Below are 47,880 nucleotides of genomic sequence, written 5' to 3'. Positions count from 1 at the left end.
GCCAGAAAGATAATCGTGGATAGCAGTTTCCTTAAACTCAACAGAATAGTGCTGATGATGTCGTTTGAAGAATACATCCGGGCCACAAGCATCATAGTTACGAACCCATTGCCTGAAGGATCTTCTGTCAACACCTGCATCCGCGGCTATGGAGGCATAACTGCCCTCTCCACGTTTATACTTTTCAATGAAGTGGATTTTCTCTTCGGGTGATAATCTCTTCTTGTACATAAAATGCTCCCTATCAAGCAGACAGTTTTATTATTTCTTCTGTCTACCTAATAGGGAGCATATCAGCTTGGATAGCCCGTGGCTTTTTTATGCTTGCCATATTCTGTTCGATGGATCCTGAAATCAAGCCTGCTCTGCAGAAGCCAACCGCTCCTGCAGCCACTCCTTGCCGTCCACATACTTCGAGACAATATACGTCGACACATAATCGCCAGCCGCATTGACCATGGTCGCTGGCGGATCGATCAGGTTGCCGATTGCCAGAGCAAGGGTATATGCCGTTGTCAGCTGCTCGGGACTGTTATTGAAGAAGAAGGAACACAGCACCAGCTCTCCCACACCGCCACCGCCGGGAATCCCCGACATCGCTACGGAAGAGAATACCGCAATGGCGATGGCCAGGATGGCTTCGCCGCTATTGAAGTCCATGCCCGAAATGCCAAACAAGAACGCCACTTTGATGATCGCGCCCATCGCCGAACCATCCATATGCATCGTCGCTCCGAGTGGCAGAACGATGTCTGCCACCTCCTTCGAGACGCCACTTGACTTTGCCGCCTCGATATTGGTGGGGATCGTCGCAACCGACGAACAAGTGCCGAAGGAAACGGCAGCGGGCCGGAAAATATGACGCCACATCAGCGGGACCGCATGACGGCCACCGCCAAACCAGGCATAGAGCGGAAAGAACACGGCCAGATAGACAAAACACATCCCCCAATAGACGAGCAGTGTCTTCGCATAACCGCCCATCAGGTCCCCGCCATACGTGGCTGCCAGATCTGCAAAGAAACCGAAGAAACCGATTGGCGCATAATACGATACAATCGTCACCGTCTTCATGATGCAGCGTGACAGATCATCAAGGAGCTTGGCCGTCATGGTCTGCCGGCCGCCAGCCAGCTGGACACCGAAACCAAAGATGACAGCAGCGACGATCAGCGGCAGCATAGCCCGCCGTGACAACAGCTCCACAAAATCCGGCTTCGTAAAGAAATTGACCACCAGCTCGCTGATGGATACGCTCTTGACTTCCGCAGCCGACGCTGCCATCTCACTGACCGAAAAGCCCACCGGCACGATGTCGATGCAGGAAACAACACCATACATCAGCAGCGAAGCAATCAGCGCCGTCACGGTGAACGTCGTGATGGTGATGCCCATGACCTTGCCCGCACGCCCAGCCGATCCCATATTGGCAATCGCCGAAGCGATGGACACAAAGACCATCGGCACCACGATGCAGAACATCATATTGATGAACAGATCGCCCAGCGGTTTGAGGCCCTTGGCCTCTGGCCAGCAAAGCCCTACGGCCGTGCCGGACACGATGCCGATCAGCATGAAGATGACAAACCCATAATTTTTCAGATACTGCATATAATCCCCTCACAATCCCAGCACAGGTTATCGATTTAGTCAAAATTATACAAAAAATCAACAGCCACGGCTAGCCACCTGCGCATATACAGCATTTTTTTCCCACAAAACAGCATCAACACACACAAATCCACTCAGGTCAAGGCATCCATCATACCGAGCAGAGGCAGGATGATGGACAGGACAAAGAAAAACACCAGGCCGCCCACCAGGAAGATAGCCGCAGGCTCAGCCAGCGCCTGCAGCCGGCGCGACTCATTCTGCACGACGACACGGCAAAACTCTGCCGCCTTGGCCAGCATGACCTCAAGCTCTCCCGATTTCTCCCCCGCCAGGACCATCTCGCCCAATACAGCCGGAAAACCAGGACAGGCGCACAAGGACGCATGCAGCGGCAGCCCGCGCTCGACTGCCTGGCGTGCCTCCTGCAATACCAGCCGCAGATAGCAGTTCGCCGTAACCTCAGGCAGCAAAGCCAGAGCCGCTGGCAGCCGGATGCCATTCTCCAGCAGGACTGCCAGTGTGCCCAGAAGCATCAGCCATTCCGCAAAGCAGACCAGCCGCCCGTAAAGCGGCAGCCGCAGGCACCAGCGGTCAAGCCGGCGCCGAACACCTTCCTGCTGCCAGGCATAGGCCGCCAGCACCAGCACGGCCACCGACACGAGGAAAAGCTCCGGGCCATGCGCAAGCACCAGGGCGGAAACAGCCAGCAGCAATCTTGTCGGCAGCGGCAGCTCTGTATGGAGGCTCGTCAGCATCGCCGAAAAGGTCGGCAGCACAAAGACCGTCATGAAGGCAAAGGCCACCAGGGTCGTCACCCCCAAGATCAGCGGATAGAGCAGGACAGATTTCAGCTTTGCCTGCGCCGCATAGGACTTCTCCAAAAAATCCGCCAGCCGCAAAAACATCACATCCAGCGTCCCCGCCACTTCGCCAGCCTTCACCAGGCTGACGATGCGGGCCGAAAAGACCTTCGGGACCCCCTGCATCGCTTCATGCAAGGACTTTCCCTGCATGACAGCCGCCAGCAGCTTATCGAGGAGCTGCTGATAGCTGCTGTCTTTGCCTGTCCGCAGCGCCTTCAGCGCCTCATGCACCGGCATCCCCGCCGACAACATCACCGCTAACTGCCGGCAGAACAGCACCACCAGCAGCCGCGATGGCTGCGGCGCGGCCATCGCCTTGATGCGGGCAAGGGCTGGAAAATGACGCCCGTGCCCCAGCTCCTCCAGACTGGCAACCCACAAGCCTTTTGCCCGTATCTGGCGCGCCGCTTCCCGCCGCGACTCCGCACTGACGCGGCCCGTGAACAGCTCCCCCTTGCGGTTCCGTGCCTCATACGCATATGCCGTCATCCCTGCCAGCCTCCCATCGTCAGGCTTTCCCCATATCGTTCATACATTTCCTGCGTGATACGCCTTTGCCGGTATAGATGCTCGGCCGCAGCCTGCCCCGTCTGCATCCCTTGCTGCTGATGGCTCATCATCACAGACTCCAGCTGGCTGTACTTGCCCTGCCGGAGCAAGCTGCGCACCGCCGGTACAGCCAGCAGCACCTCACTCATGCAGACACGGCCTCCTTGGCAGCACGGCAGCAACCGCTGCGCAAAGATCCCCGTCAGCACCTCAGCGACCTGCGCCCGGATTGAATCCTGCTGAGCGAGCGGAAACATCCCCTCGATGCGCATGACCGCCTCAGCGGCTGACCGTGTATGCAGTGTCCCGAGAACCAGCACCCCCGAAGCTGCTGCCATCAAGGCCGTCTGCATCGTCTCTCGGTCACGGATCTCCCCCACTAAGATGACATCCGGCATCTCCCGCAGCGCACTGCGCAAAGCCCGGGCAAAGGAAAAGAAATCCTTCCCATACTCACGCTGGCTGATGAAGCACTGCTTCGGCACATAGCAGAACTCCACCGGATCTTCTAACGTGATGATATGATACGCTTTCTCCTGGTTCAGCTCCTCGATAAAGGCTGCCAAGGTCGTAGTCTTGCCAGAACCTGTCCTGCCTGTCACCAGCACCAGCCCTTGGTCAAACGCTTTTATCCTCTGCCAGGCCTTAGGCGCCCCTATATCCGCAAGGCTCGGAATCCTCTCCGGCAGCAGACGGATGGCAAGGGCAGGAAATCCTTGCTGATAATAAGCATTGACACGGAACCGCCGTCCTGCGAACGTCCATGACAAGTCAATATCCTTTTCCCGGGCCAGCCGCTTTCGCTGCTCCTCATCCATGATCACAGCGCAAAAGCCAGCCATAAATGGCTCCGTAAGCGGGCGTCCATCCACAGGCGCCAATACGCCCTCACACCGCATATGCGGCCGTTGCCCCACGGTCCAATGCATATCCGACGCTTCTTTTTCCATAGCCCTGCGGATAAGCTCCTGCCAACTTATCTCCTCATCCATGTCATCACCCCATAATTTCAATGATCACGTATTTCTTCTACATCCCATACCTAATACCTGCAAGAAATACGCTTCATTTGCAAAACCACCTTTCATCCCTTCCTTGCAGGACATTTCATCAGCAACCTAGAATTATATCCCTCCACCACGATGGCTTAGCCTGGGGACAGAAAAAAGCACCTCCTATGGAAGTGCCTTTTTTGTATTCTGCCTTTCAGCCAGTCACTTTCTCAAAATCCGCCGCACCGTGTTTGCAGAGGGGGCAGATATAACCTTCGGGCAGTTCCTCGCCCTCGTATTCATAGCCGCATACTGTACAGCGCCATATGGTCTTCCCTTTGGCAGCGGCCTGGGGACGCGGCTTGATCTGTTCCTGATAATAGCCATAGGTAGCAGATTTCACAGCAGATAGTATCTTGCTGTCTACCACATCCGCCAAGAATATGGTATGGCTTCCCACATCCCAAGCCTGTGTAACCCGCCCAGAGATATAGGCGTTGGTGCCTTTTGTCACGGCCAAGGTACCGTTTGCCGTGCGCTCGACGGCCGTGAAGTCCTTGAACTTATCCACTTCGCGGCCCGAACAGAAACCAAAATGCTTGAACAGCTCAAAGTCCGCAGCTTCGCTCACCACAGACACCGTGAAAGCCTTCGTGTCCATGATCATATCATGGGTATGATTCCCCTTGTTTACCGCCAGGGTTATCTGATTGGGTTCTGAGGTAACCTGCGTCACCGTGTTGATGATGCACCCGTTGTCCTTCTGTCCGTTGTTAGCCGTCAACACATAGAGCCCGTAAGAAATGTTGAACATGGGATTCCCGCTCATTTTTCTATCCCCTTTCAAGACAATATCCGAAACTGCCTTACTACATCTTCGCCCATATCACGCTTTATTGAATTTCTCCTTGCTCTGCTTGCAGCGCGGACACTTCCAGTCCGCAGGCAGATCCTCAAAGGCCGTCCCTGCGGGGATGCCGTGTTCCGGATCGCCAACGGCCGGATCGTAGACCTGCCCGCAGATGGAGCAGATATATTTGCCCGTGGCCTCCTTCACAGCGATTTCTCCCGGTGGAATGGTCTGAGGCGGATTGTCCAGATCCACCACCTTCTTGCTCTCCAGATTCTCATAGCCCAGAGGCGTATGCGTGGAGCAATAGACCGTGGGGTTGTTGCGGATGAACTCCCGCACCTTATCCAAAGTGTCTCTGGCGGCAGCTTGATCTTCAAAGACCACGGAGAGCTTGTTCTCATAGAGAGCTTCATCGGTGTAGGTCACATCGCCATGCATCATGTAGAAGAGACCATCCGCTTCGGCGATGATGATGCTATTGCCTGTGGTGTGGGCCTTTGGCCGGGAGCAGATAGACTCCCTCGGCGATCTTCTCCGAGGCAGGGAAATTGTGGTAAGGGCCGTCCTTATAGGCCACGCCGATCACGTTATCCCCCTTGTATTCCGTAGTTTCCTTTTCTTCCGGGGACATGTAGATTTTGGCCTGAGGGAAGCTCCGCAGTTCCCCGGTATGATCGGCATGCTTGTGGGTGACGAGGATTTTCGTCACTTGCTCCGGCTGATAGCCAAGCTCTTTCAAGGCCGAGACATAATCCTTGATGCGGCTGCCCAGATAAATCTGAGTCTTTTTGTCCACCACCATATCCGGTGCCTCAAGGGGCATCCCCGTGTCCACTAAGATTACCTCGCTGCCCGTATCGATGAGGAAATTCTGCAGGGTGGACCGATACCGCACTCTGGCATCGAATTTATCCACGCCATCCTCGCCGCCCATTGCAAAGGGCTGGGTCATGAAGCCCTTCTCATAGAGTTTAACCGCTTTGATTTCCATGTTTGGCACTTCCTTCCGTTTTGAATGCAAAATCGCAACCAATAATCAGCGTTTGATATCCTTGGTGAAAGTTTCCAAGGTGTTATCGGCGGCGGCAGCCAAGAAGGCCGTATCGGCGCCGAAGGCCAGGAAGCTGACGCCCAAGTCAGCAGCATGACGGCCATAGCGGCCAGCCCGGACTGCAGTGACACCGAAGCCGCGATTGCCCCCCGGCGCATAGGAGGCCCAATACATGATGGATTCTGCCACATCCGGCGAAGTGGTTTCCTGCGCCACACCATATTACAAGACGCCAACCTCAATACCATGTTTGAATTTGTTGCTCAAATAATCTTTTACCATTGCCATTTTACAAAGTCCCTCCTTGTCTAAATCATGAAACAATGCTTTTGCACTCACGAATCAAGTTTATCTTATCACATGATTGTGACTTTAATATGACTTTTTAGAAAATTCCTTTTAATTTTTTTCGACAGCATCGAATCAGTAAATCCTGCGGGGCAGGGTAACGAGCATTTCTGTCCCCTGTCCCGCCTCACTATGACATTCGATGGTCCCCTGCAAAAAAAGCCTACGATCGAGGACAAAGGTGTCTTGAACTCATGGGAAACGTTGCCGATAAAATCCTTGCGCATTTCGTCCAGGCTGCAAAGCTCACGGGCCATCCGATTAAAGCTGTCCATGAGCGAGGCTCCCTCCGCCGTCATGATGCGCAGGCTATACGGCGGAATCTGCGCCTGAAGACACCTCTTTTCCCTTTTTCGTTGGCTATATCTTACTATGTCTTTATGACATCGATGTGACTTTTTCCTGCTTCTTCCAGAAAATTTTCTGGCACATCATCAGGCGCAGCAGTAGCAGCTCCCCAAATGTCATCGGCATATCATGAAATCAGCTGTCCAGCAATTTCATGATATGCTCCTTGGTGAACTCTTTGCCTAGTCTTGCATCCGTTATCCCTCTGCCATAGAAATCCACATAGGCCCAGCCGTTTTTCCTCTTCTGGAGCAGTATGCCGCCGAGGGCGAGAAGATTCTTGAATTCCTTGAAATCGTTAGCCGACACCGCACAGTCCTTGATGTTTTTCCGCATGCGCGCCAGGATTGTCTCCCGTTCCGTCTCCCACATCCTAAGCTGCGAGGTCTTGTGGTGCTTGCGGGCATTTTGTGCCACCCAATCCTGTTCCTGCTCGATTCCCTTCTGGAGCTTGCGTCTGTCCTTCGCCTTCCTGACCGCGGCCTCACATTCCTCCAGATGTTTGAGGATTGCCTCCCGGCTCTGATACGCAGCATTCTCCGTCATATCCACCAGCTTGATCTGGGCTCTGGTAACCGCCACATAATAAAGATTCAGTTCCTGGATGAAATCCTTGAACCGCTCATCCTGCTGCTCCAAGGGGCTCATCCCTGCCTTGAACCTTGCCGCATTGAACCGGCAGCTCATATAGCGGAACCCCAGATCCGGGAAATCATCCATCAATCTTACAGTATGCCATTCCAAGCCTTTGCTGGTATGCGCATTGGTCAGCACCAGCGGCGCTTCCGGCCTGTTCATGCGGCGGGCAACATCCTGCAGTTCATACAGATCATCCTCGTAATTCTCCGCAATCTTCATCGCTGACAGTATCTCCACATCCGCGGTGCTCTCAGCATACTCCTTCAATTCTTCCTTGCTGTGCAGCCGGTTCAGGAACTTGAATTCCCCCACGAAGTCATGGCGCCGGTCAAAGAGGAATTCCTTGACCGCAATGGCTGTCTTGAATACATCCTCAGGCTTCTTGACCAGATAAACACGCTCCGGCTTTTCCCGATACTCGTCAATCAGATCCACCAGCGCCGAATTTGTCCGGGTAATGCAGGCTGTCTGCTTATTCTTCAGCTTCGCCTCGTTGATCATGGAATGCATGGGGTAGTATGGAACCTGCCCATCATAGAGCATATCCATGAACACCTTCATGTAGAGATTGGCCTTGTCCAGGATCGGCTGGCGGGCACGGAATGAATTGGTCAGCTGGAGCGTTACATCAGCCTTCTGCCGTGCCAACGCATTGATAGCTCCGCGGAAGCCATAGATCGACTGATGCGAATCGCCGACAAAGATCCGGCTGCAGGCAGCCCGGTTGATGATGCTCAGCGTCACGGGATTGCAGTCCTGGCTCTCATCCACCAGGATGCAGTCATACCGCCTGCCCAGACCTTGTTCCTCCGGTGACAGCATCTGGAAGAGCTTCAGGTAATGGTCATGCGGCATAGGCAGTCTTCCCTCCGCCACCAGCTCAAAGATCTTCTTTACCTCGCTGCTAGGAAAATCATGCTCAGCGGATATAAGGAAATCCCTATATCTGCCGAGCATCAGGAAAAGCTCATGATTCGTCTTGGAGGGGAAACAGTCATGAAGCATATCGATCTTGATAGCCGATAGGACTGGCCGCGACCCGCTAGAAAAGAAATGCCTGTATGCCATGCTATGCATGGTCATCGCCCTGGTGTTGGCCGGAAATACCTGATTGGCCTTATCGGCGATGCTGCGATTGAAGGCCAGATACAGGAACCGCTTCTGCGGATTCGCATTGGTCACAGCCAGCAGCGTGGTGGTCTTGCCCGAGCCCGCACAAGCGTCGATCTTCATGACCTGCCCAAGCCGCAACTCTTGGGATGCTTTTATTATCTCTATCTGTTCAGCTGATGCACGCATTGTTCCCTCTCGTTTCCCTGTCCACTACCATATTGCCTCTATCTTTTCCGCCAGATCTATGATCCGTCTTCATAAAATCAGCAGCGTGAAATCTTCCCGCTGCTGATGCTTGCCATGTCATGTCCTGCCAACGGACCGCCAGCGCATAATGCGTATATTATACTCCCTTTGACCGTCCTCTGTCCACGGCTTTGCTAAGACCAGCCTGCGCTGGCAGCAAGCAGCGGTACTGTTTCCCGCTCGTACATCAGATCTTCCTGCGCAATACAATCATATCCACCAGCTGTCTTCCCCCTTCCAAGATGGCATGGTCATAATTATCTAGGAAAAAATCCTTTCGCACGCCATAGCGGACAAAGCCACAGTGCTCATAAAAGGGGATGGTAAGCGGACTGTCCCCTGTACCGGCCTGCAGCTCATCAAAATCCGCTGCATAACGATCCGCCAGGAATTCGATGAGTTTTTTCCCATAGCCCTTCCCCTGCGCCTCTGGTGACACTGCGATATTCTTCACTTCCAGCACGCGGTTGCCCGCATCCATGACTACGCATTCAGCCTTTACGCCATTGTCTTCCAGCACATACATCGTGCCCTCAGCCAAATACTTCGCGATCATGCTCTCCTGTTCATCCGCCAGCAACAACAAATCGATGTGTTTCTTTTTATCGGGCTCCTTATAGATCCTCACGTCGCTTCTCTCCCCTCGCATGCTACGATATGGTCTTTCCCAGCTGAAAGGCCTGCTGCATGTCGTCCTGCTGGAAGCAGGGATTTCCCTCTCTTTGGAAACAACTTTTGCAGCCAATACTTTCGGTTGCTGCCCACCAAAACCACTATCCTGCTCATTCTAAGCCCTCCCATCATCCGCAAGCTATGCCCAATAGCAAACCTGATATTTAAATAAGGATTTTACACCTTTACACCCCCTGCGTCAACAATTGAAGTTTTCCGGTAAAGTTTGACATAAAAGCAAAAGGGGCTGTTGCACGTAATGTGACGTGCAGCAGTCCTTTTTCATGGCCAAAAAGATAATCCCGGGGCTTGAAGAGAACTATCTTTATCTCGAAACAAATCAGCAGAGTTCTTTTATCAAGCCAAGCAACTACGAGAAGAGCAAGACTCGAAAATGGAAACAGGACATTGGCCGTAACCAAAGAATTTATCCGGAAAAGTAAAACAGGATTCCATAGCCAGATAACCCATTACAGCTGCGAGAATTGCAAAGACTGTCCGGTAAAAAGTCAATGTATACACGGAAATCACTGCAAGACTCCGCTGGAAGAGCGAACCAAGAAAATCCCTGTGGATAACGCTGCTTAAAAAATCAAAGAGCGCAAGAAACAAAGACGATTTTCAGACCGTCTAGTGTCTTGCGCCCAAAATTCCTGTATTTTGCTCTTACTTTTAAGATATCGTCAAGTTGAAAAGCTAATGGGGCTGTGCATAAGTAATTTCTCACTCATGCAACAGTCCCTAAAAGGGCCGTACTGCACTTATGGCAGGCGGACTCTCCCCTATACTACGTGCCACGCATAAAAAACGACAAGCGCCAATCACACGAATCTGCACACATGGTCAACCGCAATATCCGAAAAACCATAGGCTTCCGCTTTGGTGAGTTTGCCGTTTGCTATCTCATGGAGCTTTTCCAGCAGCATCCCACCGCTTTCCTCAATGGTCTGCTCGCCACGGATAATGACCGATAGATCCACGTCCATATTATCTTCCATCCAACTATAAGTATGCTCATTGGCAGTCACTTTCAGCACTGGCACAATGGCATTGCCCGTAGGCGTTCCCCTGCCCGTGGTAAAGATGATGACCTGACAGCCGGCGGCCGCCATGGATGTTACAGAAGAAATATCATATCCTGCCGTATCCATGACAATGGCCCCGCGCTTCGTGGGCGGCTGCGCCTGTTCCAGCACCTCCACGATGGGACGGGTGCCGCCTTTGCGGATGCAGCCAAGGCTCTTTTCGTCAATCGTGGACAAACCGCCCGCTTTGTTGCCCGGTGTCGGCTGGCCCGCCCGGCAATCCTGCCCTGCGGCCAGCAAATGTTTTTCATAGTCCTCGCACACCCGGATGATCTGGTCATGGATTTCCGGCGTGGCGCCCCGGCGAGCCAGCACATGTTCGCCGCCAATCCACTCAATGGACTCACTCATCATGGCGGACGCGCCCAAATCCACCAGCCTGTCGCTAAGATTGCCCACCGCAGGATTGGAGGCAATCCCAGAGGTAGCATCGCTGCCGCCACATTCTATCCCCAACAGCAGCTCGCTAATGGGGAATTTTTCTTTTTGCTGAAGTCCGGCTTCAGCCGCCATTTTCCTGGCTGCCCGCACAGCTTTTTCAATGGTCTTCAATGTGCCGCCTTCTTCCTGTATGCCAAAGGAAACTACCGGCTTGGAACACTTTGCCTGTATCTTTTCCCGCAACTGGGCATGGGGTACGGTTTCACAGCCCAGGCCGATGATGACCACGCCGTAGACGTTTGGATTCAGCGCAAAACCCGTGAGCACCTTCTGGCTCATTGCCGTATTGGCTGCCACATCACTGCAGCCGGTGTTAAAGACAATATTCACAGCGCCCCGCACCTGGCTCGCCACAATCCGGCAGGATTCACTGCCGCAGGCACAAGTGGGCAGGATCAGAATATGATTGCGGATGCCGGGCCGGCCTTCTTTGCGTCTGTAACCGTAAAATTCCATATCATTTGCCCTCCTTGCCCATTACATACTCACTGGCATAATCCCGGGGAATGCTGCGGATATTCTCATGCGATACCCAGCCGCCCTGCGGGATATCCCGCAAAGTTTCCCCGATGATTTCCCCGTACTTATAGACCATCTCGCCCTTGGCGATCGGCTTCAAGGCAATCTTGTGCCAAATGGGAATCAGTTCGACAGCCCTAACCTTGGCCTTGCCGCCGCCATGACAGATAACCATGTCCTCCGGCTGTGCTTCGCTGGTGCAGGTGGCCACATTGTCCTTTTCGTCCAGCAGAATCGCTTTCTTTTCCATAAAGTTCTCCTTCCGTCAAATCGCTTCGTCCATATCTAGCAGGTATTTCCCATAGAGCATATTCCACTGCGCCGGAGTCATGTCCTGCTTTTTTTGCGATTCCAGCTGATAAATTTTCACTGCCTTATGCGTTCTTGCCATCATTTTTTCGGCCCAGATCTTCATTGCCTTTTCCATCATCATTACCTCCCGCTTCACATTGACCTTTTCTGTCTTCATCATAGCGTATTCAGCCCCAAATAAAAAACACTTATAATCGATTTATCTATTGAAAAAACCGATTGATTTCGTTATGATGAAGCTAGTCAAAGGAGGTGGTGCCATGAATATCCAGCAAATGCAATACTTCGCCGAGGTTTGCCGTCAGGAAAATGTTACCAAAGCGGCCGCCTATCTGCATATGTCCCAATCCACGCTGAGCCAGTCTATGAAAAATCTCGAAGCGGAAACCGGCCTGAACCTGTTCCGCCATGTAGGGCGCAATATCCAGCTCACCGCTGACGGGCAGGCTTTGTTTCATGAAGTAGAAAAGATGCTGAAGCAGTTCAAACGCTTTGAAGCCAGTGTCAAAGAGATTGCCAAACGCCATAACCGCCTGCAGCTGGCCGTGCCTTCGCAGATTGCCACCATTATCCTGCCGCTGCTTTTGGGCGAATTTTTCCAGCAGCACCCGGAAATCCAGCTGGAAATCACAGAGCCAGCCGGCGGCGCCGCGCTGGATATGGTAGAGCGGGAAGAAGTCGACCTGGCCTTTGTCCACGATGCCGAAGGACGGCCCAATCTCACCCTGCGCAAATTATCGTCCTGGCCCATCTGCCTCTGTGTCCCACGCAAACATCCGCTGGCCAATAAACCAAGCATCACCTTGACCGAAGCAGCAGCATATCCCCTGGTTCTGCTCAGTCGTAGATTTATCCTAACCAAACGTGTGCTGGCTGAATTTGACCGGCAAAAGCTCCAGCCACAGATTCTCCATTATTCCCCCAACCTTTCGAGCGTCTGGAATATCGTCCAGCAAGGCATCGCCCTGTCGATTCTGACCGGCAATGGCATTTTACCGGATAGCGATCTTATCGCCATTCCCATTGAAGGTCTTGCCCAAAAAGGTTTTATCGTCACCAAAAAAGGCCGGCAAATCTACGCGGACGAACGCTGTCTTATCGACTTCGTCCGGCGTAAATTTACCGACACTCTTGAAAATACGAACAGTACCCCTTAATATCACAAAGGCCAGCTAACTTTGTCTTTACCATGCTGGGGCAGCCAAGCGAGCAGAAAGGAACGAAACTTTTGGCTGGCTTTCGTGAGGACTGTGGTCTTGTCCCAGACAAGATATACATTCTGCCCCAGGTCATCGCCCGTACCTAATGGTTTTACCACGATATCCGGATGGGGATTCAGCACGGCAGCGTAGTCATAGCCAAGATTTATCACCTGATGCCGGAGAATCAGATCGGTGATGAGCATCTCATCGGCCGTTTCAGCGACCAAATCTACATGCAATCCCGGCAGCAGGATATACTTATCGATATTATGCCGAAAACATTGATAACCCCGCCCCTTGCTGACAATGCGCGCACCTTCCAAATCTGCATAGGCAATGTTTTCTTTACCGGCCAGCGGATGCTGGCGATGCAGCCGCGCACAGTATCGGGAAAAGAACAGCGGTTCCGCTGCGAAACGATTTTGGTCAGCTTCTCCTGTTACGATGGCAAAGTTGCATTGCTTTTCCAAAACGCCCTTCAAAGCTGCATCATCTGTCGTATCCACGGTGCTAAGAATAATATCCGGACATGCCTGGTGAAAATCCCAAAGGAACTCTGCCCCCAAGTAAGCCATTATATGGTCAAGCGCGTAGATAGTCACCACGCTTTTGGATTGTGAGGCCAATGTGCTCATGCTCGCAATACTCCGGTATTCTGCCAGCAGCCGCTGCACATGTGGTAAAAGTGCATTGGCATAGTCTGTCGGAACAAGGCCATGCGGATTGCGGATAAAGAGCAGCTGGCCCAGTTCCTCCTCCAAAGACTTGAGCATCTTGCTGACGCCCTGCCGCGACACATAGAGCTTATCGGCGGCACTTTGTATATTGCCCTGCCGATAAACTTCGAGAAAATATTCCATTTGTTTCTGATTCATCCGATCCCCCCTCCTATTCATTTTATAGCAACCAATAAGTTGCGTCAAAAGAGAATATCTTTGCTTGTTGTGCCTCGGCATGGGCACTATACTAGAAGTATAACATAGCTAGTGTGCCGTCTGGTTGACAATCGACCAGATGGCACACTAGCGCAATTCAGGAGTTACGAAAAGGAGACATGACCATGAAATTGACGCAAATCCGCAATGCCACCAACCGCCTTGAATATGCCGGCAAAACGTTTCTGATTGACCCGTGGCTGATGCCCAAGCATCAGTTTTCCTTCATCGATGTTCCCGGCAGACCTTATCATGTACCGGATGAAATGAAGGAGCATTTGCCCATGCCCTTCTATGACCTGCCCATGCCGATAAAAGAAATCCTCGCCGGCGTCGATTATTATCTGGTAACGCATATCCATCCCGACCACATCGATATGTCCATGGATGGTACTGTGGGCGCTCCTTTAGACAAGAATGTGCCTGTAATCTGCCAAAACGAAGCAGATGCCGCTGTATTCCAAAAATCCGGCTTCCGCGATGTGACCGTACTATCCGAAACTGGCATGCTGTTTGGTCCGGCAAAGCTGACCAAGGTACCCGCCCTCCATGGCACGGTAAATCCCTGTGGTGATGCCATGGGCGTGATGTTTGAAAGCGCCGCCGAAAAAATCTTTTATCTGGCCGGGGATACGGTCTGGTATCCGGCAGTAGCCAACACGCTGAAACGCTGGCAGCCGGAAATCGTGGCACTCAACTGCTGCGCCGCCGAAACGGTAGAAAATGGTCGCCTCATCATGGATGCCGAAGATGTCCACTGCGTTGCCAAGACTGCGCCTAACGCCAGACTGTATCTGACACATCTTGACAATGTGGCCCATGCCGCACTTACCCGCCATACACTAAAGGGCAAACTTGCTGAACGTAATGTGACCAATTATGATATGCCAACGGATGGACAGTCTTTAATGTATTAATGACTCTAACTCCAACAAAGCAAAATGAATCCCCCATCCTGCAAGTTTTCATGCGGATGGGGGATTATTTATTTCATGCTAATTTTTCATTTCGCGTGCGATATATTCTCCCGTAATGCTCTCCTTGCTTACAGCTGCCATTTCCGGCGTGCCGCAGACTACGATTTGGACGAAACTTTGCTTTATTCTGCCAAACAGATTCCTGACGAGACGACAGCGGCTATTAAGCAGTTGATGGAACGCGGTGTCGAGGTTGTCGTAGGCACAGGACGCGGCCTGGCGGAACTTGCAGACTACCGTGACGCCTTTCAAGGCATGCACTACGGCCTGCTTGGTAAGCGGCGGTCTTCAGACCGCTGCCCATTGTTTTCGTAAACGCACAGGGAATTTTCCACGCCTATTTCACTGGCCGGCATATATACATATTCGCAGGTGTTATTATCTCCGAAGATAACACCTGTTTTTAATTCCGCTATGGCAATCATTTATTTTTCTCCTGTTCTGCTTCTTTCACTGCAATAGATTCCAACAAATCGGCAAGGGTGACCTTCTTGAAATCAGCCAGCATATGTTGTCTGACATCTTCAAGCCGTTCCCCCAAAACCCCATGAATATTCCGCCCCACAGGACAGGCAGGATTGGGATTCTCCTGAAAATGAAATAAGTCTTCGTCTTCTTCCACAGCCTGGAAGACATCCCACAAGGTGATGTCTTTCGGGCTTTTGGTAAGTTTTGCCCCACCGACACCAGCCGCCACTTCCACGAGACCTGCAGCTTTAAGCTGGCCTAATGTCTTGCGAATAATGACGGGATTGACATTGACACTGCCTGCCAAAAAAGTCGATGTGGTCTTGTACTCATCCTTGAACCGTTCTATACAAAGCAATATATGCGTTGCTACCGGCAGACGAAATGAAAACTGCATGAAGGAACCTCCTAAAACCATTATTTCTTACTATATAAGGTTGTAGCCTATCATATTACATCACTTATAAAATGTCAATCTTACCTGCTGATATGCCTTTATGGCATCCACTGCAAAAACTTCATAAAATTCTTCATTGTAACCATTGACATTACATCGCTAAAATGTTATCCTCTCATTGTAAGCGATGTTGTTACAATGTTTTAGGAGGAATTTAACATGGCAAATTTCAGCAAAATCAGTGTGGCAAACGATGCCAGAACCGAGCTGCATGACAAATTGAATCTGACGGGAGCAGAAATCAGCGTCAACAACCTGCCTGCCGGAGCCGGTGTTCCCTTTGTACACTACCACAAGAAAAATGAGGAGATTTACTTCATCACGGCCGGCAAAGGCACCGCTGTAATTGACGGGCAGACCGTAGAACTTTCTGCCGGTGACTGGCTGCGCATCGCCCCGGCGGCACGGCGTCAATTCTCGGCGTCTGCCGATGAAGGCATCAGCTATATCTGCATTCAGGTACGCGAAAAATCCCTGGAGGAATACACCGCAGCTGACGCTGAAGTAGAACAGTAAATCCGTTATTGCGATAAGCAAAAGCCATCCATAAGCACCGATTAATCAGCTGGCTTATGGATGGCTTTTTTTACGCCCATTATTTCACTTCGATATCCAACACTTTCTCAATGGCTCCCGGCTTTTCCTGAAACAGTTCCAACACCAGGCCATCGGGAAGCTTCACCCATTTTTCCGGCTTCCCTTCCAAGGAACGTACACCTTCATAGGCCAGCATTTCCTGCAAAGCCGCCTTGAAATCCTGCACCACAATGCCTAAGTGGTGCCCCCGTCCTGCTGCTGGATCTTCCGGAGCAGCCACCAGCTGCAGGCCGCCTTTCAGCCATACCTGCTGTAAAACGCCATCCTTTTCCTTACGCCTTGTCTCCGTCATGCCCAGTACCGTCTGAAAAAAATTCAGACTCCATTCGATATCTGCCACGGTCACTGCCGCATGTTCAAGATAAGATGCTTTTGGGGTCATCATCGTTACCTCCTGTTCTTAAGACCTATATTCTTATGGCAATTATCTTCTTCCTTGTCACTTTTTTATACACCATCTTTCCTATACACAACCACCAAAGAAAAGGCATGAACAATGTTCTTTGCAAGAAATCACATTTAGGAATTAGCGCTCAAGCAAACTTTTCCCTAATTCATAAGCCGCTGCACATTGCTGGGGAAACATCTCCTCACGATAGGCTGCTTTGGCCTTAGGATCGAAGATCGAAGACTCATATTTGTCATAGTCGGTAAACTGGGTCGTATTGTACGCATAAAGCGTCTTGGTTTCCGCCCGCAGGATTTTGCTCGCAAAGCCTTCGTGAACGGCAAATTTTTCCCGCATGCCAAACTGCTTGACATGCTCCTCAGTCATATTCATGGTGTAGATAAAGGCATTGGGCAGAGACTTCGGAAATACCGTCGGTATTTCGTTGCTGTAAATGTAATTGGAAAACAACAGCCGCTCGATAAAGGCGCTCATGCCGGAAGAAAGATTCATAAAGTAGACCGGCACACCCATTATGAGGGCATCGGCTTCCTTGATGCGTTCGATAACCGGCGTCAAATCGTCCTTCATTGCGCAGGTGCCATGCTCCTTGTCCTTGCGTTTGCAGTAAAAACAGCTGATACAGCCTTTGAAGTTCAGGCTGTAGAGATTTATGAGTTCCGTTTCCGCACCAGCCTCCTGCGCGCCCTGCAAGGCCTGCTGCAAGAGTTCTGCCGTATTGCCGTTGCGCCGCGGGCTGCCATTTATAGCAATCACTTTCTTCATCGTTAAATCCTCCCATCAACCAATACACAAATACTTAATGTATTCTTCGACACCAGCCAAAGATTACCTGCTCTGCAAAAAATAGCCTGACAAAGCTATGCGCCCTGTCAGGCTATTTTTTAGCGTTTGATTTCCTGATACTCAGCCACCCGGCCTACGCTGAAGTGGAGATTTCCCGGCTCCGCTGGGTGATGGTCACCGGCTCGGGGAAATTGTCCCACATAATATGAAACGCCTGAATTACTTCCTGATCTGTCACAGTCAAAAGTCACCTCAATCCTTCAGCTTAAATACCTTCTTCGGCTGACCGCAGAGAGGGCAGGCAAAATCATCCGGTTCCGCCTCCAAGTCACCGACATGCTCATAGCCGCAGACCGAGCAGACATAGATTTTCTTGCCGGCAGCTTCTAAGAGGCCCGGGCAATGCTTTTCCAAAATCTTCGCCAAAACAACGCCATGATGGCCTTCCTGCTTGGCAAAGATTTCCATTTCATCGGCAGCTTCTACAAGGCCTGCTTCGCGGAATTTATCGGCCATAGCCTTGACCTTCTTTTCACCGCTGGTTTCTGCACTCATCAAGCCGCGCACGAGCTGCCAGAAATCCTTGGGCAGCATGCCGTTTACTGTGGCATAGAAACCGGCATGAACAGCCTCCTGATTTGCCGCCTCGATAAACTGCTCAGCCACATCGTCAAGCCCCTGCTCTTTAGCCAGACGCGCCAGCGTATAATACATCATCGTTCCCTTGGCTTCGCCCAAAGCCATCATTTCTGCCATTTTCTCCAGCGGGGTTCCCTTCGTGATACCATGTAAGCTCATTTCACTCTCTCCTTTATCCTATCATACACATAATCGTGACTACCTATAACACGCTTTTGATTATACGGCCCCTTTGTGACCTCTATGTAACTTTCATTTGGTTTTTTACAATCTTTTTGTAAAAGTTTTATTTCCGTGGTATTGAAAGCAGACATGTCTTGCTGCTGTCCAGCGGCAAAGCCACAATCATCTCTGTGCCCTGCCCTGGCTGGCTTTACTTCACCGCAAAATCCACGGTGCGCAGCAATGCTCCCGTGGATTTTTAACGTATTTTCTTCTTACTTTTCTGGCACGACTGGCACTAACAGATAGCTGTCATATTTGCCACCCACATGGATAAGGTGTTTCCCTTTATTGCGTGTGGCTGGTGCCTTGACCGCAAGATTCGGGTGCGTGACTTCGGTATGATTGCCGCCCAAGATTTTCATGGCCGGCTTCTCGCCTGGCATAAAAGTATACCCCTTTTCAGGCACAGCAATCTTTGCCACACCAAACGGCGGTACACTGTCGGCCTTAGGCGGCTGGTAGGCCGCTATGGTCAGCTGCAGTTTTTCGCCGGCATGGTATTTCATGCCCATGGGCCAGATGCCAATATCCACCGGCACAATCTCGCCTTTTTGCAGTAAATCCTCATGGGTATGTTTTAAGACCGGTTCAGCCGGCGTGGATTTTTGCTTATCCAAGGCCCGCTGGGATACACGCAGATAACCCTCGGAAACGATGGGCATACGCGTCATGGGGTCAGCGATAACCTTGCCATCCTTATCGAGTTTTTGCACCGTAACCTGCAGTTCCATATCATCAGCACCGTCTGCCTCTACATACGTATGCAGGTTCATATAGCCCGTCAATTCCGTATCCTGGTCAAAGGTCAGTACAAAATCGACAGCAGGCCGCTCAGCCTGCGTATCATAGCTGACCACCTGTTCCTGGGCCGCTTTTCCCCAGCTAAGAGTCTGTTGACCAGTCAGATATAATTTCTTATACTGCGTTCTGGCCAAAGGAAATTCCTGCTCGACTCTGTCCTCCACATCTTTATGCCCAGGGTCAAGTACCGATAGCCGCACCCGCGGCGTCTTTTCCCAGTCATTGGCTACGCCTTTTAAATAATGATCGAAGAACTTGCGCAAATCTTCCACATGTTCCGGCTGATAATAGTCAGCCCACTCATTGGTATTGTGCACACGCAGCCATTTATCCTTACTGGGAATCTGACGGAAACCGGCAAAGGTACCGTGTGTATGCACCGGATTGGTGAAGCTGGCTACCACATAGGCCGGAATATGGATATTCTGCAGTTTGGCGATCTTATCCTGCCAATAGGCATCGAGCAAGGTATGCGTCACCACCATACGCGGCTGGTCCTCAATATAATTTTGGCTGGCAAAGGTTTCAAAAATCCCCTCTGGGAATACGGGATTCGGAATGCCGCCGCGATTAGCCGTTTCGCGGAAATGATCGACAAAGCCCTCCCATGGTGCAATGGCAGCTAAATGCGGCGGCTGCTCGCCTGCGATAAACCACTGCGAAACCGTCAGCCAGGAATTGCCCGACATGCCTATTTTGCCATTACTCCAAGGCTGCTTGGCTGCCCACTCGATCGTATCATAGCCATCCTGGGAATTCTGACTGCCCCAATAGTTTAAGTTGCCCTCCGAATGGTATGCCCCACGGCTGTCGGGATTGATGATGACATAGCCCTGCGCCACCCAATAGGCCGGGTCCGGCGCTTCGAATTTTTCCAGGCCGGAAGTTGCCGCCTGCGGTACACCAGCCCGTCCCGGCACATCGTCAAGCCATTGGCCGCCGATTTCCTTGCCGTAAGGGCTCCAGGCCATGATGGCCGGATGCTTTGCCTCATCTGCCGGCCGGAAAATATCCGTATAGATAACCGTGCCGTCACGCAAAGTAACCGGCACATCCTTTTCAAACAAAATATCGCAGGTAAGCGGCTTGGACCCCTCTCGGCGGATCGAACCTGCTTTAAGAACCATCTTTTCCTGTTTTAATTCGGCGGCACGGGCACGCGTTGCCGAAACAGGCAAGCCTTTACGATAATAAACCTCTACGGTTTCACCACCGGCCATCTTCTGTGGCAAGCTGATGGCTGCTTTTTCTGCCGCCATTGTTCCCGGCACTGCTATCCCCATGGATAAAGCCGCCAAACCCAGACAAAACATTTTACGCATAGATCCCCTCATTCTATGGCCCCCTATATTACAGATATTTATCTTTTTCCCATCATACATTATAATACTTTTGTATTGTTTTGTTAACTTTCTTATCCATCATAAAGCAGGGAGAACATTATGACCACTTACGCTTTTTATCAAACTCCATTCGGCCTGCTGAAAACAGGCATAGCTAATGAAACACTTATCCACATCAGCCTTGTATCCCAACAGGACGAAAAAAATCAGCCCACCTGCCTTAGTGACGAAGCCTATGCCCAGTTGCAGGCATACTTTGCCGGCAAGCGTACAGATTTTTCCCTGCCATATGAACTTACCGGTACACCTTTTCAAAAGCAGGTCTGGGCTCAAATTGCCCGAATCCCCTATGGACAGACAGTTACCTACAAAGATATTGCCCAGGCTATCGGTAAACCACGTGCCCTGCAAGCAACAGGCCAAGCTGTAGGTGCTAATCCCCTGGCCATCCTCATCCCCTGCCACCGCGTTATCGGCAGCAATGGCTCATTGACTGGTTACGCCTGGGGCCTGGAAATGAAACAAGCCCTGCTAAAACTCGAGCAGGGCTGCGCAGAATAACACTGCAAACTTTATACACTCACTTTGCTGCTGATATGCCACGCAGTAAATCTGCGGCTTTCACCTCTTTATGCCTGTACCGTTTACGCCCCTTGGTTATGTCGCCATAGTCAATAGCTTTGACCGGACAGATATGCAGGCAGCCCAGACATTCTACGCATTTATGCTGCCATACAGGCTGACCATTGGGGCGTTTTATATTATCCCTGGGACAGATTTTTTCGCATAATCCACAAGCCGTGCATTTCTCCTTGTCACATTGGAAGTTTTCATCTATCGACTGCTGCTGGGCCTGCCATTTATCGTGATAGCTCTGGCAGAATTTTTTGAGCAGCTGCCAGGTATCATGATGCTCTCTGCCAGCAATAGCTTTGGCTATTTTCCTTATTTTCTTCTCCGCCAGCCATGCCCGTATCGCTATTCGCCAGTCAGCCGCAATGTCCCGATAAGGAATGTAGTTCGATACCAGCCGTACATACCATTTCGCCTGAACCTGACAATTCTTAGCCGCCAGTATCTTTTCCATATCCATAAATGGTGTGCCCCAATAGGGCACACCGCAGGTCGCAACGGCAAAAACATACGGCGAATTTGCCAGCGTCAGCTTTTGTAAAAACTCCTCCACTTGCAAGGGCAGACCAAAATAGTGCATCGGAAAGACAAAGCCCACACAGTCAGTATCAACCACTGGTGCTTCTTCCTGCCCAGCAGTCACCAATGACCGCAACTCTACGTCTGGCAAAGATTTTTGCAATTCTCTGGCCACATAAAGTGAATTGCCTGTCGTTGAATAATAATATATTATCATACGGATTTCTGCCGCCTCCTAACATGCTTCAGAATAAATAAGCAATTATAACGCCGTTGTTCCAGTTTTACCACAGGCAAGACTTCTTCTTCCGAGCTATATTCTTTTCTCTACAGATTCACTGCATTTGCCGCAATGACTGCAGCCATTGCAAATCAGCCTGCTGCCGCAGGCATGGCAGTGCGGTCCATCATAAACCGGTTGATAGCGATCTTCTGGTGGAACCGGCAGGCCAATACTGTAGCATAAAGCAAAGTTCATGGGCCTGCCTACATAATTCAATCCTGCCCGAAAGGCTTGCTCAGCCTGTTTCTGCTTGCTGGTCAAGCGATAATGCCTGCCATCTTTTATGAAATGCGAACCGATTTCTATAAACGAAAAGGATACATTAGCCGACCGGCACTCTTGGTGCAAAGCCAGCACCCAATCATAGCTGCAGGGCCGTGCCCCCTCATAATTCTCGCCGCCACAGATAACCTGCTCGATAAAACCTTCCTCCAGATACGGTTTCAGGCTTACGGCCCCAACCAGCGGAGCGCACATCACGCCTTTATGCCGGAAGGGCAGCTCCTTAAGCAACGGCAGCCGGATATCAGCCATCTTTTGATTCTCACAGGTAACATTGAACCAAATATTCTCCCAGCCGCTGCCAAAATCCTGCGGCAAGCAGTCAGCCACCCGTTCCGGGCGCTTGGTCAGCAGATAAAAGATGACATCCGGCCGCTGGCGCATGATTTCCCAGGCTTCTGCCCGCCATTTATCTGCTTCTGCCAGAAAAAAATCCGAAGTCATACATACCCGGATGAGTTCGCCGCTTTTTATTTTATAGCTGCCATGGCGGTCTTTCTGCAAGGGGTAGTTAAAATTCTCCGTCCGGTAAATGTCCGCCCCATCTTTTCCCCGTTGCTTATCCAGCGTGTACATATAGCAGTTGGCGCAGCCGGGACTGATTTTTTTGCAGCCATGCCACGGATTCCATATATCATGCATCTTTGACGTTCCATTTACGATTCATTGACCAATTTGCCGGTCATATGCTCGGGAATCAGCGCCAGACATTGCACGCGGGGCAGAGCGTGCTTCAATTCCTGTTCCAAGTACGCTTCATCAGCGGTAAATTTTCGCACCAGCGAGCTGCAGATTTTGCGAATCTTTTCCTCATCCGTCACCAGCTGCATCCGCCCAAAGACGACCACGCTCCGGATATTGAGCGCCCATTCCCCAGGCTTTTGCCAGCCCTCATCGTAAGCACAATAGCTCACCTTGTCATAGGCCCTTATGGCATCCATCCGGTGTCCTTCCTTGGCACTATGGAAATAAAGGATACCGTCCTCCTCGCAGTACCAATGATCCATGGGAATACCATAGGGATAGCCGTCGTCACCCAGCATGGACAGCACGCCCCGTTTCGCTTCTCTCAGCACTTCTTTGCATTCTTCCTCTGTCAGCTGCTGCTTGAATCTTCGCATCTTCCGAAACATAATTTCCCTCCTACAAAAACAGCGCCACTTTCTTATCTGCCAAGACCTAACGATAAGAAAATGACGCTTTTCCCATTACCCGGTGGCAACAGGTGTCCATTCATATTCTTTTTTTAGAATAGAGCAAAAAAACATCTTTGTCAATCCTAATTCTGCTTCACTCCGTCACAAGCTGCACCGTTACGCCATCGCGGTTCAATAAAGCAGTCAATTCCTGTTTTGACATGTCAATATGTCCCAGCCGCGTATAAGCCCAGGAATTGGAACCATAAAAGATAACCAGCTTATTTTCTGCATAGAGGACAATATCCCCGTATTGGGTAGTTATCTGCTTATCTGCGCTGGTAATATTTTGACCGATATCGCCCACCTGTTCAAAACCACCGTAAGGTGACATTTTTATAGTCAACGGCAAAAGTTTCTGCAATGCCGCCGCAGAAGCATTCTGTTCCCAGGTAACGGGGACAACTTTATCATCAATGATGAGTTTCATCGCCTGCTCCTTCTTTGGTTCTGCCACGGATTTATTTTCCTGTGGGACAGCCTCGCCCGCCTTACTGCCAGTATCCGCAGTAGTCTCCTGCGCACCTGTACAGCCGGATAGCAGCAGCATCACCGACAGCATGACCACACTTATGATTTTCCGGTTTGGCATTGACCTCTCTCCTTATGCAAATACAGCTGCAAGGCATTATTTTGCAGACTTCAAATATTCCTGCCAGCCTGCCGGGCTTTTTCCAGTGCGGCATTGCCGGCAATATCACCTGCGTCCGTCACACCGCCACAGAAAATCGTCTCCTTCAATTCGGCCTTGTCAAAGCAGTCTACCCAACCCTGCACGCCGACGCGGGTTCCGGCTACGGTATCTGCTTCATCCTCTGCCGCCGTAGCCAGCAGATAAACTTCACGGAAACGATAATCCGAGGGGAACAGCGGGTTGGCCCGGTCCAGCAAGGTCTTTAACTGGCCGCACATACCATAGTAATAGACCGGCGTTACCAGAACGACCACATCTGCCTGACCGATTTTAGCCGTGATCGCATTGGCATCGTCTTTTATCACACACTGCATGGTCTTTTGGCAGGCCAGACAGCCTTTGCAGAAATTTATAGTCTTATCCCGCAGGGTAATCTGCTCCACCTCGTGTCCTGCCTCCCTGGCACCTTCAGCAAAAGCCTTGGCCAATGCCTCAGAATTGCTATTCTTTCTCAGGCTCGTGGAAATGATCACTACTTTCTTGCTCATATTCTCTCCTCCATACACATTATCCTCTTTTACTCTATCACTTGGAGTATACTCAAAGTCAAGCCATATAATACAAATGCCGCCCAGCAAATTCTTGCACGATTTCGCAGGGCGGCATTTCTTGCTTTTTACTTCAGGTTCTTATCAAAGAAGGCAAACAGCTTGTCAAACGGAATCTTGTCCATCTGGTCATAAAGGTCTACATGGGTAGCACCGGGAACGACGATTTCTTCCTTCTCCCCTTTGATGGCGGCATAGACATTGTCGGAGAAATACTTGGAATGTGCCTTGTCGCCAGTAATCAGCATGACCGGTGTATTGCCCAGTTCATCCATGTTGCTCATGAGTTTGAAATCGAAGAAGCCATACGGCGTCACCGAATCCCAAGCCAGCTTATTGGAGTTGATTGCCCGCGGATGGAATGCACGACCTACATAGTAGCCAAAGAAATCCTGAATAACGGGATTAGCATCAGCAGGCAGTTTATCCGGGAACATGGTATCAAAGGTTTCCACATTGCCCTTGGAATCTACGCCCAATTCATGTGCACCACGGATGGCCTTGCCCGTTCTGGCCTCTTCATTACGCATCTTAGCCAGATGCTGTTTCACGATCTCCCGCTGTTCCGGCGTGTAGTAAGCGCCATTATAATGGTCGCTGATGCTTTCACTCATATCATACATAGCTGAGGTTGCCACGGCCTTGATACGGCTGTCGCTGCCGGCAGCCGTGATAGCCATACCGGACAGACCGCAGATGCCCATGGCACCGACCTGATCCGGGTTCACAAATTTCAGATTGGAAACGAAATCCACGGCGGCATGATAGTCTTCCGTAAAGATTTCCGGCGAGCCCATATTGCGACGGCTGCCACTGCTCTCACCGGTGGTGGAGGGATCAAAGGCTACAGCCACATAACCATGCTTGGCAAATTCCTGTGCATACAGACCGGAGGACTGCTCCTTCACCGCACCAAAAGGCCCGGTAATCACTACGGCCTTGTACTGCTTGCTGGCATCAAAATTCTTCGGCAGATACAGATGACCAGCCACTTCAAAACCAAAGCGGTTTTCAAACTTCACATTCTTGGCTTCAATTGACTTGTCAATCTTGAATACGCGGGTGTCATTGTTAAGCTCGCTGATGGATGAACGCTGCATCTGCGAAGCTGTTGCTAAAGTTTTAGCCGGCGTTGCTGCCATCGTCACATCACTCCCCATAATGCCAAAGGACATCACGCCTGCCACCAGAGCAGCCAAAACCATCTTCTTGTTTTTGCCAATTTTCTTCAACATTTCTATTCTCCTTTACTTCACTTACATCTCTATGTCATGTTATCGTGACTTTACCTTATCACTTGAAGCAGACTCCAACTCAAGCATTTTATTTTAAGTTCTGCTGAAAGAATGCCTCAATTCTCGCAAAGGGAATCTTGGCTTTGTTATCGTAGAGGTCAACATGAGACGCACCGGGAACAATCACCAGTTCCTTGTTATCGCCCTTGAGCTTTTTGAAGGCATCTTCGCCAAAGTAACGGGAATGGGCTTTCTCACCATGCAAAACCATAACGGCATTCTTGATTTCATCGGCATAGGACAGAATCGGCATATTCATAAATGAAAGAGCCGAAGTCTGATTCCAGCCGCCATTGGAGTTGAGTGAACGGGGATGATAGCCGCGTTCCGTCTTATAGTAGGCATAATAATCCTTCACAAACTGCGGCGCATCAGCTGGCAGCGGGTCAACTACACCACCGGAATTTTTATAATAACCGGCCTTATAATCCGCCGTACGCTGGGCATTCAGGGCCTCGCGGTTAGCATAGCGTTCTTTTTGCAGCGTTTCCTTGTCTTTTTCATAGTCAAAGTAACCATTGGCGGTAACTCTGGTCATATCATACATGGTCGAAGCCACCGTGGCCTTGATGCGGGTATCGCTGGCTGCCGCATTGAGTGCCATGCCGCCCCAGCCGCAAATGCCGATAATGCCGATGCGCTCCGCGTCTACATTATCCTGCACCGAAAGGAAATCCACGGCTGCCGAAAAATCTTCCGTATTGATATCCGGCGAGGCGACATAACGAGGCTGACCGCCGCTTTCCCCGGTAAATGACGGGTCAAAGGCAATGGTCAAAAAGCCGCGTTCAGCCATTTCCTGCGCATAGAGACCCGAAGACTGCTCCTTTACGGCACCAAACGGGCCACTTACCGCAATGGCAGGAAGTTTTCCCTTAGCATTTTTCGGCACATACATATCCGCCGCCAAGGTGATGCCATAGCGGTTGACAAAAGTCACCTTGCGATGGTCCACCTTGTCACTCTTGGGGAACACCTTGTCCCATTCCTGCGTCAGCTGCAATTTTTCGGCTTTAATCATTCTGTCGCTTTTAACTTCTGCCGACTTCATCCCTGCCACTCCTTTATCTGCTGCCTGTGCACCATTTCCCATGATTCCCAAAGACATCACGCCTGCCACCAGCGCGGCCAAGACCATCTTTTTGTTTTTGATTATTTTCTTCAACATTTCTATTCTCCTCACTTCACTTACACCGTTTATCCTTTTGCTTGATTTCATTATAGCGATTCTGTTTTGTAATTACTAATACTTATAAAAAATATATTACTATGCTTGCCAGACATAGCAATCAACATCTTCAATGCTCAGACTGAACCATCAGCGACGTATGCACCTGTTTGCAGTAACATTGGCCCCAGACCGTCAGTGCGGCCAGCAGGCAGAACAGCAGACCGCCCAGTACCACATATTGCGTGCCCCAAACATCAATAAAATGACCGCTGACCGTAATTCCAAGCACACAGCCCATATTGGCCGCCGTCAGGAACAGGCCGTTGGCAAAGTCCGGTGCTTCCGGAGCGGCACTTGCAATCCAATACTGATTGATATTGGCATTGATCCCGCCCAAAATGCCCCAAATGACTACGATAAGCCCCATCAACGGCCAAGCGCTGCCGCCGCCCAGCAGGGCAATATAGATTACGGCTACCACCAGCGGAAAGATCTTGACCACGGGCAAGGGCCGCACCGTTAGCAGATGTCCCGCCAGCATACTGCCCAAAATATTGCAGATTCCATAGGCAAACAGCAAAATGCTGATCAAAGACGGAGCTACGCCAGCGACAACACCCAGATATTCGGTCAGATAGTTGAACACGCCAAAAATCGAACCGTTGAGAAAAATCACGGCCATAATAGACACCCAAAGCATCGGCTTGCGCAAGACCGCCAACTGGCTGCCATAACTCATAGCCGTCTGCACCGGCATGGATGGTACCAGCCAAATAGTCAGCAGAAGCACCACCAAGGTCGCCAATGCGAAAAAGGCCATGGATGCCGCGAGCGAAAACTGCTCTGCCAAAAAGTTGCTGATGGGCACACCGGCTACCATCCCCGCTGCCACTCCGGCATTGATTTTCGCCACAGCCTTAGGTTCTTCGCCCGGTTTAGCCAAAGCCGCCGCCACCGTAAACGCCATGGAACAATAAACCGGATGGAAAAAAGCCGGCAGCACCCGGACGGCAAGCAGTACCCAAAAGCTTTCTGCAAAGACGGCAATCACATTGCACAGCGTGAACAGTCCCAGGATAAAGACCATCAGATGTTTGCGATCAAAGCGTGACAACAATAGCGGCATGGTCGGCCCCGCCACGGCCACGCCCAGCGCAAAGAGACTAATCAGCCAGCCGGCCTGCACAACCGTTACTTGATAATTTTCAGCAATATAGGGCAGTATACCGATAAAGCCCATTTCCGTATTCAAAATGCCGAACACGCCTGTGGCCAGAATAAACAGCAGCACTTGTTTGTTCTTTATGTTTTCATAACTCATATCCCCACTTCCTCTCTGCCTTTATTATATATTCTTCGCTTATCCAATACTAATACTTATATAAAATCTCGATCTATGCTTTACAGTAATAGATTTCTCATAGTAAGATAGAGAAAAAACCAGGCAAAGGAGTGGAACCATATGGAGCTGCGAGTACTTAAATACTTTCTTACCGTGGCACAGGAAGAAAGTTTTTCGCGGGCAGCAGAAAAACTGCATCTGTCTCAGCCCACCTTATCCCGCCAATTAAAAGAGTTGGAAGACGAATTTGCAAAGCAGCTGCTTATCCGTGAGCCACGGCGCATACTGCTGACAGAAGACGGTCAGCTGCTGCGCCGCCGCGCTGAAGAAATCCTGTCACTGGTGGATAAAACCACTGGCGAGCTTTTGCGCCACGACGAAATCAGCGGCGATATCCGCATTGGCGCTGGCGAGTCCATTCACTTCGGCCTCGTCATGAAGGTGGCACAACAGCTGCGGCAGAAATATCCGGGCCTACGCTTTCATATTGTCAGCGGCGATGGTGCCACCACCATGACACGGCTGGAGCGGGGTTTGATTGATTTTGCCTTTGTCTATGGACGGCTCGACCCGGCTAAATACCAGGAACTGCCCTTACCCGTCCGTGACCGCTGGGTGCTGGTCTTGCGTCAGGATGATGCTCTTGCCCAAAAGGAAACTATCCAAGCCGAGGATTTATGGCAGCAGCCCTTACTATTCTCCCGCCAGACGCTTTCGAACAGCACCCATGGCGATGAACTGCTGGCCTGGCTGCAAAAACCGCTGGCAGAACTAAATATCGCAGGTTCCTATACACTGCTCTACAATGCCACTTTGATGGTCAAGGAAGGCATGGGCTATGCCATCTCTTTTGATGAACTCATCAACACCAATGGCACCATTCTCTGCACCCGCCCGCTGGAACCAGCTATTTTCACGGAACCCTCTATCGTCTGGAAAAAAAATCAAGTTTTTTCCAAGGCTTCCCAAGCATTCCTTGCCGCACTACAAGAAGAATTCGACGTCAATATCTGAAGGCATCACTGCTAACTAGAAATCCTTCAATAAGCACAGATTATACACATCTCTGACTTATTGAGGGATTTTTTATCCGCAGCATCGTCAAGAGCAGTGCCATTTTGCAGGGCATCGTGTAAATTATTGGGGTTATTGGCGAGCTCTTCGTCTTGTCCGTCTATAAGAGAATAGCTGCTGGCAAAGGCATTGGCTTACCGTTATAACAGATATTCGCCAATGTTAACTCGGTTTCCTGTCACGAAGATAAAAACGCCATACAGTATCCTTTTGCTTCATATACAAAAATTTTCCGCTTGACTTCGAGTCCACTCCAAATGCTAAACTTACAATATATGATAAAAATTTGACAACGAGGTGATTTTATGACCATCAAGGAAGTCAGCGAAAAGTACGATTTGTCTGCCGATACCATCCGCTACTACGAGCGCATTGGCCTCATTCCCCATGTCCCCCGCAAAGAAAACGGCATCCGCGATTTTGACGATGCCGCCTGTGGCTGGGTGGAGTTTTCCAAATGTATGCGCAATGCCGGTGTGCAGGTTGAAGCCCTGATTGAATATGTTGATCTGTTTTTCAAGGAGGGCACTGAAGAAGCCCGCAAGGAAATCCTCGTCGAACAGCGCGCCCGCCTGCAGAAGCAGTATGAGCAATTAAAGGCCACCATGAAACGGCTGGACTACAAAATTGCCCATTATGAAGAAATCATGACCAAGAACTGCCCGAATCACCAAAAATGATTTCCCACGAAAAAACCTCTTATGACATTTGCCATAAGAGGTTTTTTCACTCATTTACTTGCCCCTGCAATCGGACAATTACCAATTTTTTGCTGATACTTATTCCATGCAAAGTAACACCCAGCGGCCACCGCAATGACGCCTGTGCAGATTACACTGTACATAAACGTATAGCCATAGCCAGCCGCGACTAATCCTAACAAGCCAGCCGCAAGCCCGACACTGATATCCAGCGACCAGAAATACGTTGCCGTTGCAACACCACTACGCGATAGTGGCGCGCTCTGAATCGCCAATGTCTGAAAAGCAGGACTCAATGCGCCAAAGCCACAACCAAGAACTGCCGCCGACAGCAAAAGTCCCGTCATCGTTGAAATCTGACCGAAAAGCAGCATTCCCAATGCAAAACACAAGAAGCCAGGATAGATCGTATAATCCGGGCCCTTGGCATCAAATATCCTGCCCACCACAGGCCGAGTCAACACAATCACAGCAGCAAATACAGCAAAGAACATACTAGTTTCCTGCTGCAATCCCAAAGATTTCGCATAAAGCGGAATGAACGTCAGCACGCCGCCATACGCAAAGAATACCAGACCACCAATAGACGACATCACCACAGACTTGCGTTCAATAAAGTCATGGATACTGATACCCCGCCGCGTTTTTTTCACCGGTAAGATAACATGATCCGGCAAGCGCCGATGATTTGCCACCCAAAATGTGAATACGGCCAGAATCACCATGAAAAGGAAAAAAGCCTCTGCCCCCCAGCTGCCGATAATAACCAGTCCCAGCAAGGGCCCCACGACCATGGCCAGATTCGTCGTCAAAGCAAAATAGCCAATTCCCTCCCCTTTACGCGCCACAGGCAATACCATAGCAGCCATTGCCGCCGCTGCCGTAGTCGCCAGCGCAAAAATCACACCATGCAGCAGGCGCAGACTATAAATCCCTGTAAGGGTTTGAAAAAAATTGAACCCTAGCATGACAAGTCCAAAACAAAGTGTAGTCACAAACAACAACGAACGTTTATTCACGCTGTCGATAAGCCGACCAGCCAACGGGCGGCAAACTACAGTCCCAATCTGGAAAAAGGTCATCGCCATGCCAGCTTCCAGTTCTCCGCCCTGCAAATCATCCATAATAAAAATTGGCAAAGCTGCAATCATAATATACTGGCTCATAAAAACCAGAAAATTACAGCCTCCCATACTCAAAAATTCCGGTGTCCAAAGTTTGTTCATTCGCGAATCATTTCCTCAATCTGTACTAACATTTTCTTCATATTGGCTGTATCAGCCTCCCCTAATTCCCGCTCTAGCTGCCGATTTTCCTGCTCATCTGCTGTAGCCAGTTTATCCACCAGCAACCGGCCAGCTGCGGTCAGCTGTAGCAGAAAAGCCCGGCGATCAACCGGATTTTGCTCTCTTTTTACATAATCTTTCTTTATTAGTCGATCCACGATTGCCTTGACCGTATTGGGGTCTTTTTTCATCTGCATGGCCAACTCTTTTTGGCTGACATCCGGTTTTTCGGCTAATATCTTCATCGCCACCCACTGCTCTACTGTCAATCCATAGGGGCTGAAAATTTTTTCAATATGGCGGTGAACCTTTCGCGCCGTTCGGCATATCAGATAGCCCAGCGTATCATCAATCCGCATCGTCATTCCTATGCTCCTATCGCAATAAAATAATACGTTAACGTACTTAATATTAATACGCTAACGTATTATTGTCAATACAGCTATGGGAGCTAGTTCATAAGCCCAACTCATTAAACCAGCGTTTGATTTCTTCTGCTTTAGCCTGCGGCGAGAACAACTTGCCCGGCTTCCATTCCGCCTTACCCTTGGTCAGCTTTTGCAGATAGTCAGCACTGCTGCCGATATCGCTGCCACCGGAGGTGCAGATAGCTGTCAGCTTCTTACCTGTAAAATCATAGCTTTCCACAAAGGTATCCAGAATGCGCGGTGCCTGTCCCCACCAGATAGGATACGCCAGTACGATGGTATCGTAATTAGCTATCGGCGCATTCTTATCCGCAAGTTTCGGGCGGACACTATCGTTTTTCTGCTCCACCGTAGCACGGGTAGTTTCGTCATTATAGTTCAAGTCCTCTTTGCTATAAGGAACTTCCGGACGGATTTCGTAGAGATCAGCATTCAGAGCCTTAGCCGTATTCTCGGCAAGCGTGCGGGTATGGCCCGTGGCCGAAAAATACGCTATGAGGATCTTGCCTTTGGCCGCAGGCGCCTTGCTGTCTGCCTGTGCACTCTGCGCAGGTGCCGATGCCGCCTTTTCTGCCGTCTTGCCCGACTCTGTGCCACAGCCCACCAAGCCTAGAATCATCAACACGCCCAAACAGGCAATCCACAGTTTTCGCATAATGTTATCCCCTTTCATCACCAATTTCATCTATGTTCACTCTAACACTTGTAGTAAACTTCAAGTCAAGTATTTTCTCTTACAAATTGGCGCCTATTTTATACGCCATATCGGCAAAGGACGACTTTTCGACCAGACTGCGGGCACCGCAGCCTGTCGCCCAAACCTGCCCGACATCCTGCCATTCCATGTAGCGCACCAACGTTTCATAATGATTGGCCAGTGCTTCCATCGTCCAATCGGCACTGTTATAGGCCGTAGCCATCATAATGGATTTCTTGCCATGCAGTTTCCCCGTACGGGAATAGAACCTATCTACGATTATCTTTAACTGGGCCGACATGCCAAAGTAGTATAGCGGTGTGGTCAGCACGATAAGGTCAGCGGCCAGCATCTTGGGCATCAGCGTATTTTCGATGGCATCCTTGAACACGCAGGGACCATCCATGCCGCATTTGTCGCACCCCTGACAAGGATGCGTTTCCTCATGCGCCGCATCAAAGGTAAAGACTTCATGACCGGCGCTTTTCGCCCCTTCGGTGAACCTGTCTGCCAGATAAATCGAGGTGGACTCATTTTGCGGATGGGGGCTGCTGGTAATCACCACAATCTTCATGTTCTTTCCTCCCGAAACACTTCCCGGTACAAATTCTTTTGCTTCCTTACTGCTCTTTTCGCCAGTCAGAGCGCCCAGACCACAGCCGGAAAGAAGCAAGGTCATGGCACCTGTGCCGGCAAGCTGTATAAATTCCCGTCTGTTCATAAGGATTTCCTTTCCTCAATGCCGCTGCTTATTTGCCTGCATAATCAGCCATGGATGGTGCAATCATCGCAGCCTTAAAGGGACGCACTTCATAATCGGCCATACCGCCCGCGTAATACACATCGTCCCGCAGGATTTCTTCCACGGCTTCGCGGGTTTCTGCGCCGGTAATCATAATCCCGGCCATTTCCTTGTCGGTATATGGCCCCACCAGCAGAAAATCGCCCTGCTCAAAATGCTTGGTAAACCAGGCAATATGCTGCTTGAAGAGCTCCTCGCCCTTGCCTGCCGGGATCTTGTCTGCCTTTAACACCTGATTGATGATAAACATATTTCTTCCCCCTTACAAATTCTTGCCCGTTTCATAGGCTTCCTGCATAGCTGCCGATTCACGAATGGCACCGGGTGCCAAAGCCGAAGTGCCGATAACAGCACCTGCATTGCGCACGCCCACCTGATTGAATTCCTTGAAACAACCCACATACATAGCAAAATCCGAAAGGATATTGGCCATGAATTTCTTATCCGGCACGCCGCCCAGGGATTCCCGTGTTGCCATTTTTTCTCATACTGCCATGAATAACTAAAACCTTCATCGTCATCTCTCCTTACACATACACATTATCATGAAAATATTGATTCTTGCGAATTTTGGCAATATACTTTTGCCAGCCAAATCGCTTCCCAACGTGCATCCCCCAGATAAATGCCCCCAGCATTGCTCGGAACTTTCACGCCCAAAGCCCCCAGCTTATCCATCGCATAGCTTATCTCTGCAATGCAGCCCTCGCTGCTCGGAAACAGCAGGGCTGCCACAAAGCCAAATTTATCCGGATATGACCGTCTTTTCCTGCATAATATCACCGAGCCCCCAAAGGGCAAAAGCCCCGCCGATACCAGCTTTTAGAAAATCACGCCGTTTCAAGGTATCCCTCCTCAATCCACGCCTAACAGCTTCCGCAGGCAATTATAGGAAATCTCATAGATGGACAAATACTTATAATCAATGCCCGCTTCGGCCATCGCTTTTTTCTGCTCCTCCGTAACCACGGCATAGGGGTAAATCCCATAGATAAAGGGAAAATACGCATAGATAAAGCTCTGCTTATTCTCTTCATCCATTTCCGGACAAAACTTGTCCAGACAATGACGCACCGCTTGCATGGACTTGCCATAGGAACGCTTGAACTCCACCAGATTCTCATAGCGGCTGTTCCCTTCCATATCGAAATGATTCATGGAAAGAAGCTTCAACAGCCGTGACCGCTTTTCCAAAGAACGAGACAAGGCCTTCGCCAGTTCATCATGGCTTAACGAATCGTGCGCAGACACAAGCTGCTCCAGGTCAGCCACCCACAAATCATACTCCCGCTGCATCAGCGCGAGAAAGATTTCCTCCTTGGTATTGAAATAGTTATAAATAGCCGTGCGGTTAAAGGTCGTTACCTTGCCAATCTCTTTGAGCGTAATATCCTTGAAATTCATCGTCTCATAGAGCTTGGCACATGCATCAATAATCTCTTCGCGCCGCGCGAGCAATACTTCTTCCGAAACCTTTGGCATAAACAGCCTCCTGCAATTTACTTTCTTTAAAATGACATCGTGTAACTTATCTTGATTGCATTATACGGCCAAAATGACACAATGTCAATATAAATCGCAAAAAAATTCGCCACGCTTTTTCCGTGACGAATCTCTAGGCTTAGACAGTTCCCCGCAATATGTCTATTTTATCTTAAATATTCTTCTAGTACCAAACCTGCATCACTGATTTTCTTTGCAGTTTCCTTGCCAACATAGCGGAAATGCCAAGGCTCATAACTGTAGCCTGTGATACTTTCCTTTCCCTGCGGATAACGCAGGATAAAGCCATATTCGGCCAACAGTGGGTGTATCTGCGCAAAAATTTCCTTCTGCGCTATCATTTCGTCATTATCATCAATAACCTTTCCGTCCACGACCAGGCAGATATCGACAGCCAAGCCCGTATGATGCTCGGAATACCCCGGAACCGCTACATACTGCTTCACATAGTCGGCCCCATACTTTTGGGTAAATTCGGCCACGATTTCCTTTTGACGGGCTACACTCCGATAGACAGAATCCAGCTCAATCTGAATCCCCTTTTTCTTCAGGGCTTGGCGCAGCTGCTCAAAATGCTGATAGGTTTCCGGCTCAATCTGGAATTCCTTTCCAAACGCATTCTTCACCGTAATCAGCGGCAGTTTTGCCTCATAATCGTCCGGCAGCTTATGCGTTTTGTTGACGAATACCAAGTAATCTACATCACGGCTCACACCAATCGTACGAACCGCTTCCGGGCTTGCCGCCTCTGCCTCGTAAGCAAAACTGCAGCATACCATAGCGGATAATGCACCAGCCAGTAGTTTTTTCTTGAATGATTTCACAATCGCACGCCTCTTTCTGTTTGTAAAAATACCATTGGTTATATTCGCTATAGTAGCAGCTTTTACCTGCCTTAACCCCTAAAAAATCCATATAGCCTGCATAGTTTTCCCCTAATTACCGATACAGATATTTCTGCTCCAACTTTGCTAAGGTTCCATCCATTTTCAGTTCTGCCAAGACAAAGTTGATATAGTTCAAAAACTCCTGGTCGCCTTTTTGCATGAGTATACCGCAGGAATGACGGGTGAAGGGGGCTTTCATCAGTGGCGCAGCCAATTTGTCATTCCGTTCGATATAACGAGCAGCCTCCACCGTTTCCGTTATCATGATGTCGGCATTGCCCTCTGCCACCTGCTGGGGAATGTCAGCATTATCCTGATGAACGATCAGTTTGGCCTTTTTAAGATTTGCATGGGCAAATTTTTCATTGGTGCCGCCAGGATTGATCATGACACGCACCTCCGGCTTGTCAATGTCGGCAAGGCTTTGATATTTCTTGGCATCGCTTTTCCGGCACAGAATGGTTTTACCAAAAGCACCTTCGCCATAGGCATCCGACATGGCCATGGTCTTGGCTCGTGCATAATTTCGGGAAATACCACACAGGGCGATATCAAATTTCCCAGCCAGCGTATCTGCGGTAAGCGTTGGCCAGCTCGTGGGCACATACTCGATTTTCACGCCCAAAGAGTCAGCAATCAGCTGCGAAAGTTCCGCATCAATGCCTTCGTAGACGCCTGTCTTAGGATTTAGATAAGACATTGGAACGTAATCACCTGTTGTCCCGATGCGAATAGTCCCCCTGGCGGCAATATCGTCCAAATGCCCTGCAAAAACCGTTCCGGCGGTCAATAGCATCAGCGCTGCCCAGCACAGGAAAACACGAATCGTTCTGTTCATAAAATCATTCCTTCCTCACGGATAATTTTCTAACAATATTGCTATTCGCTCTATTACCTGTTTTTCCCTGTAAAATTTTCCCGAAAGTTCCGCAAAGCAGCGGCCGCTGGTGACAAATGACGCCCATAAGGATAACGAACCTCCTCAAATAAACAGAGACATGTAAATAGGCAATAGGCGTATATCTTGCTCTTTGGGGAAATTTTTCGTATAGAGAATATATTTATCGGCAATCACGCAAAAGTGGTATCCCCTCCCGGAACATACCATAGAATCTCAAACAGGCAACAACCCTGTCTGCATAAGGATACCGAAAATATCCGGACAGCCAGTATCCGAAACGAACTGGCTGTTTTTTATTTGATAAAAGTTCATGCAGCGAACCTTAAACTTCTTGCCCGTAGCCGCCTGCCCCATAAAATTACCATCATGCGTTCCCGTACAGGTCCAGCACACAGCGATTTTCCCCGGTTCGGTCACGCAGTCCTCCATATGCCATGATACATCAGAAAACGCCGACCGCATCATGTGCACAATCGCCAGATACCCTTTAGGTCCCACCAACGGCTCTGGCTGTGTCGGTGCGTAAAAGATGGCATCTGGAGCGATCAGTTTTTCCGCCAAAGCTTCATCCGCTGTATTGATCATCGTTTCAAACGCAATCAGTAATTGTTTTTCCTCGCTGTTATTCATGGTCAATAACTCCTTTTTCAATCAGTGCCTGTTATACGCTACTTTCTTGCTGCCTGTCAAATTTGACCGGTCAACCTGCAAAAAAAACTTCCATCGCCGGCCTGTACATAATGGCCGGCTTTTTCATTGTTGCCATAGGGGTAGTGCTTTCATAAGGAGGACGATTGATACCACTCGAAAAATGCATACTTAATTAACGCTCCTTACCGATAAAACACTGCGCTGCCCAGCACTGCGGGTCGGCGGCATAAAAATCGCGGTAGGCTTCCATCCTGCCAGATTTGTAAGCGCCATGATACATCATCCTTTCTTAAACTATTATGGCTTTGCGCTTACAGGAACATCATAACAGGCAGAAATCGTTTTGTGAAATGCAATTGTCTCATCATTTATGCACAAAGCGTATTAATTATGGTATCATGGAACCCACGAGGTGATGCTTATGAATATGCAGCAGTTAGAATGCTTTGCAACGTTAGCCAAGACGCTGAATTATGCCAAAACAGCAGAACAGCTTTCTCTTTCACAGCCGGCGGTATCCCGCCAGATCCAAAGTCTGGAAACGGAACTCAATGCCAAACTCTTCAACCGGACTACGCGTTCCGTCAGCCTGACGCCGGTGGGCTTTCAATTCTTGGATGATGCCCAGCAGATGCTGTCGCTCTACTATCATTCGCTGGAGTGGATTTCCACCTTCCATCAGCAAAAGCGCACGGTTCTGCGCATTGGCTATGCCGATTCTCATGCCAACTGCCTGATCAGCAAGATTCTCACCCCCGTTCTGGCAGAAAATACCAATATCGTGCCCGAACTCACGCTTGACCAGACCGACGCCAACCTGCACCGCCTAGCCACCAACCAGCTGAATCTGGTCATCGGCATGAAAGATGCCAAATTCCAGGATGATGCGATTGTCTTTCAAAAACTCTGCGATGATGCCTTCATCTGTGTGATGAACAAGCAGCATCCTTTAGCGCAGAAATGCAAAAAGAGACGCCAAAAAAGCGTCTCCTCTGCGGATTTCTGGCCCTATCGCCAGATCATTGATATTCCACCTTATTTGTTGAAACATGTCTTTTCCCGCGGTCATCATATCGTACCGGTCAACGATGAACTCGATAACATCCTCTGTGCCACAACCAGTGAAGCCTATAATCTCGCCCTGGCAGGCGCAGGCTTTTCCCTGATTCCCAGCCATTTGGCCCCGCACCATAAGGAGCTTGTCTTCCTGCCCTGGCAAGAATCCCCCCACGCCCCCATGGGCATCTATTATCGTCAGCAATCAGCTCTGGACAAGAATTCGGCGATTTACAAATTCATCGGTGCTGCTCAAAACTGTATTCTTCCATGACCAAACCCGCACCGCTGAAAATTTTTCACGTCCTCAAGCAAAGTATTTCTCTTTCTCCAGCATATGATTCTCTTTGGCCAAAATAAAGGTAGTCGTGATATTGGCACTTTCATTGCAGACCCCGTTGAACATGGCAGCAATCGGCTCTACACAAAGGATGACCGAAATCGCCTCCGCAGCCCCCCCACCACAGTGAACAGATAGGCAATACAGATAATGCCGCCACAGAGAATCGGTGGTTTAGCAATCGCCATAATGCAAACAGAAACCCATAGCGTAAGAAAGAGACTGCCCAGACATCTCTGCCAGCTTCTATCGCCTGCTCACTGGCACCCTCGGCAATAGTAACAACACTATCTGCGACCATATGCGAAGCCTGTGCCGACTGGTCAGCACTTGCCGTAAGCTGTTCACTGGCAGCAGCCACCTGCTGGGACATATCGGTTACATGACTGATGACCTTGCGCAGATTCTCAATCATATGGTTGAGCGAGCCGCCTAAAACACCCATTTCGTCATTGGCTGCGGCCTTGACATGACCGGTCAAATTGCCATCGACAATCTGCCCGGCTTCCTCCATCAAATACCCGATGGGGTTGCCCACCCGGCGGTTGAAAATGCCGATGTGCACGACGCAGAGTATCAGCATGACGATAAGGGCCATGACAATGCTCGTGTATTTCGCCTGCGTGATGGGGCTCGTATAATCAGATTTCGGTGCGACAAGAACAAGATTCATATTACAACGGACCTAAAAGAATTTTTTGTAAAAAATGTGTCAACTATTATTGACAACTTCATTATTGTGGTATAACGCCCCCATGACGCAATCGGCAAAAACGACTAGCCTTTGCGCGTGATGGTCACGCCGCGGATCTGCTCCGGCAGCAGGGCTGCGGCTTCTTTGTCTACGATGACAGCAACATCGCGATGCAGCTGCAGGATCGAGGCAGGGGCCTCCGGCGTCACATCACCGCAAACTGCTTTGTATACGGCTTTGGCCTTGTTGCGGCCATTTGCCAGCAGGATGACGTGTTCAGCCATCATGATGGTCTTTATCCCCATGCTGATGGCATAGCGCGGGACTTCACTAGCATCCTGGAAAAAACGCGAATTGGCCTGGATGGTTTCCTCGTCGAGCTCCACCTTATGTGTGGTCGCCGCAAATTTCAGGTCTGGCTCGTTGAAGCCGATATGAGCATTCTGACCGATGCCGAGCACCTGCAAGTCAATGCCGCCCTTCGCTGCAATGAGCTTCTCGTAGCGTTCGCCTTCTGCCAGCATATCCTTGGCCATGCCATCGGGGATATGGACATTCTCCGGCCGGATATTGATATGCCGGAAGAAATATTCCTGCATGAAGTAATGATAGCTCTGCGGATTGTCCGGGCTCATACCGATGTATTCGTCAAGATTGAAGGTTGTCACCTCCGAGAAATCCAAGCCTACGGTCTTATGCACAGCCACAAGGCGCTCGTACATCGACACAGGCGTGCTGCCGGTAGCCAGCCCTAGGACACTATCGGGCTTCAGATAGATCTGGCCGGCCACGATATTGGCGGCCTCCATTCCCATCTGTTCATAAGAATCTGTGATGACAATGCGCATATTTCTTCCCCCATCAACCATAAAGCACTCGTTTGACCTCAGCCAGCGTTGTCAGTCCCTGCTCTGCCTTGACAACACCATCCTGCCAAAGGGTCTGCATCCCCTGCTGCAGGGCCAGCCTTTCTATCTCCTGCCGGCTCCCCGTCTGGAGGATGGCCTGACGGACTGCACTATCGATCAGCAGGATCTCGTGCAGTGCCAGCCGCCCGCGGTAGCCCGTACCGCCACACGCCGCGCAGCCACGGCCGCGCCATAGGGTCTCCCCGCGCCGATACCTCTTCCCCAGCAGCAGCGTCTCTGGTGCCTCAGGCTCCGGCTGGTATTCTTCCCGGCAGTGCGGACATATCCTGCGCACCAGGCGCTGGGCGACAATGCCCGACAGCGTTGCTGCCAGGAGATAGGGCGCAATCCCCATCTCCAGCAAGCGGAAGATCACGGCCGCTGCCGTTTCCGTATGCAGTGTCGTCATGACCTGATGACCTGTCAGGCCGATGCGCACAGCCATCTCCGCCGCCTCCGCATCGCGGATCTCTGACAGCAGCACCACCTGGGTATCCTGCCGCAAGGCCGCCTTCAGTCCCGTCACATAGTCCAGCCCTGCCTTCGGATTGATCTGCACTTGATTGACACCTGGAAGCTCCCGTTCGACGGGATCTTCCAGCGTAAGCAGGCTGCACTCCGGCTGGTTGAGCTCGCTGAGGGCGGCATAAAGCGTCGTCGTCTTACCTGCTCCCATCGGCCCCGCGATGACGAGCAGGCCTGCGGGACGATGGATCAGCTGCTCGAATTTCTGCTGATTGGCCAGGGAAAAACCGAGCTCGGCCACACGCAGAAGCTGCTCGTCCAAATCCATGAAGCGAAGCACCATCATCTCGCCATGCAGCACCGGCATGACCGATACGCGGATGTCCAGCCCCGCCCCCCTGCCATCGTCATAGCGGATATGTCCATCCTGAGGCCGCTGGTGCTGGGCAATATCCATCCCCGCCATGACTTTCAGCCGCGATAGCAGCGGCGCAGTAAGCTCCAGAGGTATCTGCTCGGCTGCCTGCTGCAGAATCCCATCGATGCGGTAGCGCAGCCGCATGCCCGTGGCGAGAGGCTCGAGATGCAGGTCGCTTGCCCGCTGCGAGATTGACCGGTCAAGCAGCCAGTCGGCTAACCGTACCACCGCCGACGACCGGCCAGCTGCTACATTGCCTTGCCTTACCTCCCGCAAGGCTTGCCCGATAAGCCAATTCCAATTTTCCTCTGCCGCCAACATAAAAATCACTGTCCTTATATCATGGATTGGTAATTAACCTTCCATTTCTACAGGACAGTGATTTTTTCCTTCCTATCTGGCAGAATCCCTTTTTAGTTCGTTGGTATCATCGAGCGAATCCACGCTTCAAAACTGCTGGGATTCCGCGTTTGTATCAGCACCGTTCCCGGGCCACGGAAACGGGTCACCAGGCACTCGCCGGACTTGATGCCGGAAAGCCAGCCATTCGATGCTTTTTCGATGGTATAATCCATGTAATCCGGCCAGGCGACCAGATTGCCATTATCGATGATCACTTCCTCACCTTCGCCCAGCTCCACGGGATGGATGACACCAAAGCTGCTGACAAACAGCGTACCTGTTCCCTTTATCCTCAGCACGAAAAAACCTTGTCCCGAAAAAAGGCCATGGGACAGGTTCTGCATCTTCGTATCGACTTCGATGCCTTCGGTACTAGCCATATAGCCGCCTTTCTCGACAATCCAGCCATAGGAGCCCGTAAGCGGCAAAGACACGATACCGCCAGGAAGCGCATGTCCGAGCATCACTTCGCCTGGACCGCGGGAGGCAATGAGCTCCTGACAGAAGAAGCTTTCCCCCGACAGGAATTTCCGCGCGAGTCCCGACAATATGCCGCCAGTCATCTTGCCTTCTACATCGACAGTTGCCGACATCGTTATCATGGCGTCTGATTCAGCCTTCAGCCGCTCACCTTGCTCCAGCTGGCACTTTACCACGGGAAAAGCTTCCGGATATAAGATTTCGTATTTCATGTTACTACTCCTATCTCGTATTATTTTTATAGCGTGAACGATAAGAGTAGTATAATGCTGCTTTCTTGCAGCAAAATTAGCCGTTGCTTATCCCTGCATTAAAAAGTGCCGGACAGAAGAAATTTCCGTCAAAGCTGGGCCTGACGGTCATACAGGCCCAGCTTTGACGCGTTCGACCAAGTAGGCATAGGGAGCATTCCGCTGATGATTGAGCAGACGATAGCAGCCTACTGTGAATTGACGGCAAGGCAAGGCTGCCAGATACGCAGCCAGCATATCGGCCTCGGCTTTACCCTCGGGATGACCAGGATAGACTACGATTACCGCAATGCCATTTACCTTGAGCTTGGCCAGGGCCTGATCGACCGCGCACTTCGTGCTTTCACGACGCGTCACCGCCGTATGTTCAGCCCCTGGCAGATAGCCGAGATTGAACAGCACGGCATCGACCTGCCCGGGAACCTGCACGTCAAGCTGTTCATGACTTCCCAGGATATAGTGGATACGCGCGGCATATTGTGCCGTGCGCGCTTTGGTATTGGCGATGGCTTGCGGCTGGATATCAAAGGCATAGATCTGAGCCGTCTCTTTTGTATGCTCAGCTAAAAACAACGTATCATGTCCATTGCCAGCCGTCGCATCGACAACAACCTCCGCCCGCTCAAGCACGGGAACCAGCGCCATATGCATCAGCTTCAAAACATTACTTACCGTCTGCATCGTAAACTTCTCCTTCTCTTTTTGACCTATCGCTTTTATTTTACCGTCAATCACCGGCTGGTTGCAAACCTTCTTGGAAAGCAGGCAGATTTTCCTTGGTCTTCACACGATTCTATATTAAAATAGGTCTATCGTTATTTTTAAAGGAGAATCGTTTACCATGTCCGTTACATCCTGCCGTCAATACTTGCGTCACAATCCAGATCTTGCCGCCGCACTCGTTTTTGCGCTTGCCGCCAGCTGCTTTGTCCCCTTCTCACCAGCTGCACTGCTTGGAAGCATCAACCTGCCGCTGCTCGGGCTACTGTTCTGCCTCATGAGCATCGTCGCGGGTCTTAGGCAAAGCGGCCTGTTTGCTGCACTTTATCAGCATCTCTTCCAGGGCGAGACATCCAGCCGCACGCTCGGCCGCTTTTTCATCTTCAGCTGTTTTTTCAGCTCCATGCTGATTACCAACGATGTCGCGCTCATCATCTTCGTACCGCTGGCTATACTCGCCTTGACCGAAGTCCGCGCCATCCGCCTGCTGATGCCTGTCGTCATCTGGCAGACGATTGCCGCTAACATGGGCAGCATGCTGACGCCGATCGGCAATCCGCAGAATCTTTTCATCTACTCTTATTATGAATTATCCCTGGCCGATTTCCTCAGCATCACATTTCCCGTCGTGCTTATCAGCGGCGGCATCATCTACCTTGCCACCTGCTTCCTGCAGGACAAACCGGTAAATATCGCCGCACAGTCCGGAAAGCGTCTCAGCTGGCACCGCATCCTGCCGCTGCTTTTGCTTTTTGTCCTCTGCCTGCTAAACGTCCTGCGCATCATGCCCTTTTTTGCACTCATGCTTATCGTCGTACCTGCCATTGCTTTGCTTGACCGCAAGTTATTTTACGAAGTGGACTACAAGCTGCTTTTGCTCTTCACTTTTCTCTTTATCGGCGTCGGCAGCCTGGCCCGCATTCCTTACTTGCAGGAAGGCCCGGCTGCACTGCTCACCGGACACGAATTCTTAGTCTCCCTATTGCTCAGCCAGGTCATCAGCAATGTGCCGGCCACCGTCATGCTGGCACAGTATACGACAGCTTCGGCCCCGCTGCTACTCGGCGTCAACATCGGCGGCCTCGGTACCATCATCGCCTCGATGGCCAGTGTCATCTCCTTCAAGGCCTATCAGGGCACGCGTTTCCATAAGACCGGCCCCTACCTTTCGCTGTTCACCCTGGCCAACCTCGGCCTGCTGGCCATCCTGCTTGTTTATTATTATCTCTGCCTATGATAGAATAGGCACCAAGGAGGGATTCACATGAAATTTGCAATCGTTGGCACGGGCGGCACTGGCGGCACGCTCGGCGCGTATCTCGCCGCCAGTGGCCAGAATGTGACGTTCATCGCGCGCGGCAGGCATCTTGCCGCTATGCAGCAGCATGGCTTGACGGTCCGCACGGAGCATCGCGGCGATATCGTCATCCAGCCGGTCAAAGCCTGCACCATGGATGACTACGCAGAAACACCTGACGTCATGCTTGTCTGCGTCAAATACTACGGGCTGGCAGATGCCATCGCACTGGCCCGCCGCACAGCCGGCCCCAACACCTTGATTGTCCCGATCCTCAATGTCTTTGGTACCGGCGAAGTCATGCAGCGCGAGCTGCCGGATTGCACCTGCCTCGATGGCTGCATGTATGTCTTTGCCAAGATTGGCGAGCCGGGCGTCATCCTGCAGCCCGAAAAGATCCTGCGCGTCTTCTTCGGATTCCGCCCGGGACAGGATCAGCGCCTGACGCCCCAAGCCCAGGAGCTTGAGCAGATCATGAACGCGGCTGGCATCCGCGCGCATTTCACGGCACATATCCAGCGGGACGCCCTGCAGAAGTTCGCCTTCGTCTCGCCGATGGGAGCAGCAGGACTCTACTGCGATGCCGTAAGCGACGACTTCCAGCACGAGGGCGAGGTGCGCGAGCTGTTTGCCGGGCTTATCGCCGAGGTCGTCGCCCTCGGTCATGCGATGGGCATCGAATGGGAAAAAGACCTCGTCGCAACGGGACTCAAAATGATCGATGCCTTCAAGCCTGGCCTGCGCACATCGATGCAGCGCGATGTCCTGGCCGGAGGCGTCTCCGAGTTCGACGGTCTTGTCAACCGCATCGTCGCCCTCGGCCAGGAATACCATGTCCCCACCCCCCTTTACCAGAAGGTCAGCGACTGGGGCAAAGCCCATCATATCCAATAACCGCGAAAACAAAAGGCGATGCCGCAAGCTTTTCTCTGCTTGCGGCATCGCCTTTTCCAGACCTCAGGCCTGCATCAATCGTCCATATCGCCGTAGCGCTGGGCAAGCAAGCGCTGTTCTGCACTGTACTTGCGCTGCTGGATATAACGATGGATAAAGATATTTGGGATCGCCACGCCAACGGCGATCGCGATGATGATGATGACGGCCGACACCCCGCTGCGGATTCCCGCGAGCAAGGCCTCCGAATTGATGGACTCGATATTGAGCAGGGCAAAGAGCAGCCGGTACAGCAATACACCTGGAATCATCGGGATAGCCGAAGGGATGGTCATGATGATATTCGGTGTATGGAACCAATGGATGGCCCGGAGCGCGATGATACCGACAACAGCCGCGCCGAAGAAGGAACCTGCCGCCTGGGACCAGCCGAGCTCCAATACCGTGATATTGCGCAGCAGCACCGTGATGATGCCGCCCACTGCCACCACCGGCAGCAAACGCTTCGGGATATTGAAGATGATGGAAAAGCCCATCGATGCAACGGCAGCGGCAATCGCCTGCGAGAGATAGAACGTATCCGGCGTCAGGCTCACGCTCGTGAAGTCAGTGACGCCGCCCAGGCGGATAGCCGTCACGATACCGAACGTCATGCTGCCGACGACGAGCAGCGTATGCATGGCCCTTGTCATACCCGATACGATGAAGTTGTTGAGCAGATCATCCACCGCATTGATCAGCGGGATGCCTGGCACCAAGAACAGCGTGCAGGCTATGAGCGGATACCAGTTGAGTCCCCCCGTCAGGAACTGCGTCGCCCAGGCCAGCATCGTCGTCGCAAAGGAAGTGATGGCGATAGCCGCATAGGTGTTGAACCCATAGCCCACGCAGCAGCGGCGGATCAAAAAGCCCAGCAGTGCACAGACCGCCGTCAGCACAAAGTCAAGCCAGCTGCCGCCAAAGAGCTTGCAGAAACCGCCGCAGGCTGCCCCGGCCCCCAAGGCCGTGAGCCATACCGGATAATTGCGCGGCAGGTTGCGGATATTATCCAGCTGCCGCTCGTAATCCTGCAGCGAGTAGTTTTTCGCCATGGCCCGCCAGGTCAGCTTGCTGATTGCTGACAGCACCGTCATATTGACGCCATGTTTCGTGCATTTGCGGAACTCCGTATAAGAACGCTGCTCATCATTGACATTGAGCATCAGCGTCGTGTACATGACATGCTGATGGATATTCTCTTTCGGAATCCCCATGAATGCTGCCGCGCGCATCATATCGCGGACCGTGCGGTCCGAGTCCGCACCATTTTCCATCAGCAGCTGCCCCGTATGCAGGAGCAAGTGCATCTTCGGCCCGATTTCTGCAAAGGGTTGGCTGAAGACCTTCTCCTTATTCTCCTGTTTCTCACCCAAGCGTTCCATGCTTTGGCTCATTCCTCCTTATCGCACTTGAAAAAATCCACGATCTGGCTGATAGCCAGCGCCATGTGGTTCTGGTTCTGGAAGGGATGGTTCGCCCCTTCGACAGGCACGAACTCGATGACATTGTTCTCGGCAAACTCCTGGGACTTTGCAAACGGAATCATCTCGTCCTTGGTCCCATGGATGATCCGCATTGCATCGGCAAAATCGAAATACTCCTGCTCCATGACATCAAAGGCCGCCAGATCATCGAGAAAGCTCTGGTCGAGTTTCATCTTGCGCTCAAATCCCACCTGTATCTCCTTGCCCTTGGCAAGTTTTGACCGGTCAGCCTCGCTGATATGATTGCACATCGAGTCCAGCATCGTGACAGCCGGGCTGCGCAGCGCTATCTTCGTGAAGGGATTCTCCTGCTCACGGATATAGCGCAACGTCAGATATGCGCCAAAGCTCGTCGAATAGTTGTAGACATGTTTTGCCTGCAGCTCCTGCCGGGCATAAGCCGTCACGAGCCGCAGGTACGTCAGGCATTCGGTCACCGAAAGCTTCTTGCGCGCATCCTCGCCGTGGCAGGGCCAATCAAAGGCAATGGCCGCATAGCCCTTGTACTTGGCGACAAGATGCTCACCGAAATTTGCCGTACCCGCGGTGTCCTTGTGGCTGCCGAAACCATGCGTGATGATGGCGACATTCTCGAACGTCCGCGTGGTCTTGTCGCTGTCACGCACGAACAGCTTGCAGCGGATGCTATAACCTTCTTCGTTGATATCAAACTTCTTTTCCATGGGGTACTCTGACTTCCTTTTATCCTAGATAACTACTTTGCTTCAACTGAACAGCGCGATCTGATCGCTTTCGCCCATGCCCTCAAGGCAGCCATGTTCCCGCAGGATCTCGATGTTAGTCTTCGAGATGCCCGTGCGGCGGCGCATGTCCTCGATGCTCGTGAACTCGCCATCCTTGCGCGCCTCAACGATGCTCTGGGCCGCCTTCGTGCCCATGCCGCTGAGGCTGGCGATCGGTGGCAGCAGCGATTTCTCGTGGATGACGAATTTCTCCGCATCCGACTCGTAGATATCCACATACTCGCAGCTATAGCCGCGCAGATACATCTCCCAGGCCAGCTGGAGGACGATGAGCGTCGCGTTCTGCTTGGC

At 51.1% G+C, this 47,880-nt stretch carries 55 protein-coding genes (1 of these 55 only partly in view); 10 read left to right on the top strand and 45 right to left on the bottom strand.

The features are described from left to right. The 13 genes from BM181_RS04935 to BM181_RS04870 form a co-directional block, all read right to left on the bottom strand. A partial coding sequence (locus BM181_RS04935; protein ID WP_143092114.1) for a transposase occupies positions 1 to 231 on the bottom strand: 231 nt, incomplete at its 3' end. A gap of 123 nt (positions 232 to 354) precedes the next feature. Further along, positions 355 to 1,611: a dicarboxylate/amino acid:cation symporter gene (locus tag BM181_RS04930; protein ID WP_075442688.1), complete on the bottom strand. Its 1,257-nt coding sequence runs from the start codon at positions 1,609 to 1,611 to the stop codon at positions 355 to 357. Between the two features lie 134 nt (positions 1,612 to 1,745). After that, a complete protein-coding gene (locus BM181_RS04925) occupies positions 1,746 to 2,966 on the bottom strand; it encodes a type II secretion system F family protein (RefSeq protein WP_075442687.1) in 1,221 nt (406 codons plus the stop codon). After that, positions 2,963 to 4,018 (bottom strand): type IV pilus twitching motility protein PilT, encoded by a 1,056-nt coding sequence (locus BM181_RS04920; protein ID WP_075442686.1) that lies wholly within the window; start codon positions 4,016 to 4,018, stop codon positions 2,963 to 2,965. Before BM181_RS04920 ends, BM181_RS04925 begins: the two co-directional genes overlap by 4 nt. 214 nt (positions 4,019 to 4,232) lie before the next feature. Continuing rightward, on the bottom strand, positions 4,233 to 4,847 hold the full coding sequence (locus BM181_RS04915) for a flavin reductase (RefSeq protein ID WP_075442685.1): 615 nt from the start codon (positions 4,845 to 4,847) through the stop codon (positions 4,233 to 4,235). 57 nt (positions 4,848 to 4,904) lie between these two features. Continuing rightward, entirely contained in the window at positions 4,905 to 5,312 is a 408-nt protein-coding gene (locus BM181_RS15720; RefSeq protein WP_371263009.1) for a rubredoxin, read from the bottom strand. A gap of 34 nt (positions 5,313 to 5,346) precedes the next feature. Then, on the bottom strand, positions 5,347 to 5,862 hold the full coding sequence (locus BM181_RS04905; protein ID WP_075442684.1) for an MBL fold metallo-hydrolase: 516 nt from the start codon (positions 5,860 to 5,862) through the stop codon (positions 5,347 to 5,349). Between the two features lie 45 nt (positions 5,863 to 5,907). Then, the gene (locus tag BM181_RS04900; RefSeq protein WP_075442683.1) at positions 5,908 to 6,138 is read right to left on the bottom strand and encodes a hypothetical protein; all 231 of its coding nucleotides are present in this window, start codon (positions 6,136 to 6,138) and stop codon (positions 5,908 to 5,910) included. Between the two features lie 615 nt (positions 6,139 to 6,753). Continuing rightward, positions 6,754 to 8,556, bottom strand: coding sequence for a UvrD-helicase domain-containing protein (locus tag BM181_RS04890; RefSeq protein WP_075442681.1), 1,803 nt, complete (start codon positions 8,554 to 8,556; stop codon positions 6,754 to 6,756). 247 nt (positions 8,557 to 8,803) lie between these two features. Next, positions 8,804 to 9,244, bottom strand: coding sequence for a GNAT family N-acetyltransferase (locus BM181_RS04885; protein WP_218150095.1), 441 nt, complete (start codon positions 9,242 to 9,244; stop codon positions 8,804 to 8,806). A gap of 865 nt (positions 9,245 to 10,109) precedes the next feature. After that, the gene (locus BM181_RS04880; RefSeq protein WP_075442679.1) at positions 10,110 to 11,270 is read right to left on the bottom strand and encodes a UxaA family hydrolase; all 1,161 of its coding nucleotides are present in this window, start codon (positions 11,268 to 11,270) and stop codon (positions 10,110 to 10,112) included. 1 nt (position 11,271) lies between these two features. Continuing rightward, the gene (locus BM181_RS04875) at positions 11,272 to 11,583 is read right to left on the bottom strand and encodes a UxaA family hydrolase (RefSeq protein WP_075442678.1); all 312 of its coding nucleotides are present in this window, start codon (positions 11,581 to 11,583) and stop codon (positions 11,272 to 11,274) included. Between the two features lie 15 nt (positions 11,584 to 11,598). Further along, positions 11,599 to 11,805, bottom strand: a complete 207-nt coding sequence (locus BM181_RS04870) for a hypothetical protein (RefSeq protein ID WP_075442677.1) — start codon at positions 11,803 to 11,805, stop codon at positions 11,599 to 11,601. Between the two features lie 100 nt (positions 11,806 to 11,905). Here BM181_RS04870 and BM181_RS04865 point away from each other — a divergent pair, with 100 nt between their 5' ends. Then, positions 11,906 to 12,802, top strand: coding sequence for a LysR family transcriptional regulator (locus BM181_RS04865; RefSeq protein WP_075442676.1), 897 nt, complete (start codon positions 11,906 to 11,908; stop codon positions 12,800 to 12,802). A gap of 2 nt (positions 12,803 to 12,804) precedes the next feature. Here the strand turns inward: BM181_RS04865 and BM181_RS04860 are convergent, their stop codons facing one another. Next, positions 12,805 to 13,722, bottom strand: coding sequence for a LysR family transcriptional regulator (locus tag BM181_RS04860; RefSeq protein WP_143092113.1), 918 nt, complete (start codon positions 13,720 to 13,722; stop codon positions 12,805 to 12,807). A 185-nt stretch (positions 13,723 to 13,907) separates the two neighbouring features. Here BM181_RS04860 and BM181_RS04855 point away from each other — a divergent pair, with 185 nt between their 5' ends. Then, positions 13,908 to 14,699, top strand: coding sequence for an MBL fold metallo-hydrolase (locus BM181_RS04855; RefSeq protein ID WP_033170049.1), 792 nt, complete (start codon positions 13,908 to 13,910; stop codon positions 14,697 to 14,699). A 24-nt stretch (positions 14,700 to 14,723) separates the two neighbouring features. Continuing rightward, positions 14,724 to 15,074 carry an HAD family hydrolase gene (locus tag BM181_RS15255; protein WP_082336173.1) on the top strand — a complete coding sequence of 117 codons (351 nt, stop codon included), beginning with the start codon at positions 14,724 to 14,726 and terminating at the stop codon, positions 15,072 to 15,074. Positions 15,075 to 15,180: 106 nt separating this feature from the next. Here the strand turns inward: BM181_RS15255 and BM181_RS04845 are convergent, their stop codons facing one another. Continuing rightward, positions 15,181 to 15,624 carry an Rrf2 family transcriptional regulator gene (locus BM181_RS04845; RefSeq protein ID WP_075442673.1) on the bottom strand — a complete coding sequence of 148 codons (444 nt, stop codon included), beginning with the start codon at positions 15,622 to 15,624 and terminating at the stop codon, positions 15,181 to 15,183. Between the two features lie 219 nt (positions 15,625 to 15,843). Between BM181_RS04845 and BM181_RS04840 the strand changes: the two genes are divergently transcribed. Then, complete coding sequence (locus tag BM181_RS04840) at positions 15,844 to 16,200, top strand: cupin domain-containing protein (RefSeq protein WP_033170046.1); 357 nt, start codon at positions 15,844 to 15,846, stop codon at positions 16,198 to 16,200. A 79-nt stretch (positions 16,201 to 16,279) separates the two neighbouring features. Here the strand turns inward: BM181_RS04840 and BM181_RS04835 are convergent, their stop codons facing one another. The 4 genes from BM181_RS04835 to BM181_RS04820 form a co-directional block, all read right to left on the bottom strand. Continuing rightward, complete coding sequence (locus tag BM181_RS04835) at positions 16,280 to 16,666, bottom strand: VOC family protein (protein WP_256211299.1); 387 nt, start codon at positions 16,664 to 16,666, stop codon at positions 16,280 to 16,282. A 141-nt stretch (positions 16,667 to 16,807) separates the two neighbouring features. After that, the gene (locus tag BM181_RS04830; protein WP_075442671.1) at positions 16,808 to 17,455 is read right to left on the bottom strand and encodes a flavodoxin family protein; all 648 of its coding nucleotides are present in this window, start codon (positions 17,453 to 17,455) and stop codon (positions 16,808 to 16,810) included. A 273-nt stretch (positions 17,456 to 17,728) separates the two neighbouring features. Further along, positions 17,729 to 18,274 (bottom strand): ferritin family protein, encoded by a 546-nt coding sequence (locus BM181_RS04825; RefSeq protein WP_075442670.1) that lies wholly within the window; start codon positions 18,272 to 18,274, stop codon positions 17,729 to 17,731. 278 nt (positions 18,275 to 18,552) lie between these two features. Continuing rightward, positions 18,553 to 20,463, bottom strand: a complete 1,911-nt coding sequence (locus BM181_RS04820; protein ID WP_177207167.1) for a CocE/NonD family hydrolase — start codon at positions 20,461 to 20,463, stop codon at positions 18,553 to 18,555. Positions 20,464 to 20,583: 120 nt separating this feature from the next. On the opposite strand from BM181_RS04820, the gene BM181_RS04815 reads away from it, so the two are divergent. Continuing rightward, the gene (locus BM181_RS04815; RefSeq protein ID WP_075442668.1) at positions 20,584 to 21,045 is read left to right on the top strand and encodes a methylated-DNA--[protein]-cysteine S-methyltransferase; all 462 of its coding nucleotides are present in this window, start codon (positions 20,584 to 20,586) and stop codon (positions 21,043 to 21,045) included. A gap of 19 nt (positions 21,046 to 21,064) precedes the next feature. Here BM181_RS04815 and BM181_RS04810 read toward each other — a convergent pair whose 3' ends face one another. The 8 genes from BM181_RS04810 to BM181_RS04775 form a co-directional block, all read right to left on the bottom strand. Further along, positions 21,065 to 21,853: an EFR1 family ferrodoxin gene (locus BM181_RS04810; protein WP_075442667.1), complete on the bottom strand. Its 789-nt coding sequence runs from the start codon at positions 21,851 to 21,853 to the stop codon at positions 21,065 to 21,067. A gap of 96 nt (positions 21,854 to 21,949) precedes the next feature. Continuing rightward, positions 21,950 to 22,843, bottom strand: a complete 894-nt coding sequence (locus BM181_RS04805; protein ID WP_075442666.1) for a DUF5131 family protein — start codon at positions 22,841 to 22,843, stop codon at positions 21,950 to 21,952. Between the two features lie 14 nt (positions 22,844 to 22,857). Continuing rightward, positions 22,858 to 23,334, bottom strand: coding sequence for a pyridoxamine 5'-phosphate oxidase family protein (locus BM181_RS04800; RefSeq protein ID WP_075442665.1), 477 nt, complete (start codon positions 23,332 to 23,334; stop codon positions 22,858 to 22,860). A 157-nt stretch (positions 23,335 to 23,491) separates the two neighbouring features. After that, on the bottom strand, positions 23,492 to 23,989 hold the full coding sequence (locus tag BM181_RS04795; RefSeq protein WP_082336171.1) for a cyclophilin-like fold protein: 498 nt from the start codon (positions 23,987 to 23,989) through the stop codon (positions 23,492 to 23,494). A gap of 50 nt (positions 23,990 to 24,039) precedes the next feature. Further along, positions 24,040 to 24,579: a flavodoxin family protein gene (locus BM181_RS04790; protein WP_075442664.1), complete on the bottom strand. Its 540-nt coding sequence runs from the start codon at positions 24,577 to 24,579 to the stop codon at positions 24,040 to 24,042. A gap of 128 nt (positions 24,580 to 24,707) precedes the next feature. Further along, positions 24,708 to 25,874, bottom strand: a complete 1,167-nt coding sequence (locus BM181_RS04785) for an alpha/beta hydrolase (RefSeq protein ID WP_177207166.1) — start codon at positions 25,872 to 25,874, stop codon at positions 24,708 to 24,710. A gap of 88 nt (positions 25,875 to 25,962) precedes the next feature. Beyond that, a complete protein-coding gene (locus BM181_RS04780; RefSeq protein ID WP_075442663.1) occupies positions 25,963 to 27,102 on the bottom strand; it encodes an alpha/beta hydrolase in 1,140 nt (379 codons plus the stop codon). Positions 27,103 to 27,232: 130 nt separating this feature from the next. Beyond that, positions 27,233 to 28,426 (bottom strand): MFS transporter, encoded by a 1,194-nt coding sequence (locus BM181_RS04775; protein ID WP_075442662.1) that lies wholly within the window; start codon positions 28,424 to 28,426, stop codon positions 27,233 to 27,235. 141 nt (positions 28,427 to 28,567) lie between these two features. On the opposite strand from BM181_RS04775, the gene BM181_RS04770 reads away from it, so the two are divergent. Both BM181_RS04770 and BM181_RS04765 read left to right on the top strand, forming a co-directional pair. Beyond that, on the top strand, positions 28,568 to 29,461 hold the full coding sequence (locus BM181_RS04770; RefSeq protein ID WP_075442661.1) for a LysR family transcriptional regulator: 894 nt from the start codon (positions 28,568 to 28,570) through the stop codon (positions 29,459 to 29,461). A gap of 365 nt (positions 29,462 to 29,826) precedes the next feature. Beyond that, positions 29,827 to 30,201, top strand: a complete 375-nt coding sequence (locus tag BM181_RS04765) for a MerR family transcriptional regulator (RefSeq protein WP_075442660.1) — start codon at positions 29,827 to 29,829, stop codon at positions 30,199 to 30,201. A gap of 50 nt (positions 30,202 to 30,251) precedes the next feature. Here BM181_RS04765 and BM181_RS04760 read toward each other — a convergent pair whose 3' ends face one another. From BM181_RS04760 to BM181_RS04710, 10 genes are all read right to left on the bottom strand, one after another. Beyond that, positions 30,252 to 31,448, bottom strand: coding sequence for an MFS transporter (locus tag BM181_RS04760; protein ID WP_075442659.1), 1,197 nt, complete (start codon positions 31,446 to 31,448; stop codon positions 30,252 to 30,254). After that, entirely contained in the window at positions 31,445 to 31,873 is a 429-nt protein-coding gene (locus BM181_RS04755) for a MarR family winged helix-turn-helix transcriptional regulator (protein WP_075442658.1), read from the bottom strand. The genes BM181_RS04760 and BM181_RS04755 overlap by 4 nt, the downstream gene beginning before the upstream one ends. Positions 31,874 to 31,964: 91 nt before the next feature. Beyond that, positions 31,965 to 32,591, bottom strand: coding sequence for a flavodoxin (locus BM181_RS04750; protein ID WP_075442657.1), 627 nt, complete (start codon positions 32,589 to 32,591; stop codon positions 31,965 to 31,967). Positions 32,592 to 32,670: 79 nt separating this feature from the next. Next, positions 32,671 to 33,354 (bottom strand): flavodoxin family protein, encoded by a 684-nt coding sequence (locus BM181_RS04745; RefSeq protein WP_082336170.1) that lies wholly within the window; start codon positions 33,352 to 33,354, stop codon positions 32,671 to 32,673. A gap of 28 nt (positions 33,355 to 33,382) precedes the next feature. After that, positions 33,383 to 33,685 carry a YciI family protein gene (locus tag BM181_RS04740; RefSeq protein WP_075442656.1) on the bottom strand — a complete coding sequence of 101 codons (303 nt, stop codon included), beginning with the start codon at positions 33,683 to 33,685 and terminating at the stop codon, positions 33,383 to 33,385. 12 nt (positions 33,686 to 33,697) lie between these two features. Then, a complete protein-coding gene (locus BM181_RS04735) occupies positions 33,698 to 33,913 on the bottom strand; it encodes a hypothetical protein (RefSeq protein WP_177207165.1) in 216 nt (71 codons plus the stop codon). 377 nt (positions 33,914 to 34,290) lie between these two features. Next, positions 34,291 to 34,917: a TetR/AcrR family transcriptional regulator gene (locus BM181_RS04725; protein WP_075442654.1), complete on the bottom strand. Its 627-nt coding sequence runs from the start codon at positions 34,915 to 34,917 to the stop codon at positions 34,291 to 34,293. Between the two features lie 167 nt (positions 34,918 to 35,084). Further along, positions 35,085 to 35,762 carry a M15 family metallopeptidase gene (locus tag BM181_RS04720; RefSeq protein WP_075442653.1) on the bottom strand — a complete coding sequence of 226 codons (678 nt, stop codon included), beginning with the start codon at positions 35,760 to 35,762 and terminating at the stop codon, positions 35,085 to 35,087. A 115-nt stretch (positions 35,763 to 35,877) separates the two neighbouring features. Further along, entirely contained in the window at positions 35,878 to 36,663 is a 786-nt protein-coding gene (locus BM181_RS04715) for a transporter substrate-binding domain-containing protein (RefSeq protein ID WP_075442652.1), read from the bottom strand. Positions 36,664 to 36,939: 276 nt separating this feature from the next. Then, positions 36,940 to 37,356, bottom strand: coding sequence for an ester cyclase (locus tag BM181_RS04710; protein WP_075442651.1), 417 nt, complete (start codon positions 37,354 to 37,356; stop codon positions 36,940 to 36,942). A gap of 442 nt (positions 37,357 to 37,798) precedes the next feature. On the opposite strand from BM181_RS04710, the gene BM181_RS04705 reads away from it, so the two are divergent. Continuing rightward, positions 37,799 to 38,707, top strand: a complete 909-nt coding sequence (locus tag BM181_RS04705; RefSeq protein WP_075442650.1) for a LysR family transcriptional regulator — start codon at positions 37,799 to 37,801, stop codon at positions 38,705 to 38,707. A 109-nt stretch (positions 38,708 to 38,816) separates the two neighbouring features. On the opposite strand, the gene BM181_RS04700 is transcribed toward BM181_RS04705, so the two are convergent. From BM181_RS04700 to BM181_RS04680, 5 genes are all read right to left on the bottom strand, one after another. Further along, on the bottom strand, positions 38,817 to 39,446 hold the full coding sequence (locus tag BM181_RS04700) for a methyl-accepting chemotaxis protein (protein ID WP_082336169.1): 630 nt from the start codon (positions 39,444 to 39,446) through the stop codon (positions 38,817 to 38,819). A 104-nt stretch (positions 39,447 to 39,550) separates the two neighbouring features. Next, entirely contained in the window at positions 39,551 to 40,315 is a 765-nt protein-coding gene (nagB, locus tag BM181_RS04695; protein WP_075442648.1) for a glucosamine-6-phosphate deaminase, read from the bottom strand. A 13-nt stretch (positions 40,316 to 40,328) separates the two neighbouring features. Continuing rightward, on the bottom strand, positions 40,329 to 41,579 hold the full coding sequence (locus tag BM181_RS04690; RefSeq protein WP_075442647.1) for a GspE/PulE family protein: 1,251 nt from the start codon (positions 41,577 to 41,579) through the stop codon (positions 40,329 to 40,331). 92 nt (positions 41,580 to 41,671) lie between these two features. Continuing rightward, positions 41,672 to 42,352, bottom strand: coding sequence for a TIGR00266 family protein (locus tag BM181_RS04685; protein ID WP_075442646.1), 681 nt, complete (start codon positions 42,350 to 42,352; stop codon positions 41,672 to 41,674). A gap of 147 nt (positions 42,353 to 42,499) precedes the next feature. Beyond that, the gene (locus BM181_RS04680; RefSeq protein ID WP_075442645.1) at positions 42,500 to 43,072 is read right to left on the bottom strand and encodes a tRNA 5-(aminomethyl)-2-thiouridylate-methyltransferase MnmM; all 573 of its coding nucleotides are present in this window, start codon (positions 43,070 to 43,072) and stop codon (positions 42,500 to 42,502) included. 160 nt (positions 43,073 to 43,232) lie between these two features. On the opposite strand from BM181_RS04680, the gene BM181_RS04675 reads away from it, so the two are divergent. Together BM181_RS04675 and BM181_RS04670 are read left to right on the top strand one after the other, a co-directional pair. Next, complete coding sequence (locus tag BM181_RS04675) at positions 43,233 to 44,348, top strand: SLC13 family permease (protein ID WP_082336168.1); 1,116 nt, start codon at positions 43,233 to 43,235, stop codon at positions 44,346 to 44,348. A gap of 27 nt (positions 44,349 to 44,375) precedes the next feature. Next, positions 44,376 to 45,302: a ketopantoate reductase family protein gene (locus tag BM181_RS04670; RefSeq protein ID WP_075442644.1), complete on the top strand. Its 927-nt coding sequence runs from the start codon at positions 44,376 to 44,378 to the stop codon at positions 45,300 to 45,302. Positions 45,303 to 45,376: 74 nt separating this feature from the next. On the opposite strand, the gene BM181_RS04665 is transcribed toward BM181_RS04670, so the two are convergent. The 3 genes in view from BM181_RS04665 to BM181_RS04655 are tightly spaced (at most 42 nt apart) and all read right to left on the bottom strand, a layout consistent with a single transcriptional unit that may run on beyond the window. Next, positions 45,377 to 46,723 carry a threonine/serine exporter family protein gene (locus tag BM181_RS04665; protein ID WP_082336167.1) on the bottom strand — a complete coding sequence of 449 codons (1,347 nt, stop codon included), beginning with the start codon at positions 46,721 to 46,723 and terminating at the stop codon, positions 45,377 to 45,379. Positions 46,724 to 46,731: 8 nt separating this feature from the next. After that, positions 46,732 to 47,508 carry an alpha/beta hydrolase gene (locus BM181_RS04660; protein WP_075442643.1) on the bottom strand — a complete coding sequence of 259 codons (777 nt, stop codon included), beginning with the start codon at positions 47,506 to 47,508 and terminating at the stop codon, positions 46,732 to 46,734. Between the two features lie 42 nt (positions 47,509 to 47,550). Further along, positions 47,551 to 47,880: the final stretch of a PolC-type DNA polymerase III gene (locus BM181_RS04655; protein WP_075442642.1), read on the bottom strand. It continues 3,510 nt past the right edge of the window; 330 of the gene's 3,840 nt are visible here — the last part of the coding sequence; its start codon lies off the right edge, out of view; it ends in the stop codon at positions 47,551 to 47,553.

The organism is Pseudoselenomonas ruminantium (genome assembly GCF_900113715.1).
GTDB lineage: Bacteria > Bacillota > Negativicutes > Selenomonadales > Selenomonadaceae > Selenomonas_A > Selenomonas_A caprae.
Note: the sequence above shows the minus strand (reverse complement) of the source record. Positions and strands in the feature narration are given on the sequence as shown.

What these genes read in the sequence shown, in the direction of transcription:
- BM181_RS04930 (WP_075442688.1), bottom strand. Translation starts at nt 1,611, where the DNA reads ATGCAGTATCTGAAAAATTATGGGTTTGTCATCTTCATGCTGATCGGC.
- BM181_RS04925 (WP_075442687.1), bottom strand. Translation starts at nt 2,966, where the DNA reads ATGACGGCATATGCGTATGAGGCACGGAACCGCAAGGGGGAGCTGTTC.
- BM181_RS04920 (WP_075442686.1), bottom strand. Translation starts at nt 4,018, where the DNA reads ATGGATGAGGAGATAAGTTGGCAGGAGCTTATCCGCAGGGCTATGGAA.
- BM181_RS04915 (WP_075442685.1), bottom strand. Translation starts at nt 4,847, where the DNA reads ATGAGCGGGAATCCCATGTTCAACATTTCTTACGGGCTCTATGTGTTG.
- BM181_RS15720 (WP_371263009.1), bottom strand. Translation starts at nt 5,312, where the DNA reads ATGATGCATGGCGATGTGACCTACACCGATGAAGCTCTCTATGAGAAC.
- BM181_RS04905 (WP_075442684.1), bottom strand. Translation starts at nt 5,862, where the DNA reads ATGGAAATCAAAGCGGTTAAACTCTATGAGAAGGGCTTCATGACCCAG.
- BM181_RS04890 (WP_075442681.1), bottom strand. Translation starts at nt 8,556, where the DNA reads ATGCGTGCATCAGCTGAACAGATAGAGATAATAAAAGCATCCCAAGAG.
- BM181_RS04880 (WP_075442679.1), bottom strand. Translation starts at nt 11,270, where the DNA reads ATGGAATTTTACGGTTACAGACGCAAAGAAGGCCGGCCCGGCATCCGC.
- BM181_RS04875 (WP_075442678.1), bottom strand. Translation starts at nt 11,583, where the DNA reads ATGGAAAAGAAAGCGATTCTGCTGGACGAAAAGGACAATGTGGCCACC.
- BM181_RS04870 (WP_075442677.1), bottom strand. Translation starts at nt 11,805, where the DNA reads ATGATGAAGACAGAAAAGGTCAATGTGAAGCGGGAGGTAATGATGATG.
- BM181_RS04865 (WP_075442676.1), top strand. Translation starts at nt 11,906, where the DNA reads ATGAATATCCAGCAAATGCAATACTTCGCCGAGGTTTGCCGTCAGGAA.
- BM181_RS04860 (WP_143092113.1), bottom strand. Translation starts at nt 13,722, where the DNA reads ATGAATCAGAAACAAATGGAATATTTTCTCGAAGTTTATCGGCAGGGC.
- BM181_RS04855 (WP_033170049.1), top strand. Translation starts at nt 13,908, where the DNA reads ATGAAATTGACGCAAATCCGCAATGCCACCAACCGCCTTGAATATGCC.
- BM181_RS15255 (WP_082336173.1), top strand. Translation starts at nt 14,724, where the DNA reads ATGAATCCCCCATCCTGCAAGTTTTCATGCGGATGGGGGATTATTTAT.
- BM181_RS04845 (WP_075442673.1), bottom strand. Translation starts at nt 15,624, where the DNA reads ATGCAGTTTTCATTTCGTCTGCCGGTAGCAACGCATATATTGCTTTGT.
- BM181_RS04840 (WP_033170046.1), top strand. Translation starts at nt 15,844, where the DNA reads ATGGCAAATTTCAGCAAAATCAGTGTGGCAAACGATGCCAGAACCGAG.
- BM181_RS04835 (WP_256211299.1), bottom strand. Translation starts at nt 16,666, where the DNA reads ATGATGACCCCAAAAGCATCTTATCTTGAACATGCGGCAGTGACCGTG.
- BM181_RS04830 (WP_075442671.1), bottom strand. Translation starts at nt 17,455, where the DNA reads ATGAAGAAAGTGATTGCTATAAATGGCAGCCCGCGGCGCAACGGCAAT.
- BM181_RS04825 (WP_075442670.1), bottom strand. Translation starts at nt 18,274, where the DNA reads ATGAGCTTACATGGTATCACGAAGGGAACCCCGCTGGAGAAAATGGCA.
- BM181_RS04820 (WP_177207167.1), bottom strand. Translation starts at nt 20,463, where the DNA reads ATGCGTAAAATGTTTTGTCTGGGTTTGGCGGCTTTATCCATGGGGATA.
- BM181_RS04815 (WP_075442668.1), top strand. Translation starts at nt 20,584, where the DNA reads ATGACCACTTACGCTTTTTATCAAACTCCATTCGGCCTGCTGAAAACA.
- BM181_RS04810 (WP_075442667.1), bottom strand. Translation starts at nt 21,853, where the DNA reads ATGATAATATATTATTATTCAACGACAGGCAATTCACTTTATGTGGCC.
- BM181_RS04805 (WP_075442666.1), bottom strand. Translation starts at nt 22,843, where the DNA reads ATGCATGATATATGGAATCCGTGGCATGGCTGCAAAAAAATCAGTCCC.
- BM181_RS04800 (WP_075442665.1), bottom strand. Translation starts at nt 23,334, where the DNA reads ATGTTTCGGAAGATGCGAAGATTCAAGCAGCAGCTGACAGAGGAAGAA.
- BM181_RS04795 (WP_082336171.1), bottom strand. Translation starts at nt 23,989, where the DNA reads ATGCCAAACCGGAAAATCATAAGTGTGGTCATGCTGTCGGTGATGCTG.
- BM181_RS04790 (WP_075442664.1), bottom strand. Translation starts at nt 24,579, where the DNA reads ATGAGCAAGAAAGTAGTGATCATTTCCACGAGCCTGAGAAAGAATAGC.
- BM181_RS04785 (WP_177207166.1), bottom strand. Translation starts at nt 25,874, where the DNA reads ATGTTGAAGAAAATTGGCAAAAACAAGAAGATGGTTTTGGCTGCTCTG.
- BM181_RS04780 (WP_075442663.1), bottom strand. Translation starts at nt 27,102, where the DNA reads ATGTTGAAGAAAATAATCAAAAACAAAAAGATGGTCTTGGCCGCGCTG.
- BM181_RS04775 (WP_075442662.1), bottom strand. Translation starts at nt 28,426, where the DNA reads ATGAGTTATGAAAACATAAAGAACAAACAAGTGCTGCTGTTTATTCTG.
- BM181_RS04770 (WP_075442661.1), top strand. Translation starts at nt 28,568, where the DNA reads ATGGAGCTGCGAGTACTTAAATACTTTCTTACCGTGGCACAGGAAGAA.
- BM181_RS04765 (WP_075442660.1), top strand. Translation starts at nt 29,827, where the DNA reads ATGACCATCAAGGAAGTCAGCGAAAAGTACGATTTGTCTGCCGATACC.
- BM181_RS04760 (WP_075442659.1), bottom strand. Translation starts at nt 31,448, where the DNA reads ATGAACAAACTTTGGACACCGGAATTTTTGAGTATGGGAGGCTGTAAT.
- BM181_RS04755 (WP_075442658.1), bottom strand. Translation starts at nt 31,873, where the DNA reads ATGACGATGCGGATTGATGATACGCTGGGCTATCTGATATGCCGAACG.
- BM181_RS04750 (WP_075442657.1), bottom strand. Translation starts at nt 32,591, where the DNA reads ATGCGAAAACTGTGGATTGCCTGTTTGGGCGTGTTGATGATTCTAGGC.
- BM181_RS04745 (WP_082336170.1), bottom strand. Translation starts at nt 33,354, where the DNA reads ATGAACAGACGGGAATTTATACAGCTTGCCGGCACAGGTGCCATGACC.
- BM181_RS04740 (WP_075442656.1), bottom strand. Translation starts at nt 33,685, where the DNA reads ATGTTTATCATCAATCAGGTGTTAAAGGCAGACAAGATCCCGGCAGGC.
- BM181_RS04735 (WP_177207165.1), bottom strand. Translation starts at nt 33,913, where the DNA reads ATGGCAACACGGGAATCCCTGGGCGGCGTGCCGGATAAGAAATTCATG.
- BM181_RS04725 (WP_075442654.1), bottom strand. Translation starts at nt 34,917, where the DNA reads ATGCCAAAGGTTTCGGAAGAAGTATTGCTCGCGCGGCGCGAAGAGATT.
- BM181_RS04715 (WP_075442652.1), bottom strand. Translation starts at nt 36,663, where the DNA reads ATGAACAGAACGATTCGTGTTTTCCTGTGCTGGGCAGCGCTGATGCTA.
- BM181_RS04710 (WP_075442651.1), bottom strand. Translation starts at nt 37,356, where the DNA reads ATGAATAACAGCGAGGAAAAACAATTACTGATTGCGTTTGAAACGATG.
- BM181_RS04705 (WP_075442650.1), top strand. Translation starts at nt 37,799, where the DNA reads ATGAATATGCAGCAGTTAGAATGCTTTGCAACGTTAGCCAAGACGCTG.
- BM181_RS04700 (WP_082336169.1), bottom strand. Translation starts at nt 39,446, where the DNA reads ATGAATCTTGTTCTTGTCGCACCGAAATCTGATTATACGAGCCCCATC.
- nagB (WP_075442648.1), bottom strand. Translation starts at nt 40,315, where the DNA reads ATGCGCATTGTCATCACAGATTCTTATGAACAGATGGGAATGGAGGCC.
- BM181_RS04690 (WP_075442647.1), bottom strand. Translation starts at nt 41,579, where the DNA reads ATGTTGGCGGCAGAGGAAAATTGGAATTGGCTTATCGGGCAAGCCTTG.
- BM181_RS04685 (WP_075442646.1), bottom strand. Translation starts at nt 42,352, where the DNA reads ATGAAATACGAAATCTTATATCCGGAAGCTTTTCCCGTGGTAAAGTGC.
- BM181_RS04680 (WP_075442645.1), bottom strand. Translation starts at nt 43,072, where the DNA reads ATGCAGACGGTAAGTAATGTTTTGAAGCTGATGCATATGGCGCTGGTT.
- BM181_RS04675 (WP_082336168.1), top strand. Translation starts at nt 43,233, where the DNA reads ATGTCCGTTACATCCTGCCGTCAATACTTGCGTCACAATCCAGATCTT.
- BM181_RS04670 (WP_075442644.1), top strand. Translation starts at nt 44,376, where the DNA reads ATGAAATTTGCAATCGTTGGCACGGGCGGCACTGGCGGCACGCTCGGC.
- BM181_RS04665 (WP_082336167.1), bottom strand. Translation starts at nt 46,723, where the DNA reads ATGGAACGCTTGGGTGAGAAACAGGAGAATAAGGAGAAGGTCTTCAGC.
- BM181_RS04660 (WP_075442643.1), bottom strand. Translation starts at nt 47,508, where the DNA reads ATGGAAAAGAAGTTTGATATCAACGAAGAAGGTTATAGCATCCGCTGC.